Source organism: Dyella solisilvae, assembly GCF_003351225.1.
Lineage (GTDB): Bacteria > Pseudomonadota > Gammaproteobacteria > Xanthomonadales > Rhodanobacteraceae > Dyella > Dyella solisilvae.
Map to the genome: position 1 here is coordinate 804,553 of NZ_QQSY01000002.1, position 57,671 is coordinate 862,223.

Sequence of the window (57,671 nt, forward strand, 5' to 3'; positions counted from 1 at the left end):
AACAGCATCAACCATTGTTGCCACGCGGACTTCAACGCTGCGGCATCTGCAGCACGCAAGCTATGCAATTGGACGACGCCATAACCGGCCGAGAAATCGCCCTTCAGATAACCTGGAGGCCACGCCACGCTCACGACGGCTGGGCCATCGGTGTCGACTGACAGGGCACTGGACGCTCCTGCAGGTGCGACATTCATGCCCTCGGGAAGAGTTGCGGCCAATCGCTCCAGCGTCGCCTCAGCCAAGGCGTGTTCAACGTCGTTCGGCGGTACAGTCAGCCGGCACACAAGGATCGCCGCCAAACGTTGTTGCCGCTCGAAGCCCAAGTCCGATGATTCCGTGTTGCTGGCGATCGCCAACCAACGCAACAAGGACGCCACTGCATTCTCAGGAGCCGGTGGCGGAGTGATACCCAGACGGGCCATCGCGTGTTTAGCCAACGCGTCCGTATCAGCGCGCCGATGTAGCGCCACCACATCGACCTCGCTGCTTACCGATCCGGACAAGGCTGCAGCCACGTCGTCCCATGTCACCGACCACACCCAGTAGCGACCGCTGGCGACCAGGGCCGAGCGCTTGCGCGCGTCCTCGCGCAGGCATTCGCGATGGTAAGCCCAACCATCGGCGAAGACGGCGATCGGCCGACGCGAAGTCCCCGGGCGCACAGGCACCAGCAGGAAGTCCGGGCGTGATGCAGCAACCACACCATGTTCCAAGCCGAGATCCACTTGGGTGCGCATCCAGTAGCGTTCGGCACCAACTTCCAACAGGTAACCCGTCTTGCCCTGTACCACTTCCTGCATGACGCGGACCGTGGGCAGCTTCTCGACGCCGCTCAAGCGACGAAGGCTTTCTACGAAGCGCGATTCCAGCTCGGAATCGAACTGTGGGTTGATGAAGATCTCCGAAATGGATTTGACCCGCTCCAGACGGTCAAGCGAACCCACAAGCTCCCCCAGCACTGCGGCCGCCGAGCGGCGCGACACCATGGCCATCGCGCGCCCCTGCCGATACTGATAAAGGCAGCGATAGCACCCATCTTTTTCCGGATTCTCGTTGCAGGTACAGCTCTGGATGGCCGCATAGGCTTGCTTGAGGACCTCGCCCAGCGTCTGCGCATCCTGACTCAGCACCTGGTGCAAGTAGCCGGTGCCACCAGGCACCGAGTCATACAGCAGCACGTAGTGACGCCTGGGGGCGCCCTCCTTACCGGGCTCTTCCTGCGCCGTGATGCGCAGATGGTCCACTTTGCCACCAAAGCGCTTCTTCAATCCCAGCTGCAACGAGGCCATGAACGACTGCAGTACCGTTTCATCCAGGCCTGATCGCGTGTACGGCACCAGGATGCGCAATGCCTCAGAAGCAAACTCGCGGTACAGATACAGGCAATCGATGATGTGCTTCGGATCGTCACTGCCATAAGCCTGGCAGTCGCGCACATGGGTCTGGGCTGGACCCGCCTCGCCTGCCAGGTTGCGTCGCGGCGGCTTCTGAACCATCCCGCAGTGGCGGCACAGCTTAAATCCCGGCCGCACCGATTCCTGGTCGGCCACGCGGAAGCTCTCGCCTGCCTTCCCACGTTCGCCAAAATTAATGTCGCGAAAGTTCGCATGGCGGATGAACTCGAAGCCGAACGCCAAAGCATCTGATTCCAGCTTCCACGCGATCTCAACGGCGTCGGGCTCGAAATCCACGAGCAACTGGCGCAGGAAAAAGCGCGGCTCGCGGTCATCGCTGCTGTCATCAATGCGCGCATAGCGATCGTTGGCATTGGCCATGGCCTGCCTAAAGCGAAGCAGGGTCCGCTTCTGCGTCACATTGGCCCACATCGCATCACCACAGCGCGGGCAGGCGGCGTGGGCATCTCCCGTCTGGTCCACGTTTTCCATGTGATGGCAGGCCGGACACAGCCGCCATTGCTCGGCCTTGGCGAGATCCATGTTGACCTGATCAATTTCGACGCGTCGCCGATTGGCATAGAAGCGATTTTCTGGAGCAAACTCGGACAGTGCAGACGATGCAGGGCGCTCATAAGTCTGCGCCGGAAGCGTCACGTAGGCGCCAGATCCCTCCTCACCATCACCTCGTTTGCGCCACAGCAAGGACTTGAGTTCGACACCAGCTTCGGGAAACGCATAGTTCGGAATCAGTCCGGCATCAGTCAGCGTGCCAAGAAGTTCACGCGCGCTAATCTCCCGGGCCTGCCCCAGTGCCGAGTCACGCTCGCGGGTCAACTCATCGATCTGGACCTGGGTGGCCTCATCAGCGGGCTGCTGCCGGAGCACTTGGATCAAACGCTTGCCTTCCTCAGCCCGGCGCCGCAGGGTGGCTCGCTCCCGGGCCAGCTCCTCCAACAACTTGAGGAGTCCAATCCGCAGGCCATCAAGATCTCCCTGACCAAGCATGTAGTCGCTCAGGCGCTCACGAACTCGCGACTGGACCTCGCCGCCCAGCAGGCCGAAGAATTGTTCAAGCAACACCATTTCATTTTGCTGTACGTACGTCAGCAAGTTGTAAGGGAAGCGCGCGAGTTCGTTCTTTTCTACGGCATCCAGCGCCACTCCGGTTTTGTCCGGGAAGGAGGTCTCTGGAATGCCTGTAGCCACCCAACTGTCGATACAGAAGGCAAGCAACTGGCGCCGCATGACCTCTGCAGCCTGCAGGAAGACTCCCGGTGGATTGACTTCACCGGCCATCATTTCCAACGGTTGCTCGTAGAAATAAAGGTCATGCGGACTGGCACCATCGGCCAAGGTCACCACAACCGCATTGCCGTCCCGGCGACCGGCACGACCGATACGCTGCAAGTAACTCGCTTGTGTCGGCGGTACTGAGCAAAGCAGCACGGACGACAGGTCACCAATGTCCACGCCCATTTCCAAGGTGGGTGTGGCCGACAACAGGTTTTCATACCAAGGCTTGCTGGTAGATGCGCGCGCCTTGAAGCGGACTTCCAGTGCCTCTCGCTGCTCGCGCTCGAGCAGGCCGGTGTGCTCGGCCGCGATCACACGACGAATATCACCCTCCCGAAACCGTCGAGCCATCCAGCCGTCAGCTCCATTCAGCGGCCGAGCTTCGGCATAGCTCTCTTGCATAGCATCGACGCAGGGCATGCCCTGCAAGCGCTCCGCCAAATCCACCGCCACCGTCAACGGTCGCTTACCCTGTGCCGAACGTAGCTGGACCACGTCCGATTTCAGATATAGGCGGTCGGCCGCGAGGGCGAGCGAACGCCCGGGGACACCTTCTGCCGCCACCAACACGCCATTGGCTAACAAGGCATTGATAGCCACCCCATAGATGTCTTCGTCACCCCGCTTCGGCAGCAATACGTCGCGCCCCAGGCAAGCCGCCAACCACTGCTGATACCAACTGCGGCCCTGGCCTTGCACCAATCGATCAAAATCTGGGTGTCGACCCAGCGTGAGCATTGCCGGGTGTGCCGCCTTGGAACCCATGGCCGGCAGCCAGTCTTCACGTCGCTGGCTGGCTCGAAAACTGAAGAGTCCGCCCTCCCGGGCGTAGTGCTCCATTTCTGGGTGACTCACTGCACCCCGCTGGCGCAGATGGATCAGAAACCCCCACAACCATTGCAAGACACGTGAGCTGGTCAAGCTGTGGAGACCAAACTGTTCTCGCAACGTGTCGCATACTGAGCCGGCCATCTCGTCCAATGCATCCGCAGGCAGCGTCAATGTCGCCAAACCGAGGCGATCAAGGGTGCGACCCCGCCGACTGAGATAGGTGAATTCCGCCACTGCCTGCCAGGCCAGACGTTTGCTGACTCTCTCCAACAAGCGGCCATCGCTGGGCAAATGCCCGGTCAGCTGCAAACGTTCCCAGTCAGCCTGCCACATCATGTTCGGACCGATGAACTCGGTGACGAACTCCTCCGGTGTAAGCGACGCAGATCGCGCCGGATCGAGCCACAGCGCTGGCAATTGCTGCAAATAGTGCAGCCACGGCACCGTAGGTTGGGCCATGACCTGCAGCGCGCGCGTCATCGCCATGCGCACATTGTTCAGATAGGTTCGGCTGCTGAAAAAGCCGGCGCGATGCGCAGCATCCTGTACCGAATCGGAAAAGGCGATCAACTTCTTGTCGTCGTTGTACGGCGTGGCCCAGCTCTGCTCGATCAGCTGCGCGCCAAGCGTGGCATTGCGCGCACCTAGCAACAGCAATCGGTCGCGCGTGCTGCAGGCCGGACATACCTGCACATGCCAGTTGAAGTTCACACCACCGCGCTCGGTTTGGCGCTGCTCCAGGATCTCCCAGACGGCAGTCATTTCCTCATGACCGCAGGCACCACACTTGCCGTCGCTATCCTGCAAAGAGCCACAGCGTCCACACAGGTATTGATGACGCGCGTCGCACTGTGGCCGCAGTCCCGACGCTGGATACAGGCGCGACACTTCCGGGGCCGAACGGAACCAGGCGTTGTAAATTGCCTCTAATTCCATGTCGATGCGGGTGGCACTATCCGGTCGGCGCGCCAGCCAACCAGTCGTGTGACACTCCGTGCATTGCACCAGCGGCAAACGAATGCCCTCAGGTGCCGCCTTTAGGTCCGCAGCTGAGCGCAGCGCCACCTGCCCACCTTCCCGGCGCACGTTAGCAACCAAGCGCCGCAGTTCGCGCATCCACAGCTGCACTCGCAAGGTCACCAGCGGGCGGCGGGGATTGGCAGGATCCCGCGCCCATGCAAGCAGGGCCACCAGGGCATCGAGCACGCGCTCCGCGTGCGGCCGAGCAACGGCGGGCATTGGGCCAGTCAGTTGCTCTTTCAGAAGTGGCCACTCACCAATACCGCCCTTGAGGACGCGCAACAAGTTGTGAACCAGTAGATGCCGCTTCAGCAGCGCGCCCAGCTCGCCGCGCCACGCGGCGTCCCTCACATTCGTCGGTAACGGCAGTCCCGAAAAGAACAACGCGAACCACGCCTCGATCGCCGCCTCCTGCGAGCGATAGCGCGCCGCATCCAGCGTCGCGCCGATGTCATCACGCCCCTGCAGGACATGTTCTATGGTGGCATCGCCCAGAAAGTCCGCTACGCTCTCGCGACTCTCGGTGATCACAGAGGCGTCCGAAAACTCACTGGCAAAGATCTGTCGCGCGTAATCGCGAAGCGGCAAGGTATCGCCGTCGCCAAGCGTGGCCGACGTGCCCGCGCAGATTAGATAACCATCGGGTGTATTCAGACGCGCTCGCAGTCGGCGCAACAGCATGGCCAGATCCGTGCCTTGCGCACCATCGAACGTGTGCAACTCGTCCACCACTGCATAGCGCAGCGTGTTTGGCTGATTGTGTGCCCACAGAGGCCGATCCTTGGGACGAATCAGCAGGTAGTCGAGCATCTTGTAGTTGGTCAGCAGAATATCTGGAGGCGCCTTGCGCAAGCTGTCCCGATCTGTGATCACCGTCGTCGCCGTCATCGATGCGCCGGTGCCAGGCTTTCCCTTGGCACCGCCCACATATAACCCCACCCGCAAATCCTTAAACTCTGGTGTAGCGGCAATGACCTCAGCAAAGCGCCTGGCCTGGTCGGTGGCGAGCGCATTCATTGGATAGATCACCAGCGCCTTGATTCCTTTCACTTGGCCGGCCGCGCGTGTTCGCACGCAATGGTCAAGCAGGGGATAGAGGAAGCATTCCGTTTTACCGCTACCCGTGCCCGTGGCCACGAGCGTATTAGCCGCACCACGATCACTTGCGAGGCGCCTCCACGCGGACTCCTGATGGCTGTAACCAGGGTAAGGCAAGGTAAAGCCGTCGAAGAAGGCGGTTCCCTCCACGCCCATCCGAAACGGCAATCCAGCCTGCAGATAAGGCCCCTTGCCTATGCCGTCCAGCCCTTCGACGAAGCGCTGCATCACGCCACCAAAGAACGTGTCGGACGGCTCGTACGCGGTGATCAGAAAGCGACTAGTGCTCTCTCGAATTTCATGGGCGAGGATGGACGGCAGCATGGTTTTCCCTGTCCCCACTCGTGCCGGCTATGCGCTAGCAGAATGGGCTTGCTTAATCAGGATACTTTGTGTGGTTCTCGCAGATTGACTTCGTTGCGTGTCGAAAAAAAATCCCACGCGATGCGGTAGTCGGCTTCGCGATTTGCGAGAGTGAAGGGGGCCTCGTAGCGAAAACGTTTCTGGTGCGGTCCGTTGACGAGCGTATCGTCCAAAAGCTGTTGTTCAATGACCGTACCCTCTGGCGCGTCCTTGATGTCGTCCCAACCGTGATTGCCTTTGATGACCTTGCCGTTGGGATAGGTGATTACCGTCTGCGGTTCTTTGCGAGCGCCGCTACGCGGGAGACCGACACCCACTAGGCCCTTTGAGTTGGTGAAGACGATTCGGCCATGGATGTCATACCAAGTGTCGCGCTCGTAATGCTGCATCACTGGAAAAGTTGCGCGGTAGATTAGGAGGAGCTCGTCGAGGGTAAGTCCGAGTGCCTGGGCGACCAACACGTCAATCTCTACCAGCGCCATACGACGGGCGTAGTCAGTCCGCAGCGCGCAGTCACGTGTCCAGTCGCTGGTGAGCGCGGTGAAAAAGTCCTGTGGCAGACGCGGATCATCCGGCTGGCTCCAGCATTGATCAGTGAATGCCAGATCGAAGGCTCCTTGCCAAAGGTCCGCATAATAGGAAGTGAGGCAATTGAGCCCAAGAATCCGTGCGGAAACTGACGCATCCGCACAAGCATCGGGTAGCATCAATCGTTCGGCTGAGTCCTGCCGAAAATTGCTCATCCCTTTCGAGCGAATATAGAAATCTGCGATAAGCGACGACCAAGCCGCGGCAGCGGCAATTAACTCTCTCGTTGCTTTAAAGGCGACAGAAAATACGCCGTCGATATGGGTAACTTCTGGCGGGCATATGGCGCCAATCAATGTGCGCTCGCCCGAAAGCGGGATCATTTTCCGCGCCACGAAACGATAGTAATCCGTCACCGACCCTGCAACTTCCGATTTCTCTCTCGCCCAGCTCACACGTGGGACTCGACGAGCGTATTCCGCTCGATTAGCCATTCGGTGGTAATTACTACGTGGCAGGTAGTCGTCAGGGAGTGATTGCAAGTCAAGCACGTCATAGTGGGCCTTTTCTGTACAGACACGACGCGGCGACTTGTTATAAGGGTTGGCGAGGAAAAAGTGTGGGCCGGAGAGCACCAAGTCCGCCGGCTCGGCCGGAAAGCCGTTGTCGCCCGAGGCGCGACGCAAGAGGATACCTTCACGCTGTGAATGTGTTTCATCAAACATCACGGTCGGAGAGTAATCCTCTCCAAGATCGGCAAGGCGGCGCGGGAAGTCAGCCAACTTGCGCAGCGCACTGTTCAGTGCACCTGCATGCACGGACGGCAAGCGAGCGCGTCTTGGTGGCGTGTCGGGTTCATCGTAGAGTCGGGCAAAGACAGCGAGCGCGGTTTCGTCCACATGCACAATCCGGTCACTGTGGCCCGCAGTGTTCCAGTGCCCAACGTCATTCTTAATGCCGCCTGGAGAGCCAGTCCCGTCGTGTTGATAACAAGCATCTACCGTCGCAGGCACAAACAGATTGGCGACACTGTCGAAGTCAACCTGGGGGCACACACCTCCATAGATGTTGATGCTGTACTTCAGCCTGTGGCCAATCGGAAAGAGCATGAGCTGATTCTGAAACTGAAAGTGCGCCCGTAAGCGCGCGTACATCGCTTCACGGAGGAAACCACCCTTGGGATCCTCATACGGCCCCTCCGGATGCAACAGGCCAGTAACGCCCCGGTTGCAGGCCAGCCGCCACGCAACTGGAAGGAAACACTTGTACAGGTTGGCCTGCACACCCCTCAGTAACGGATAGTTTTGCACCGCATTGAGCATAGATTGCGTGCCCTCGGCTTCCTCCATTTCAGCCGTCCAGTCAGATTGCAGGCCGGAGAAACGCGCGAAGGCTTCAGCACGCAATTTTGCTAAATCACTTGCGCTTACCTTTCGGATTGCGAAGAGGGGGTTGGCCTCGCCCAGTACGCCCGCCTCGTTCCACTCCACTTTGAGCCACGGCGGGTTACCTAACACCAGATCGAACCCCCCCCGGCTGCGGAAGATGTCTGCGAAGGCCAACTCCCAGTGCATGAATCGTCTGCGGCGAGCAATGCCTTCGACTGCGGCGACTCGGGGAAAAACCTCGCGTAGCTTGGTGATACGTAGGCGGCCAAGGCGATCGTGTAGCACGGGCGAAGCCGTGGGGTCCGGCTGCGCATCGAAGCCAGCCAGCGTAGCTTGAGGCCGGGGCGTTGAGAGGCCCGCCCCACCCTCATCACCGCCCTCCCTCCCTAGGGGAGGGGGAAATAGCAGGTCGGCCTGTGGGGCAAGATCTACGATATTGCCCTCGAGAATGGCGCCAATTTCCATCCACCACTCCTCGCGCGTGGGCAACGACGCGCTTTGGCGAATCGGCCAAAACCACAGCGCGCACCAGTAGTCCATCACCAACTTTAGGCGGCGGTAGGGGGTGGCTTCGTCAGCATCTTCATTGAATAGACCGCGCCTTCGCGTGTCTTCTTTGTCGGCCCGAGTTCCGACTGGCGTGGCGACATCGGACTGCGGCCACACGCACAGCGCGTCCTCGGTGGCAGCACGGTCCCTAGCCAAGATGCGAGCGTGCTCAGCCCACAGCTCATCAACTTTCTGGCTGAGCTGCTGCAGTCGGCCGATCTCATGGTCATCGAGCGGCTTGCAGAAGTCCTTGCGCCATCGCTTTAGGCGCTCGAAATCATCCGGGTAGAGGCTCTTGGCTACTTTGTCAGTGTAGCTAGCCATCCCAGGGTCCGGCAGCAGGAAATGGAAGACCTCGCTGGATTTGCGGTCGGCCTGCTGCGGATCCAGCCTTCGTGGAGCCTCTTCATGCCAAGCCGGCCTGGCGCCTTTCCGCAGGCTACTGGCGGGATACACTTCGTTGCGCGCGCCGATGAGGCTGTTGCCGTCAAACAGCTGGTAGCCAAACCATGGCACGCGAGCAGGGCGCGGGCGTCCCTGCTCGTCCTCGCCGTTGCCGTAGATGGCGTTGAGCCACAATGAGACTTCGGCCAACTCAACCGCAACTGGATTGAGATCGACTCCGTAGACATTCCGGTCGGCGAGATACATGCGCACTTTTTGCAGCTCGCGAGGATAGTCGTCGTGCGGAATGCGACGGCGGGTTTCTTCCTGTTTCAGCTCAAGATATTTTTCGGCAAGTTGATTGACTGCTTCATTTAAGAACGCAGCGCTGCCCATGGCCGGCTCGACTACTGTGAGCTCGAGAATTTCGTCGGCATGCCTGCCAACCAGCAACTCCTTTAGCGCGTACTTGACCAAGCATTGGGTGAGCACCTGCGGCGTGTAGTAGCTCGCGCTCTTCTGGCGGTCACGGCCGGCAAGGCGGTAGATGAAGCTGCCTTTTGGGTAGCGCCGAAGTTGCTTGTGGCCATCCTCGTTGACGAACGTGACGCGCTCGCTGTCCTTGTATTCGTGGATGCGGCTTTCGGGGACGAACCAGGCACTGTCCATCATGTCGGTGCTGGCGCCACTTTCTTGGGCAACACCGTCTTCTTCCTCTCCATCGTCGTCGCCAGCGTTAACCCTCTTCGCGGCGGGCTGCACTTCGAATAAATCCTCCTTGGCGAAGAATCCGCGATAAGACAGCAGCGCCTCGTATACCGCGCCGAGCTGATTGATCGACAGCAACTGATAACTGACCCGGCCGCGACGCTGGCGGCCCTTACCGCTGGTGAGCGACATCTGGCGTATGACGGTTTGCCAGACATGGTTAGGAAACCTCAGACGGTTGAGCAGCGAGGTGGAGGCGGGGTCGAACAGGCGGCTGTCGAGTGGTGCCAGAGTAAAGGCGTCCCTCACGCTGGCGGCATGACCACGCAATTGAGGGTTAATGGCCACCTCAGTGCCATGGTGAATCAGGCCGAATAGGCGCTTCAAGGTAGCGTCGAGGTAAAACCCGTCGCGCGCCTGCGGCGTGTTCAGCGGCACTTGCTCCAGATCGCGCAAGGATTCAAGACTGTAGCCCTTGAGATAGGTTTCGCTACGCTGGATCGGCACGTAGCCAAGTTCTGGCCGCGCCTCGATGTAGAACACGAAAAGCAGCCGGTACATCAGGCGCAGGCATTCGAGGCTAAGTTGCTCCGCATCAAGCTCGCCGCGACCAGAGAATACCGATTTTTTTTGTTCCTCCGCCAGCGCGCGCAGCTGGTTGGCAGCTTCGTTGCCGAGCAGTTCGATCGCTTCGCGAATAGCGTATTTCAGATCCTCACTGACGCCGAAAGCGTGCTTATGGGCATTCTCGTCGAGGCCGTCGAGCAAGATGCTGCCATCGTCCGGGGCCAGACTTTCGCGATGCAGCAGCGCTGCAGTGGCTTCCAACGTAGGAGTATCGCGGCGATCGAGGATCTCCGCCCACGTGAAGCGCAAGGCGCGGTTGTTGGGCCACTTGTAGCGATCGACCAATAGCCAGTCGTCCAGGCCTACTAGCAGCACGAAGCGAGGTGTATCGTCGGCACCAAACACGGCCTCAGATAGCCAACTGGTCCAGGTGGCGTTTTTTGCATCCTTCGGCGGGTCGCCAGGATAGACCGACAGGTCAATCGGCTGGTCAAGGATGTCTTCGTCCGAGTAACCGGGCATCGCAGCTGGGATCACCAGCAACTGCGCAGCGCGATCAATGGGGCCGAGACGCTGCCAGACGCGCAGGGGTACATGGGCCACCAGCTCAAGTACACTGGGCGTGATGGCATAGCCGAGCGCAGCCAGCAACGGACGCTGAAGTTCGGCAAAGGCGGCGTGGAAAGCGTCGGGATCTTGGATGGACCGGAGCTTTTCACGCTGGCGGAACCAGCGGCCACCGCAACCGGCAAGTACGCGCTGCGGGCTGCGCCAGTCGCCACCCTCAACTTTGGCGGCTTCCTCGCTGGCGCTCCATACGTCCAGCCGCTCGCGGATGTCGCCCTTGAACACCTCGGCCAGGTAGTGGTGGCCGTAGAATTCGTTTTCGTTGGTGATGCCGGCAAAGACGTCGGCGTTTTCCACGGCCATCAGGGGCAATTCCTCTTGCTCAGCGGCATACGGCAGCAAGCACTTGCAAGTGCGGGTGCGGTTCGGTTTGCAGGGTGTCGCGTACCCAGACCTCGTAGTCGTCGAAGACCTTGCGGATCTGGCTCTCGCGCTGTGCGCGCTTGCCCTGCACGAGGTTCTGCAAACCGCCTTGGCGCTCCAAGCGCAGTTCGAGCTGCTCGATCTGCTTGTCCTGCAGCCGCTTCAGACTGTCCAAGGTGGACTCAAGACGCGTGGCCATGCCGACGGCGAAGTGCTGCTGCCGTTCGCGCATATGGTGCTGCATGTGCGCAACGGCGCGGCGCAGGTCGTCCTGTAGAACCGAGGTATCGATCGGCTTGCCGGAATTGGGCAACGCACCGGCCTTGAGCTGGATGCGCCCACAGAATGCCGTGAACGGCTCCAGCGTGATCGATGCGTCTCCCTTGAGTACGGCCACCTGCCAATCCACTAGCAGTGGCTGGCCCTTTCGATTGGGAATCAGACCCATCAGCACGAAGGCACGTTCGCCCTCTACCAGCCGGGGCGAGCGAATGACCGGCGCGGTATGCCTGCCAAAGTGAGTGAGCACGCGGTCGCGCAGCCATTCCACAATGGGATGCTGCGGCCACAAATAATGCAAGGCAGGCCAGCTCTGTTCTTCGGATTTGGCTTGGCGAGCGCGCTCAATGGCGTCAGCCACACGCTCTGCATTGGCGCTCAGAACATAACGGTCATTCTCGGCGACAGCCTCGCGTGGGATCTGGCGCAGCCGCTGCTTTAGATCCGCCGGCGCGGTGAGCGAGAGCGTGCGCTCGCTATCGTCAAACGAGAGCTGGGCAATGGGCTTAGCACGGCCAAGTTCTTCCAGCGCGGTCTTGGCAAAGGCGTATTCGTCGGCGAAAAGACTGGGCATCGGCCTAATCCGGTCCAGTGCGGACGGTGCCGTTTCAGCTGCGCCATTGAAGAACTGCAGCAGCCAGTCGCCCTCGCCCTCGCTTGGCTCGGTGGCTTCATGCTCCAGTTGTTCTGCGACAACTTCGGCAGCGGTGCCCTCGGCCATCAGTTCACTGACCTTGCGTGCTTCTAGATCGGGGTCGTGCAGATTCATGAAAGCGCTGGGATCGCCCAGGTCGCGATTGGCACGCTCGTCTTTCTGCTGCAGCACTTCGAGGATGCGGAGGTCGCCGCGGATGCGCTCGACGGCGGTTTCGGTAAGCAAATAAGTGATTAGGGGCTGCTTGGTCTGGCCATAGCGATCTATGCGACCGTTGCGCTGCTGGAACACCATCAGTGACCACGGCAGGTCGAAATGAATCAGGCGGTGACAGAAGTAGTGTAGGTTGAGACCTTCGGAAGCCACATCCGAGCACAGCAGTACGCGGATCGGATCCTCGCTGCGACCGAAACGCTCTACCAGCGCTTGCTGCTCAGTGTCGCCGAGGCCACCGTGAAGCACGGCAATCTGGTTGTCCTTGAGGCTCAGGTCATCATTCAAGTGTCGCTGCAGGAAGTTCAGTGTTTCGATGCGCTCGGAGAAGATCACCAGGCGATCGTCAGACTGCTTTGACGACCAGCCATACGCCGCATCGCGCAGAAGCTGAAGCAGGCGTTGGTACTTCCCAAATTGACCTGGCTCGATCGCCTTGAGCCGAGTCATGAAGTATTGCAAAGCGTCGCGCTCGGCGCGCTCGTCATCGGTGGGTTGCACCCTGCTGTCGAGCGTGGCGATGCGATTGATCGTGGATTGCAGGGCGGCCATCGGGCTGGAGAACAGGCCCTTTTGTGCGCCGACGCGCTGCAGTTCGTGCTGGCGACCGCTCTGGCGTTTGCCGGCCTGGGTAAACGGGATCTCCAACAACGCTTCGAACGCTTGCTCTTCAGCTAATGTGGCCTGCGCGCGATGCACGCTGGTGATGCGGTCCTTGAAGTCGCTCTCAACTTGATCGCGAATGTCTTTCTTGAAGCGACGGATGACCAGGCCCTTGTCGCGGTAGTCCTCTGGCGTGTAGTCGTCCGGGTCGCTAATCGCCGTGGGATCGAGCAGGCTCATCAGCGAGGCGAACGAGCGGGCCGAGCCGTCGTGCGGGGTCGCCGATAGGAGGATCAGCGTGTCTGAGCGGGTAGACAGCAAGCGCGCCAGCCTCGCACGCCGGGACAAGCCACTTTCCTGTGCGCGTGCGGCGACGTTGTGACATTCATCGATGATGATGATGTCCCACCAGGCGTTCTCGAGGTAATTGCGGTATTCGAGGTTGTTCTTCAGCGTGTCGATCGAGATGATCGTGCGGTCGTAGAAGTTGAATGGGTTGTGGTTGGCCGGGATGCGGTTGCGCACGGCGGCCAGGCCCGTGGAATCCAGTCGCACCAGCGGGATGGAAAAACGGCTCCAGAACTCTTTCTGAAACTGCGTGAGCATACTTTTCAGCGTGATCACCAGGATCCGGGCGCCCCGACCACGTTGGATCAACTCCGTGGCGAGAATGCCCGCTTCGAGCGTCTTACCGAGGCCCGTGGAGTCGGCGATCAGGATCCGTTGACGCGGTTGAGCCAGCGCCTGCAACGCGGGATCGAGCTGGTACGGCACCAGGTTCATGACAGCGCGATGGCCAAGACGGATGGCCTCGTCGTTGGGCAAATTCCGCCGCAACACGCTCTCGATGTAGAGCATGGAGGCGTTGAAGGCGTTGGAGTTGTCCGCCACCAGCTCAGTCTTGGCCGGGTCGAGCACGTCGACGCGCTCTTCCAAACGGGTCAGGAACTGGGCGGAACGGCCACGTACGAGCTCCGACACACCGTCACAGATCAGCAGGTCACCGCCATCGTTGGACGGGTCCACCCGCCGCACCAACCACTCCTCATCGCGGATGAGTACGCGCGCGCCCGGTGCTACCGTGATGTCCAATTCCCGAGCCCCTCTTCCTGTGACACTCCATGCTGGCGCAGGGCGACACCGAGGGCAAGTTTGAGGCGCTAAGCCGACACCTAGAACCGCGATTGGCGATCATTCGCTGGCTGGACGACATGCGCTCACAAGGGTTCGATAAGCCCACCGCAAGGAAGGCTACGCATCTGGCCTGCGGACCGACTCGGGATTACCGCGCTTACCAGTCGCCGTCAGGAGACGCTTACCAGATAAATCGTGTCACGGAGGGTTAGGGTCAATTTGGCCGTTTCTTGGGCTCCGCGCCTGTCGCAACTGTCACGGCATGTGTCACGGACTGTCACGGGCATGACCCCAGCACAAAACGCTGTCACGCGACCCAGTGGAATAGGTCACGTAAGTGCGTGTAATTAAGGGGATTTCTTGCTACTTTCGATGGTGGCTATGGGTGGACTCGAACCACCGACCCCAGCATTATGAGTGCTGTGCTCTAACCGGCTGAGCTACATAGCCATGGGGTGCTTCCCGCCACAGGGTGTCGACGTGGCGTCGATCAGGCGGGCCCGGCAGTCTAATCGGCCCAGCCCTTCGGATCAAGTGTTTGGCTTGCCCGGGCTGCATACGCATGGTTGAATCGCCTTACGGGCCACCGCTTTGCCGGCCGGCCCAAGGAGGCAACATGATCGACGTCGATGGCTACCGTCCGAATGTGGGCATCGTGCTGCTGAATGCAGACGGTCGCCTGTTCTGGGCGCGCCGCGTCAATCGTGACGGCTGGCAGTTTCCCCAGGGCGGCATGCGCAGCGACGAGACGCCGCTGGAAGCGATGTACCGCGAGCTGGAAGAGGAAACCGGGCTGGCCCCGCACCATGTCGAGGTGATTGGCGCCACCCGCGGCTGGCTGCGCTATCGCCTGCCCAGCCGGTATGTGCGCCACCACCAGCATCCGACCTGCATTGGCCAGAAACAGGTGTGGTTCCTGCTGCGCCTGGTGGGCGCCGAGGACGACCTGCGCCTGGACGCCTGCGAAAAGCCCGAGTTCGACCACTGGCGCTGGGTGGATTTCTGGTACCCGGCCGCGCACGTGGTCAACTTCAAGCGACAGGTCTACGAGCGCGCACTGCGCCACTTCGCGCCACTGGTGGAGACGCTGCTCAGCATCGAGCTGGGTGAGCTGCCCCAGCGCGAGGGCCAGGATGGCCACCCGCCGCGCAAGGGCCGCGCCGCGGCCTGAGGCATCGCTTGATCCCTGAATTGAGCTGCCAGCCCAGCCCCCGCCGGGCTGAAGACAACGCGGCTCCAGCGACCTGCCAGAAACTTGGCTTGGAGCAAAGGCTTGCACCCTCACGCCACCCACGAAGGGCGCCGCACGAGCCTCGGGCCGGAACGTTCGGGCGCAGGTTCAGCAATCTTCATTTGACAATCATTCGCATTTGCGTTTACATGCACGTCATGTATATCTGCATGTGCAACGCCGTGACCGACGGCGACATCCGCCGCGCCGCCGCCGATGGGGTGCATCAGTTCGCCGACCTGCAGGCGCGCACCGGCTGTTCCGACTGCTGCGGTTGCTGCGAGCAGGACGCCCGCGCCACGCTCAGCAAGGCGGTCGAGCAGGTGATGCTGGCGATGCCGGTCGCCGTCATCGCCTGAGCCAGCCGGGCTCATTTGAATTCCAGAACGCGCAGCCTCCGCTGCGCGTTTTTGTTTGTGTCGCCCGAGGGCCTGCCTGCCCTCTCCACGCGGCCGGTCGGCCGCGCCCATGCGGCGTCGCGAGCCCCGCGCCTGAAGTCATTCTCGTTACGACATCTCCAACCTGAACGCCGTATAGTCAGGCGCGATACCCCGCAAGGAGACTCCCCATGAAGGGCGACGCCAAGGTCATCGAGTACCTCAACAAGGTGCTGTTCAACGAGCTGACCGCCATCAACCAGTACTGGCTGCATTACCGCATGTACAAGGACTGGGGCTACGGCGAACTTGCGGAGCACGAGCAGAAGGAATCCATCGAGGAGATGAAGCACGCCGATCACCTGGTCGAGCGCATCCTGTTCCTCGATGGCCTGCCCAACCTGCAGCATCTGGGCAAGCTGCGCATCGGCGAAAACCCGGTGGAGTGCCTGCAGGGCGACCTCGATCTGGAGATGGCCGCGGTGCGCGACCTGCGCGAGGCCATCGCCTATAGCGAAAGCATCGCCGACTTCATCAGCCGCGATCTGTTCAAGAGCATCCTCCACGACGAGGAAGAGCACATCGACTGGCTGGAGACCCAGTTCAGCCTGATCAAGGACCTCAGCGCCGAGCGCTACCTGCAGTCCAAGATCGACAGCTGAGCCAGCCGCCGCGCTACGGCGCGACCCAGCGCCCTCGCGACCTTCCGCACTGCAAAGCGTGGCGGGGTTCCTTGACGCTTTCGCCACGCGACAGCTATACGTTGGTTTTCACCGGGAAGGCCGCGCATGGCGTCACGCCCACCACCGCGCTTCGTGGTACGACCGCATGACGCGGCCGGCGGCCGCCGTCGCGCGTTGTGGCTCGCCGTGGCGTGGCTGGTCAGCGTGGTGCTCACCGGTGTGATCGTGGGCGCCTTGGTCCGCCACAGCACACCCGCCGCGACCGAGCATCGCCAGGTGACGGCGCTGACCAGACAGAACGACGACCTGCAGCAGCAGGTGGCCAATCTGCAGCGCGCCAGCCAGGTGTCCGAGATCGCCACGCAATCGCTGCGCAAGACGCTGGGCGAACGCGAGGAGGAGATCAGCGGCCTGCGCGCGGACCTTGCCTTCTACTCGCGCTTGACCGGCGGCGACGCCCAGCGCGAGGGACTGAAGGTGCAGGAAGTGCGCCTGCAACCGGTGAGCGACTCGCACGCCTGGGACCTCACGCTCAGCCTCACCCAGAACGCCGTGCGCGGCGAGGACGTCACTGGCAATGTCACGATCAGCCTTGAAGGCCTGCGCGGCGACAAGGTGGTGAAGCTGGACTGGGCTGCGCTCGGCGACACCGCGCAGCCGTCCGGCCTGCCATTCCGTTTCAAGTATTTCCAGCAGCTGCACTGCACGATCGTGCTGCCTGTCGATTTCCGGCCCACCCGCCTGGTGATCACGGCCCAGCCGGCCGGCGACGACGCGGTGACCCGCGCCGTCACCTGGGGCGAGGCGCTGGCGGGCCATCTCACACCAACGCAAGGGGAACAGGATGCTCAACCGTAAGCGCGCCGATCGCACGCCCAACCACCACCACGACACCAGCCTGATCGCGCGCGGCACGCGCATCCGCGGTGACGTGCGCTTCAGCGGCACGCTGCATCTGGATGGGCACATCGAAGGGTCGGTGCTGGCTGATGAGGACGGCGCGGTGTTCACGCTCAGCGAGCACGGTATCGTGCAGGGTGAGATTCGCGTGCCGCATGCCGTCATCAATGGCCACGTGCACGGCGACGTCCACGTAGCCGAGCGGCTGGAGCTGGCCCCCGAAGCGCGCATTACCGGCGACGTTCACTACCACACGCTGGAAATGGCCGCCGGCGCCCAGGTCAACGGCCGGATGAGCCATACGGTGGCCGCCGCGCCACGGGAGCTGCCTGCACCCAGCCTGGTGGCCGAGGTCGTGCCGGCCTGATCGCGGTATCCTTGCGCCCGAGCCGCATCACCCCCACCTGAGCACCATGGATACTGTCGTCCCCCTCCCCGCCATTCCCGATTACCGCAGCGCCGGCGCGCCGCTGGTCTTTACCGAGGCCGCCGCACGCAAGGTGCATGAACTGATCGTCGAGGAGGGCAATCCGGAGCTGAAGCTGCGCGTGTACATCACGGGCGGCGGCTGCTCGGGCTTCCAGTACGGCTTCACCTTCGACGAGGCCCAGGCCGAGGACGACTTCGCGCTCGACCGCGAAGGCGTCACCCTGCTGGTCGACCCGCTGTCGCTGCAGTACCTGACCGGCGCCGAGATCGACTACGCGGAAAACCTCAGCGGCTCGCAGTTCGTCATCCGCAACCCCAACGCCAAGAGCACCTGCGGCTGCGGCTCCTCCTTCTCCACCTGAGCACCGCCAGCCGCATGGACCGCACGCCACCGCCGCGCCTGAACACGTTCGCGGGTCTGAGCCACGTGCTCGACCGTGTGGCCGAGCGGCGCGACGAGTCGATGTGGGTGAGCGAGCTGGCCACTTCGGCAGAAGCACGTTATCTGGTGATCGATCCGCTCGGGCAGACCTACTTGCTGCCCGATCAGGATGCGCTGCGCTGGCTCGATGCCGCCGAGCGCGAGCAGCGGCTGGGTGAACTGAAGGCCAGCTTCCTCGGCTTTGCCGGTGGACTGCCGCATTTTCTGCTGGCCGTAACGGACAGCGACAAGGCCGCCGAGCTGGAGCGTGTGCTCGGCGCCCGCCGCGCCGGCCTGCGTGACGTGGGCCTGCAACTGCCCGCGAATGAAGCCGGCCTATTTGCCTATGGCAAGGGCCTGGCGCACTGGCAGAGCGAAACGCGGCACTGCGCCTACTGCGGCTCACCGGTGGTGCTGGTCGCCTCCGGCCACCGCGCGCAATGCACCAACAACGCATGCGGCCGCATGCATTTCCCGCGCACCGACGCGGCGGTGATCGTGATCGTGGAACACGATGGCGCCTGCCTGCTGGGTCGCCAGGCGGGCTGGCCAAAGGGTCGCTATTCCACCCTGGCCGGCTTCGTAGAACCTGGCGAGGCGCTGGAAGATGCGGTGCGCCGCGAAGTCGCCGAAGAGTCCGGCGTGGTCGTCGGCGAAGTGCACTACCACTCGTCGCAACCCTGGCCGCTGCCGCAGTCGCTGATGGTGGGCTTCACCGCCAAGGCGGTGTCGCGCGAGATCCGCCTGCGCGACCGCGAACTGGAAGAGGCGCGCTGGTTCACGCCGCAGGACATCGTCGATGGCATGGCCGACGGCAGCTTCCTGCCGTCGTTGCGCTTGTCGGTGTCCTACCACCTGCTGGCCCACTGGCTGCAGCAACAGGCCGGGCTCGACCTGGACGCACTGGTGGCGCGCCACTCGCGTTGAGGCCTCGCCCCTTCGCGGGGTGGAGATACCTGGCAGGCGGCCGCACAAGCGGTCATGGCCCTTGCCCTACAATGCGCTCAACGACCGGGAGATCCGCATTCATGGCTGTCAGCCTGCTAACCGCCCTTATCGCCCTCGGCCTGCTCCACATGGCCCCACAGCTGGCGCATTGGCGTGGCGATGGCGGGTTCCGTCGCTGGGTGGCGCAACTGGGCGATACCAGCGGCCCTGCCCGCGTGGCGGTGACGCTGGGCGTCCCCTCGGTGTTGTGCCTGCTGGCGGTGGGACTGATCGGCCTGCTGCCCGGCAGCGAACTGTGGCGCCTGGTCTTCTCGCTGGTCGTGCTGCTGTATTGCTTTGGTCCGCACGCCTACGAGGCTGACCTGGAAGCGATCATCAAGGCGCCCGACCAGCCGGCGCGCGAAGCGGCCGCGCAGGCGCTGTCCGACGACGGCGAGAAAGTGAGCTGGAACGCCATCGCCGTGGGCGAGGCCACCGCCTATGCCGCGCTGCGTCGTCGCTTCGGCGTGCTGCTGTGGTTCTTCCTGCTGGGCCCGGCCGGCGCCCTGTTGTATCGCCTGGCGCAGACGCTGGGCCGCGACCCCAGCCTGCGGCTGGACGCCAAGGCGCGCGGCTCCGCGCATGCCTTCGCCAACGTCGCCGACTGGCTGCCGGCGCAGCTGCTGGTGTTCACCCTCGCGCTGGTCGGCCACTGGGATGCGGTGATCGGCGCGTGGAAGCGCTGGCACCAGCAGCAGTCGCCGAACAGCTGGTACGTGGAGGGCCCGGGCTTCCTCGGCGCCGCCGCGCGTGCTGACGTCGAAGTCGACATCGAGGCCGGTGATGGCTACGCCGAAGAACGGACCGACACGCTGGGCGAGCTGATCCGCCTGCGGAGCGCCCTGCTGCGCGCCCTGCTGGCATGGCTCAGCGTGGTGGCGGTGATCGTGTTGGCCGGATGGATGGCGTAAGCGTTTCGCGCCACTCCTCACCGCCTCACGCAAAGTCCCCGCGCAACTCCCTCACCCGCGCCTCCAGCGTGGGCAGTTCGGCGTCCGTGGGCGCGAGCGGGGCGCCTGCCACCAGTTCGACCCGTGCGCGGAAGCGGCGCGGCAGGCGCGCACGGTGCAGCATCGAATCGCGCCGGCTCCACACGCTGCCCCACAAACCGCGCAGCGCCAGCGGCACCACCGGCACCGGGCGGTGCTCGAGGATGCGCGCCACGCCGGGGCGGAACGGCGCGATGTCGCCATCGCGCGTCAGCCCGCCCTCAGGAAAGATGCACACCAGTTCGCCGTCCGCCAGCGCGGCATCCACTTCCTCGAACGCACGCTCCAGCACCGCGGGATCTTCCTTGTGCCCGGCGATGGGGATGGCCTTGGCGGTGCGGAATACGAACTTCAGCAGCGGGATGTTGAAGATCTTGTAGTACATGACGAAGCGCGCGGGCCGCCGCAGGTTAGCCATCAGCACCAGCGGGTCCATGAAGCTGACGTGGTTGCACACCAGCAGCGCCGGGCCTTCCTCGGGAATCTGCTCAAGCCCGTCGACGCGCACCCGGTACAAGGTGTTGACCAGCACCCAGGTGATGAAGCGCATCAGGAATTCGGGCACGAGGGTGAAGATGTAAGCCGCCACCACCACGTTGAGCAGCGCGGCGGCGAGGAAGATCTGCACCGCCGTGAGGCCGAGCGCGCCCAGCGCCAGGCCGAAGCCGGAGGCCAGGCAGATCAGCAAGGCGTTGAGGATGTTGTTGCCGGCGATCACGCGCGACAGCTTGCTGCGCGGCGTGCGCGCCTGCACATAGGCGAACAGGGGCACCACGTAGAAGCCGCTGAACACGCCGATCAGGGTCAGGTCCATCACCACGCGCCAGCAGCCGGCGCCGTGGAGGAAGCTGCGCCAGTCCAGGCCGTGCATCGTGGCCAGTCCGGGGTGGGCGAAATACAGGTCGACGCCGAAGGCGGTCAGGCCGAAGGCGCCCAGCGGCACCAGGCCCACTTCGACGCGCCGCCCCGACATGCGTTCGCACAGCAGCGCGCCGACGCCAGTGCCGATCGAGAACAGCGTCAGCACCAGCGTGTTGACCGAACCGTCACCACCCAGGTTGGAGCGGGTGTAGTTGGGCAACTGCGCCACCAGCACGGTGCCGAAGAACCAGAACCAGGAGATGCCGAGCACGGCGTTGAAGACACCGCGATCCTCGCGCGTGATGCCGAGCACGCGTGCGGTTTCGGTGACCGGGTTCCAGTTGAACACCAGCTCCGGCGCGGTCGCCGGCGCGGGAGGGATGCGGCGGCTCGTGAGGTAGCCGAGCACCGCAACGGCAATGGTCAGCGTGGATGCGGCGAGCGGCCCGAAGCCCGCGATCAGCATCAGCGAGTTGCCGGCGATCATGCCGATCAGCATGGCCAGCTGGGTACCCATCTCCACCATGCCATTGCCGCCGACCAGCTCCTCCGGCTTCAGCATCTGCGGGAGGATGGCGTATTTGATCGGGCCGAACGTGGTCGAGTGCATGCCCATCAGGAACAGCACCACCAGCAGCAGCGTGGTGTGGTGGGTGTAGAAGCCGATGGCCGCCACCAGCATCGCCGCGATCTCGAACAGCTTCACATAGCGGATGATGCGCGACTTCTCGTACTTCTCCGCCAGCTGGCCGGCGGTGGCCGAAAACAGGAAGTAGGGCAGGATGAACAGCGCCGGCGCCAGGTTGGTGTAGAGCGAGACAGTGTGGTCATCCAGCCCCATCTGGAACGCCACCAGCATCACCATCGCATTGCGGAACGCATTGTCGTTGAACGCGCCCATCGCCTGCGTCCAGAAGAACGGTGCGAAGCGGCGACTTCCGAGCAGGTTGAATTGGCTCATGCGCGGTCTTGGTGGTGGATCGCGACAAGCCTAGCGCGATTCCGCTGCAGTCACATGGCGATGCTTGGTTGCTTGTTGCAGACAGCGCCCGCCGGATGAACGCCACGCCAGCGCCCCGCGTGGGGCAGGGATGAAAGCGGTCATTCGCGCCAGCTAAGCTGGGCGCTTGTTGTGCTGGCCAGGAAGATGACCATGATCGCCTTGAGACAGGTCACGGCTTTGGAACCGGTTGACGGCATTCGCGAGCTCTTTGTCGAGTACGCGCGGGCCATCGGCACCGATCTGGAATACCAGGGCTTCTCGGCCGAACTCGAAGGCCTGCCCGGCGCGTACACGCCACCTTACGGCGCGCTGCTCGTCGCCGAGGTCGGTGGCGTGCTGGCCGGCTGCGCCGCGCTGCGACCATTCGATGAACACATCGGCGAGATGAAGCGGCTGTACGTTCGCCCGGTTTACCGGCGGCTTGGCCTCGGCGAAGAGCTGATTGCGGCCATCATCGAGCGTGCACGCGACGCGGGTTATCACGAGCTGCGCCTGGATACCCTGGCGAGCATGGCCGCGGCGCAGGCGCTGTACGAGCGGCTGGGCTTCGTCGAGATTCCTCCCTACAACACGAATCACCTGCCGGGCACGCGCTTCTTTGCGCTGCGGCTGGCCGCCTGAGGCCCGACACCCACAAAGGCCGACGCAAACGCATCACCTGGAGAGGTCATCATGTCCAAGCTCCGCGTGCAGAGTTTTTCAGTCTCCCTCGACGGCTTTGGCGCCGGCCCCGCGCAGGATCTGGAACACCCGCTGGGCGTGAACGGACCGGAGTTGATGGAATGGTTCTTCCATACCCGCCTGTGGCAAACCCTGCAGGGCGGCGAGGGCGGCGAAACCGGCACCGACAATGCGATGGTGGTGCGGGGATTTGCAGGCATCGGCGCGTGGATCCTGGGTCGCAACATGTTCGGGCCGGTGCGCGGCCCCTGGCCCGACGATCAGTGGAAGGGCTGGTGGGGCGAGGAGCCTCCCTACCACACGCCGGTGTTCGTGCTCACGCACCATGCGCGCTCGCCGCTGGTGATGAAGGGCGGCACGACCTTCCATTTCGTCACCGAGGGGATCCATGCCGCGCTCGCGCAGGCCAGGGCGGCAGCCGGCGGGCGCGACGTGCGCATCGGTGGTGGTGTCGACACGGTGAGGCAATTTCTGCGCGAGCGCCTGATCGACGAGCTGCACCTCGCCGTGCGGCCGATCCTGCTTGGCAGTGGAGAGGCCCTGTTCCAGGGCTTGGACTGGCGCGCGCTGGGCTACACCTGCGTCGACACCATCGCCGGCGAGCGCGCCACTCATGTGTTCCTGCAAAAGCAGACGTGAATGACGCGGAGCCGATCCTGCTGTCGAAAGTTCGACCAATCGTTCGTCGGTTAAATGCAGCGCCACGAAGCGATTGGCGCAGCCTCTCAAGCCAACCTCGGGAGTCAAACTCGTGACCACGCACACCATCGCGCTGCATCGCGTGCTTCGCGCGCCACCGGAGAAGGTCTACCGCGCCTTCCTCGACCCGGAGGCCATGGCGCGCTGGCTACCTCCGAATGGATTCACCGGCCGGGTGTACCAGCTGGACGCACGCGTCGGTGGCAGTTACCGGATGTCGTTCACCAACTTCACCACCATGAACAGCCACACGTTCGGCGGCGTCTACGCCGAACTGCGGCCGCACGAATTCATCCATTACACGGCGAGGTTCGACGACCCCAACCTGCCCGGCGAGATGCACACCACGGTCACCCTGCAGAAGGTGTCCTGCGGTACGGCGCTGCATGTGGTGCAGGAAGGCGTGCCCGGCGTGATCCCGGCGGACGGCTGCCATCTTGGCTGGCAGGAGTCGCTGGACAATCTGGCGAGACTGGTCGAGCCCAATATTCCGCAATAACGACAAGAGAGATGATCGCCTCGTCCTGGACGCGCAATGCGCGCATCAGCATCGCCGTTGCAGCGAGTCTCGCGTGGGTTGCACGCAGCGGCGCTTCGATGAGGTGTTGCGCGGATTCGATGCAATGGCCAGGCAGTGGGAATGGCCGCAGTCAGGGCCACGCCTTCGGGTGTTGAGGACGAATCTTGGGGTCGCGCACAGGACGCACCCCTGCGCGTGGGCCATTAGCCAGAACCCCGGCGTGGCCGGGGCTTGGCGGACGTCGCAGCGCTGGCCTGAATCAGCCGCGATGCAGCGCGCGATGGGCGATATCGCGTCGGCAAAAGGCGCCATCGAAATGGACCAGGCTGACCGCGGCATAGGCGTGCTCGCGGGCGGCGGCAATGTCCTTGCCGAGCGCGCACACGGTCAGCACGCGACCGCCCGCGGTCACCGCGCGGCCTTGCGCGTCTTGCTGGGTGCCGGCGTGGAACACCTTCACGTCCGGGCCGAAGTCACGGTCCAGGCCGGTGATCATGTCGCCGCTGCGCACCTTGCCCGGATAGCCGCCCGCCGCCACCACCACGCCGAGCGATGGGCGCGGGTCCCAGTGCGCGTGCGTGTGGTGCAGCTCGCCATCGAGCGCCGCCTCGATCAGGTCGACCAGGTCGGACTTCAGGCGCAGCATGATCGGCTGTGTTTCCGGATCACCGAAGCGCACGTTGAACTCGATGACCTTGGGCGCGCCGCTCTTGTCGATCATCAGGCCGGCGTAGAGGAAGCCGATGAAGGGCGCGCCCTCCATCGCCATACCGCGCAGGGTGGGCTCGATGACTTCCTTGAGGATGCGCTTTTCAACTTCCGGCGTGACCACCGGCGCGGGCGAGTACGCGCCCATGCCGCCGGTGTTGGGGCCGAGGTCGCCCTCGTCGCGGCGCTTGTGGTCCTGGCTGCTGGCCATCGGCAGCGCGTGTTGGCCATCGCTCATGACGATGTAGCTGGCTTCTTCGCCGTCGAGGAATTCCTCGATCACCACGCGTGCCGAGGCGTCGCCGAACTGATGCGCGCCGAGCATGTCGTGCAGCGCCTGCTCCGCATCCGCCTGGGTGAGCGCGACCACCACGCCCTTGCCGGCCGCCAGGCCGTCAGCCTTGATGACGATCGGCGCGCCGTGCTTGCGCACGTACGCCAGCGCGGGATTGAGCTCGGTGAACACCGCGTAGTGCGCGGTGGGGATGTTGTGGCGATGCAGGAAGTCCTTGGCGAAGGCCTTGGAGCCTTCCAACTGGGCGGCCACGGCGCGCGGGCCGAAGCAGCGCAGGCCGGCGGCGCGGAACTTGTCGACCACACCCGCCACCAGCGGCACCTCGGGACCGACCACGGTCAGCTCGATCTTCTCGGCCTTGGCCAGCTTGAGCAGGCCCTCGATGTCGGTGACGGCCACGTCCGCGTTGCGCACACCCTTCTCGTGCGCGGTACCGGCGTTGCCGGGCGCCACGATCACTTCGCTCACGCGCGGGGACTGCTTGAGCTTCCACGCCAGCGCGTGTTCGCGCCCGCCGCTGCCGATGACCAGGACTTTCATGAGAACTCCAACTGCCAGGGAATGGCGCCGGGGACGGCGCAGCTGGTCATTGTAAAGGCCCCGGCCCCGCTTGCGCAGCGCAACATGGCCCTTAGCTCCCTCTCCCCTCTGGGGAGAGGGCTGGGGTGAGGGGTCAGGCTTGCCTCGGTGGCCATTAAGCGACGCCTTGTGGAAGCACTCTCGCGAGCACCCACCCCTCACCTCAATCCTCTCCCCGAAGGGGAGAGGAAGAAGTGCTCAGCTCCGAGCGTCCAGCAGCTCCAGCAACGCCGCCCTAGGCAGCTTGCCCGTCTCATTGCGCGGCAAAGCCTCGACCAACTTCAGCGGACGCGGCAGGAACACCGGATCCACCGCACGGCGCAGCGCCTCAACGATGGACTGCTCGTCCAGACCGGGCGCCACGGCCAGCGCCGCCACGCGTTGCACGCCCAGGGCGTCGCCGCCGTCGTGCTGGAACACGACGCCATCCTGCACGCCGGGGATGGCCTGCAGGCGGCGGGTAAGGTCGCCCAGCGAAGCGCGCTTGCCGGCGATCTCCAGCATGTCGGAGTGGCGCCCGCACAGGCGGAAGCGGCGGCCGGCGTCGTGCAGGGTGACGATGTCGGCCAAGGTCATCGGCTGCTCGAGCTGCGGCGCCCGCACCTGGGTGCCGTCGGGCTGCGGATGCAGCTGCACGCCGTCGTACAGCGTCCACGGCTCATCGGCTGCGGCGCGGCGGCTGGCGATTACGCAGGTTTCGGTGGAGCCGAACACCTCCAGCAGCGGCGCGCCGTAGCGGGTCTCGGCGGCCTGCGCCAGCTCGACCGGCATCGGCGCGGTGGCCGAAACGATCGCCGCGATCGGCGGCATCGCCACGCCCGATTCGATCAGTGCGCGCAGGTGCACCGGCGTGGTCACCAGCACGCGCGGCGCGGGCACTTCGGCCAGCGCCGCGGCGACGTCGGCCGGAAAGAGGGGGCGGCCGGCATGCACGCCGGCGGCATCGAGCAGCGGCAGCAGCACCGACATCTCCATGCCGTACATGTGCTGCGGCGGCACCGTGGCCACCACCTCGAACCCGGCGCCGACTTCGGCATGCAGCATGCGCAGGTTACCGGCCGTGCTGGCGTTGAAACTGGCCCAGGTCTTGGCGTTGCCCTTGGGCACGCCGGTGGAGCCGGAGGTGTAGCCCACTGCCACCACCTGGTCGGCCGGAATGAAGGGCACCTCGAAATCGGTCGCCGACGCCGGGGTCACCAGCAGGCCCGGCAGGTGGCGGAAGTGCGCCGGCGGCACTTCCGGCAGGGCTTCGCCCAGCGCGTAGCAGCCCGGGTGTGCGGCCATCACCTCGGCGACGGCCTGGGGCGCACGGGAGGACGGCAGCAAGTTGGCCTGGCCGCGCAGGGCGATGGCGCAGAACGCCACGAGGAAGGCGTAGCGGTCCTCGCACAGGTTCACCGCGGTGGCGGCCGGCGGCAGCTGCGCGGCGATCTCCTGCACGTGGGTCAGGAAGCGGGCGGCGCTGATCGCCTCGCCGTCGCGCCAGGCCACCGTGCGCTGCCCCTGGGCAGCCGCCAGCAAGGGCAGCCCGATGGCCGCCTGATCCTGCCGGTAGTTTTCAAACACGATGGACAAGCTGTTCTCCGACAACTGCATGGCATTCGACGCGATCCGGCAGGCGCCGGATTGGCGTACGGACGGTGGAAACCGATGGCCCGCGAGGTCCCCATCCTCAGGGCAACCACTGAATCAGCCCCTACCGGGGCCACGTGGCGTGTGGAAGCCGTTCATCCAGCCGATCCAGCACTGCTGGCTTTCCGGCGTCGATCAGGCGCGGATGATAGCGCCGGAAAGGGCGTCGCGGATGACGGTGGGTCGCTCCAGCTCCCCGAGCGGGGCATCGAGCAGGCCGTCCAGCGCCCCGCCGAAGTAGGTCTCAAGCGTGGCCACGGAGCGCGCCGGCGGCTCGCCGTGGGGGTTGGCGCTGGTCGACACCAGCGCGCCGCCATAGGCGCGGCACAGCGCCGCCGCCGGTGCGTGCGCGGTGACCCGCAGGGCGATGCCGGCGTGCGCCCCGGCGACCCACTCGGGGACCGCGGGCGAGCGGGGGAAAATCCATGTGTTGGGGCCGGGCCAGCTGGCCTGCACCTGGGCCATCACCTCGGCGGGTACGGCCACCGTGTCGATGTAGCGCTCCACCTGGGCGAATTCCGCCGCGATCAGCAGCACGCCCTGGGTGGGCGGCCGCTGCTTGAGCGCGAACAGCCGCTCGAACGCGACCCGGTCATGCGGATCGCAGCCAAGACCGAAGACGGCCTCGGTGGGATAGGCGATCACGCCGCCGCGGCGCAGCAGCGCGGCGGCGGCATCAAGCTCATCAAGGGTAAAGCGGACCGCCACTCAGGCGGTCGTCTTCTTGCTGGTGGCCTTTTTCGCGGCGGCTTTCTTGGCCGGAGCCTTCTTGGCCGCCGTCTTCTTGGTCGCGGTCTTGGTGGCGGCAGCCTTCTTGGTGGCCGTCTTCTTCGTCGCGGTCTTCTTGGCGGTCGCCGTCTTGGCCGTGGCCTTCTTCGCCGCCGGCTTCTTCTCGGCAGGCGCCTTCTTGGCGGCGGCCTTCTTGAACGCGCCACGCCCCTTCTTGACCGGCGCGGCAGCGAGCAGCTCGATGCACTGGGCCTCGGTCAGTTCCTTCGGCTCCTGGTCCTTCGGGATGCGCGCGTTCTTCTCGCCGTCGGTGATGTAAGGGCCGAAGCGGCCGTTGAGCACCTGCACGCCGTTGCCGAAGTCCTTGATGATGCGGTTGGCGATCATCTCCAGCTTTTCCTGCACGATCTGCAGGGCGCGCGGCAGCTCGATGGTGTACGGGTCATCCTCGGCCTTGAGCGAGGCATAGGTGCTGCCCTGCTTCACGAACGGCCCGAATCGGCCCACGCCCACGCTCACCTCGTCGCCGTTCTCGGCCTGGCCGAGCTTGCGCGGCAGCTTGAACAGCTCCAGCGACTCTTCCAGCGTGATCGTGTGCATGCTCTGGCCGGGACGCAGCGAGGCGAACTGCAGCTTCTCGTCCGTGTCCTTGTCGCCGATTTGCGCGTACGGCCCGTAGCGGCCCAGGCGCACCGAGACCGGCTTGCCGCTCTTGGGATCGGTGCCCAGCTCACGAGCGCCAGTGGCTTCGCTGCGGTCGACCGTTTCGGTCTTCTCGTCCACCTGCTGCTTGAACGGCTGCCAGAAGCGCTCCATCAGCGGCACCCAGGCCTCTTCGCCGCGGCTCACCGCGTCCAGCTCGTCCTCGAGCTTGGCGGTGAAGTCGTAGTCGACGTAGCGGGTGAAGTGCGAGGTGAGGAACTTGCTTACCGCGCGGCCCACGTCGGTGGGCTTGAAGCGGCGGCTGTCGAGGAACACGTATTCGCGGTTGAGCAGCACCTGGATGATGCTGGCGTAGGTGGACGGACGGCCGATGCCGAACTCTTCCAGCGCCTTCACCAGGCTCGCTTCGGAATAGCGCGGCGGCGGCTCGGTGAAATGCTGGTCGGCCACGATGTCGTGCAGCGCGACCTGCTCGCCGACTTCCAGCTTCGGCAGGCGGCGGCCTTCGTCGTCATCCTCGGCGCTCTTCTGGTCGCGACCTTCTTCGTACACGGCAAGGAAGCCCGGATCGATCACGGTCGTGCCGGTCGAACGGAACGCGGCGTCGCCACCGGCGACGTGCTTGACGTCGAAGTCCACCGACACCGTGTTCATCGTGGCGTGGATCATCTGGCAGGCGACGGTGCGCTTCCAGATCAGTTCGTACAGCTTGCGCTGCTCATCGTTGAGGTACGAGGCCACTTCCCGCGGTGTGCGCATGGCCGAGGTCGGGCGAACCGCCTCATGCGCTTCCTGCGCGTTCTTGGACTTGGCCTTGTAGGTCTGCGGATGATCCGGCAGCGCCTTGCGGCCGAAGTCGCGCGCGATCAGCTCGCGCAGCTCGCCCACGGCATCCTCGGACAGCGCCACCGAGTCGGTACGCATGTAGGTGATGAGGCCGACGTTGCCCTCGCTGCCCAGCGAGACGCCTTCGTACAGGCCCTGCGCGACCTTCATGGTGCGGCTGGTGGAGAAGCCCAGCTTGCGCGCGGCTTCCTGCTGCAGCGTGGAGGTGGTGAACGGCGGCGCCGGGCGGCGCTTGCGTTCCTTGCTGCCCACTTCGCTGACGGTGAGGCGGCCGTGCGCGGCCTCCTTGAGCGCAGCTCGCGCAGCCATCGCATCGTGTTCGTTGGTGAGATCGAACTGCTCGAACTTCTTGCCGTGCAGCTTGGTGAGACGAGCGCTGAAGTCGCCCTCTGCGTGGCGCAGCGCGGCCTCGACGGTCCAGTACTCGCGCGCCTTGAACGCTTCGATCTCTTCCTCGCGCTCGACGATCATGCGCAGCGCCGGCGACTGCACGCGGCCGGCGGACAGGCCGCGCTGCACCTTGCGCCACAGCACCGGCGAGAGGTTGAAGCCCACCAGGTAATCCAGTGCGCGGCGCGCCTGCTGCGCATCGACCATGTCCAGCGACAACTCGCGCGGCGCCGCGACGGCCGCCTTGATCGCCTTGGGCGTGATCTCGGAGAACACCACGCGATGGAGCTGCTTGCCCTTGGTCAGGCCACGCTCCTTGAGGATCTCGCTGATGTGCCAGGAAATCGCTTCACCTTCGCGATCCAAGTCGGTCGCGAGGTAGATGTCGTCGGCCACCTTGGCCGCCTTGGCGATGGCGTCGACGTGTTTCTCGTTGCGGTCGATCACCTCGTAGGCCATGGCAAAGCCGTGCTCGGGGTCAACTGCGCCTTCCTTCGGCTTGAGGTCACGCACGTGACCGTAGGAGGCCAGGACCTGGAAGTCCTTGCCGAGGTATTTGTTGATCGTCTTGGCCTTGGCCGGCGACTCGACGATAAGCAGGTTTTTTGCCATGAAACTCGGTATCCGCCATCAATGGCCTGGCCCGTCCGGGGCGGCCTCTTATATTTAGTTAAAGGCATGCCGGCCTGATTGCGTCAAGCTCGACCATGTGAAAACGAGTTGCGGTACGTCTTTGTCTCAGCCCTGAATGCGCTGGTAGCGATTGCCAGGCAAGAGCTCCACGAGGCCATCCACTTCGAGCACCAACAAGGTGGCCGTCAGGCTGGCGACAGTCTGGCCAGTACAGTCGGCCAGTTCGTCCAGCGCCATCGGGCCATGGCCAAGCGCCTCCAGCAGCGCCCGTGCAGCCGGGTCCAGCCCAGCGTCCGGGCCTGCTTGAGACGGCGCCGCGTGCTCCAGCCGGCTGGCCAGCACATGCCCCAGCGCGACCGCGGCGGGCGCAAGCGCCTCCACGATCTCACCGGCGGTTTCCACCAGCCGCGCGCCATCGCGGATCAGCCGATGGCAACCTTGGGCGAGCGGATTATGAATGGAACCGGGCAAGGCGAACACCTCGCGCCCCTGTTCCGCCGCCAATCTCGCGGTGATGAGAGAGCCCGAGCTCAGCCCTGCCTCGACCACCAGCGTGCCCAGCGCCAGCCCGGAGAGGATGCGGTTGCGCCGCGGGAAGTGGTCGCTGCGGGCGGCTGTGCCCGGTGGAAACTCGCTGACCATGACGCCATGCGCGACCACCTTGCGAGCCAGTTCGCGGTGCTTGCGCGGGTAGACCCGGTCCGGCCCGGTGCCGATCACCGCCACCGTGGGCAGTCCGGCGTCGAGCGCCGCCTGATGGGCCGCGCCGTCGATGCCATCGGCAAGGCCACTGGTGATCACAAAGCCGGCATGGCCCAGCGCCTGGGCGAACGCCCGCGCGATGCACCGCCCGCTCAGGGTGGCCGCGCGCGCCCCGACGATGGCCAACTGGGGGTGCAGCAACAGCCCGGCGTCGCCGGCCACGAACAGCGCGGCCGGCGGCTGCGCCATGGCCTCCAGCAGCGGCGGGAAGTCCTCGTCGGTGCAGAGCAGCAGGCGATGTCCGGGCTGGGCCAGCCACGCCAGGTCATCGTCCAGGCGTCGCTCGTCCGGCCGCTGCAGCCAGCGACGGGTCGGCTCGGGCAGGTCGGTGCGGGCGCGCAGTGCGGCCAGGACGGCGTCGGCGCTGTCGGCGTGGGCGGCGAGCGCCCGGCGCAGCCCGCCGGGGCCCAGGGCTGGCGTGCGCAGCAGCACGAGCCAGGGGCGGTAAGGTTCGAGGGTCGTCATGGCCGCCAAGCCTAGGGATGGCCACAAACGAAAACGGCGCGGTGAACACCGCGCCGTCGTGTCGTCCCGAGCCGCCTGGGCTTATTCGGGCAGTTCGAGCTTGTCGTGCTTATGCACCGGACGAATGCCATCCATGATCAGGCCGTAGGCAACCCGGTCAAAGGTGCGGAACACCATCACGTGGCCCACGAACTCCTGCGGCAGGGTCACGGTCTGGCCGGTGCCGCGGTTCCAGCTGTTGCTGGCCACGTCATCGGGGATTTCCTCGCCCGGCTGGTAGATCGAATAGGTCTGGCCGTTCTCGACGCCGTCCTGCGAGCCGATGTTCAGCGCCACCACCTGATGCGGGCCCACCGCATCGTAGGCGTCGGCGAAGGCGATCACGCGCGCATTGCCCGGCAGCGACTTGGGCGCATGCGGGTAGAAGTACGGGTCGTAGGGCTTCTCGTCGATCGCCACGATGCGATCACCCTTGCGGATCTCCATGGTGGAGTCGAGCAGCAGCAGGGTGGTCGGGTCGCCGGTGCGCAGCACCTCGGCAGTGCCGATCACGCTGACCTCGGTGCCGATGTCCTCGCCGCGACCGAAGTGGTCGTCGAAGCGGGACTCCTCGAGCCACGGCGTGCGGACCATCGACACGTCGCTGTCCAGCGGACGGGCCAGCAGGTCGGCGCCGTTGTCGCGGCCCTTGCCGCCATTGAAATTGCGGAAGGTGTGGGTCGGACGCACGATCGCGAAGCGCTGGCCAGGGTCGGCGTGCAAGTTGCGCACGTAGACGTTCTTGCCGACGGTGCCGCGCAGGTCGGCCTCCTCGAAGCCCACCACGTACGGCAGGTGCTCGACGTCCCGCGTGTTGAGCACGCGCATTTCCTTCAGGAAGGTGCGCACGGCATCCAGCGGAATGGCGGGAACCGCCGCTTCCTCACTGTGCACACGCGGCTGCAGGCCGACGTGGGGACCGTTGATGAAGGACAGGTTGAGCACGTCACCCGGGAAAATCAGGTGCGGGTTCTGCACCTGCGGGTTGGCCTGCCAGATTTCCGGCCACAGCCACGGCTTGGAAAGGAAGCGTGCGGAAATCGCCCAGAGCGTGTCGCCCTTTTTCACCGTATAGGTATCGGGGTGATCGGCACGCAGTTGCGCGCCCGCAGCATAAACGGCCACCGTGACCAGCATGCCGGCCAGCAGCCCAATGGACTTTCTGATCATAAACGGGAATCCCCCATCCCCCGACGCTCGGGCGAGTGTAACCGAACAACTTGTTCACGCAACCGTGACCAGTTGGCAAAACGGCATGCCAGACACGGGCTTGGCGGCGTACAATAAGCCGCATTCTAGATGCGCCCGGGCTTGGTTTTTCACCGATTCGCCCGCACTTTGAGCGCAAAGGTGAGCCCATGTCCGTCTTGACCATCCTCGAATTTCCCGACCCCCGCCTGCGCACCAGGGCCGAGCCCGTGCGCGTTTTCGACGCCGAACTCAAGCAGTTCGTGGCCGACATGTTCGAGACCATGTACGCCGCCAACGGCGTGGGCCTGGCCGCGACCCAGGTCAACGTGCATCAGCAGGTGCTGGTGGCCGACATGAGCGAGGAGCGCGACCAGCCGCTGGTGCTGATCAATGCGCAGATCCTGTCCAAGGATGGCGACCAGGTCTATCAGGAAGGCTGCCTGTCCTTCCCGGGCATCTATGCCGACGTCACCCGCGCCCTCAAGGTAAAGGTGAAGGCCAACGACGTGGATGGCAACGAGGTCGTGATGGACTTCGAGGGCCCGCTCGCCGTGTGCATCCAGCACGAGATGGACCATCTGGCCGGCAAGGTCTTCGTCGACTACCTGTCCCCGCTGAAGCGTTCCATGCTGCTCAAGCGCCTGGAAAAGCAGCGCAAGCAGGCGGCCAGCGCTTGAAGCTCCGCGTCGTTTTCGCGGGCACCCCCGAATTTTCCGTACCCTGCCTCGAAGCCTGCCGCGCCAGCGGCGCCGAGGTCGTGGCCGTCTATACCCAGCCGGACCGTCCTGCCGGCCGTGGCCGCAAGCTGACCCCCAGCCCGGTCAAGCAGGCCGCGCTGGCAGCCGGCATCCCGGTCGAGCAGCCTGAATCGCTGAAGTCCGAACTGGCGCGGACCACGCTGGCGTCCTACGCGCCGGACCTGATGGTGGTGGTGGCCTATGGCCTGATCCTGCCGCGCAAGGTGCTGGCGATTCCCCGGCTGGGCTGCTGGAACGTGCACGCCAGCCTGCTGCCGCGCTGGCGCGGCGCGGCGCCGATCCAGCGCGCGATCCTCGCCGGCGATGCCGAGAGCGGGGTCGACCTGATGCAGATGGAAGCGGGCCTGGACACCGGCCCCGTGTTGCTCGAACGCCGCACGCCGATCTCGCGCGAGGACACCGGCGGCTCGCTGCACGACCGCCTCGCCGCGCTTGGCGCAGAGGTGCTCGCCGAAGGGCTGGCCCGGGTGATGGCCGGCGAATCGATGGTGGCGCGTCCGCAGCCGGACGAAGGCGTCACGTACGCCCACAAGCTGGACAAGGCCGAGGCGCGACTGGATTTCAGTCGCCCGGCAATCGAACTGGAGCGCCAGGTGCGCGCGTTTGATCCGTGGCCGGTGGCCGAGGGCGAGGTGGGCGGCGAAACCCTGCGTGTCTGGGCTGCTCGCGCCGTCGATGGCCGCGAGGGCGCGGAGCCCGGCTCGGTGCTTGGCATGAGCCGCGATGGCATCGACATCGCCTGCGGTGAGGGCGCGTTGCGCGTGACAGCGCTTCAGCGCGCCGGCGGCAAGCGCATCACGGCGGCGGATTACTGCAACGCCATAAAGACGCGCGGCGGCTGAGACACCGTCATTCCGGCGAAAGCCGGAATCCAGTGACTTGAACACCCGGCTTGGACCGCAACGCATAATGCGCTGGATAGCAGTTCAAAGCGGTATCGCGACAACCCCACACCAACGCCACTGGATTCCGGCTTTCGCCGGAATGACGGGCGTGAGGCCTGGCGCCTTTACTCTCGCTTCTCACTCCTCTCCACTATTTTCTGCCCCATGACAGACACCCGCGCCCTCGCTGCCCAGGCCCTTGCTGACGTCGCCCTGCGCGGCGCCTCGCTGCGCGACGCGATGGAGCGTTACGCGCCGAAGCTCGCCGATTCTCGCGACCGCGCGCTGCTGATGGCGTTGTTGAGCGACGGAGCGCGCTGGTGGCTGCGTTTCGATCCGGCGCTGGACCGGCTGCTGGACAAGCCGCTGCGCCAGAAGGAGCCGGCCGTGCATGCCCTGCTGGTGCTGGGGCTGGTGCAGCTGGAGATCCTCGAACTACCCGACTACGCCGCCGTGGCCGCCACCGTGCAGGCCACGCGCGCCCTGCAGCGCCCGCGGCTGGCGGGCCTGGTCAATGCCGTGCTTCGCCGTTGGCAGCGTGAGCGCACCGAGCTGCTGGCCGCACTGGATGCCAAGCCGCAGGCCCGCCACGCCCATCCGGCCTGGCTGGCCAAGGCCATCGCGCGTGACTGGCCCGACGAGGCCGATGCGGTGATGGCCGCGGACAACCGCGAACCGCCCCTGATGCTGCGGGTGAACCGGCGTCGCGCCCAACGTGATGCGCTGCTCGAGCGCTTGCGCCTGGACGGCTATACGGCCGAGCCACATGACTGGCTGGAAGACGGCATCGTGCTGCCACACAGCGCCGACGTGACGCGCATGCCGGGCTTCGCCGCCGGTGAGTTCGCCGTGCAGGACGGCGCAGCGCAGATCGCCGCCGACCTGGCCGAAGTCCGCGATGGCCAACGCGTGCTCGACGCCTGCGCCGCCCCCGGTGGCAAGGCCTGCCACCTGCTCGAGCGCGCGGATATCGCCCTGACCGCGCTGGAATTCGACGCCAGGCGCGCCACGCGCATCAGCCAGAATCTCGAACGCCTCGGCCTGTCGGCCCAGATAGCGATCGGCGATGCGGGCGAGCCCAAGGACTGGTGGGACGGCAAGCCGTTCGACCGCATCCTGATCGACGCGCCCTGTTCGGCGACCGGCGTGTTGCGCCGCCGCCCGGACGTGCGCCTGCACCGGCGCGAGAGCGATATCGCGCCATTGGTGGCGCAGCAGCGGCGCATCCTCGCGGCGCTGTGGCCATTGCTGGCGCCGGGTGGCCGGCTGCTCTACATCACCTGCTCGATGCTGCGCGCCGAGAACGAGGCCGTGGTGGGCGAGTGGCTGGCGACGCAGGTGGATGCACGCTCCATCCCTGTCACCTTGCCGGTAGGGCAAGCGGCGACGCATGGCTGGCAGATCCTGCCGGGGGATGGCGATCTGGACGGCATGTACTATGCCGTGATCGAAAAGGCCTGACGCCCACGTAGCTGGCCGCACCCGGGCGGTCGCTTCCCGGCGACGTCCGGTCGGTCGCCGGCGACATCGCCAGCCCACGGAACCCTCGCATGTCCGCTGCTGCTCCCGCCACCGTCCAGGAACGCCGCACGTTCTGGCTGCTGCTCCTGATTGCCGTGGTGGTGATCGGCGCCGGCATCGGCCTGCGCGATCCCTGGCCGTCGGACGAACCGCGTTTCACCCTGGTCGCCAAGCACATGGTGGAGAGCGGCGACTGGCTGTTTCCCCACCGTGGCAGTGAGCTGTATTCGGACAAGCCGCCGATGCTGTTCTGGCTGGAGGCGGCCAGCTACACGGGGCTTGGAAGCTGGCGCATCGCCTTCCTGCTGCCCTCCCTGCTGGCGGCGCTGGGCTGCCTGCTGGCGGTGTATGACCTGGGGAGCCGGCTGTGGAACCGGCAGGTGGGCCTGTACGCGGCCGCGGGGCTGCTGATCACCTTCCAGTTCGTCTACCAGACCAAGCGCGCGCAGATCGACCCGCTGGTGATGTTCTTCCTCACCGCAGGCAACTGGGGATTGCTGGTGCACATGCTGGACGGGCCGAACTGGCGCGCGTACTGGCTGGGCTGCTTCTCCGCCGGACTGGGCGTGATCACCAAGGGCGTGGGTGTGCTCGCGCTGCTGCTGGTGCTGCCCTACCTGGTCGCCGTACTAGGTCGCTGGCAAGGCGTGTCGCGCATGGGCGAGGGCGCCTGGTGGCGATGGCTGCTGGGACCGGTCGCGCTGCTTGTTGCCGTTGCGCTGTGGCTCGTTCCCATGCTGCTCGGCGCCAAAGCGCATGCCGGTGATCCGGCCTACGCGGCCTACGTCAACGACATCCTGTTCCACCAGACCGCGGGCCGCTACGGCAACTCCTGGGATCATCATCATTCGCCGCTGTTCTACGTGCCCATCGTCCTGTTCACCTGGCTGCCGCTGTCGCTGACCTACCCCGGCACACTGCCGCGCTGGTGGCGCGCACTGAAGGCGAAGGACGCGCGCATCCTCCTGCCGCTGAGCTGGATCGTGCTGGTGCTGGTGTTCTTCTCCATCCCCAGGGGCAAGCGCGACGTCTACATCATGCCGGCGCTGCCGATGCTGGCGCTGGTGACGGCGCCTTATCTCGGCGAACTGCTCAGGCAGCGCTGGCTGCGCATCGCCGGACTGGTCTTCATCGGCGTGATGGGCGCGGCGATGCTGCTGGTGGGCGGCGCGGCGCTGATTGCCCATCCGAGGTTCACCACCGAACTGGCGAGCGGGCGTGGTTTCGAGGACGGCGGCCACGCACTGTGGCTGATGATGGTGACCATCGGCGCCAGCCAGCTGCTGGTGGTGGCGGCCCTGCGCGTGCGCCATGCCGTCGCCGCCGTGGCCGCTGGCCTGGCGGTGATGTGGGTGGTGTGGAGCCTTTGGGCCTATCCCATCCTCAATGACTCCAGCTCGGCGGCCGGCGTGATGCAGGAGGTCCGCGAGCACCTCGCGCCCGGTGACCAGCTCGGCATGGTCGCGTGGAAGGAGCAGAACCTGTTGATGCTCGATCACTCCGCGGTCGATTTCGGCTTCACCCGGCCCTGGCGTGACCAATACGCCGCCGCGGTGGCCTGGCAGGCGCAGGACCCGTCGCGTCGCTGGCTGTTCGCCCTCGATCCGGCGCTGGCCCAGTGCGTCGATCGCAGCAAGGCGGTGGCGCTGGGCCACGCCAATCGGCGCGAATGGTGGATGTTCAAGGCCGATGCCGTGATCCCGGGATGCCTGCCGAACGAAGGCGTGGATCGGCTGCCGGCGGCAGCCCAGGACGACTGAGGCTAACCGGCCTGGCGCCCCGCCAGTAACCGCTCGTACACCGCCTCGGTCCGTTCCACGAACAGTGGCAGCCCGAATTCCCGCTCGGCATGCCGCCGTGCCGCCTCGCCCATGGCAGGCAGCGCATCGCGCTCTGCGAGCATGGTCGTCACTGCCGCCGCCATGGCGGCGCGGTCGCGTACGGGTACCAGCCAGCCGTCGACACCCACTTCCAGGTTTTCCGGCAGGCCAGCGTAGTCCGTGAGCAGCACCGGCTTGCCCATCGCCATCATCTCGCGGCAGGCGAAAGAGATCGTCTCGACGTCGTAGGACAGCACGAAGCCGGCGTCGAAGGCGGCCACCAGCGGGCGCGGGTCGGTCAGCACACCGGGAAATACCACCTGACCGGACAGGCCCAGCTCCGCCACGCGCGCCAAGTGCTCCGCCTTGGGCGGCACACCGGCAAGCAGCACACGCACGCGCCGGCGCGTCGGCTCGGGCAGCAACGCGAGCGCCTCGAGCAGGTCCATCCAGCCCTTGTAGCTGGCCGTGCCGGCATTGCTGCCGAGCAGCAGCAGGCTGTCGTCGCCATCGTTCCAGCGGGCACGTTCCGCAGCGACAAGGTCCGCCGGCCAGGGCGACCAGCGATCGATATCCACGCCGTTGTACACGGTGTCCAGCCGGCAACGGCGATAGGCGGTGCGCAGCAGCTCACGGCGGGTGTAGTCGCATACCGCGATCACCTGGTCCGTGTGGCGCGCCCGCAACCACGCGCCCAGGCCACGCACGACTTTGGAATTGTGCTTGGTCCACACCAGCGCCGGCCGCTTCGGCGGCATCGCCGACAGCACCAGCCGGTGGTCAGCCGAGCCGTTGACGTGCACCAGGTCGAAGGCCTGTGTGCGCAGGTATTCGGCCAACTTCGCCCGGGCGCGGCTGCGCGCCTTCCACTTTTTCAGGCCGTTGGGAAACGGCTGGTCGAGCACGAACACGCCGGGCAGCGCGCGGGCCTCGCGATTGAGGCGGCTACCCGGCGGCGCGGCGACGTGCACCTCGTGGCGCGCCGCCAGCGCGGCCGCCAGCTCGCGGATATAGGTGGTGTGTCCACCGCCGTCACCGGTATGGAAGTTGGTGTATAGCAGCTTCATGCGGCGCGGTCGCCGTCGCCCAGCAGATCGACGTGCTGGTTTATGCCTCGCTCGCACCAACGGATGCCCTCGTTGCGCGTGGCGAAGAACAGGCGATTGTTCGGCAGGCTCATGTCGTCCACATCCGGCGGTGACCGTGAGTCATGCCACAGATGCACCGCCAGCGCGCACCACTTGAGCGGACGGCGGCGCAGGCCGGCATTCTCCAGGCGCGCGGCCAGCTCGCGGTCTTCCGCGCCATAGCCTTCCATGCGCTCGTCGAAGCCGTTCACGCGCAGCAGGTCGTCGCGCCAGAAGCTCATGTTGCAGCTCATCACCCGGCCGCCGTTGCGCGAACGCGACTTCCAGCGCGCCAGCCAGGGCGCGCGAAATGCGTACAGCCGCTTGGTGCCGTCAAATTCGTCGAAATTGGCCCGGCACCACGGCGCAAACACCGGCTTGCCGCCCGCCAGCAGACGCTGCGATTCCGCCGGCGTGGCCTTGAGCCGGCCGCCCTGCAGGAAATAACCGCGTTCGGCCAGCATCAGGTGGTCGGCGATGAAGCTCGGATGCACCAGCATGTCGCCGTCGAGCAGGATGATGTAGTCGCCGCGGCTTGAGGCAATGCCACGGTTGCGCGCGCGTGCCGCGCGGAAGCCGTGATCTTCCTGCCACTGGTGGCGCAGCGGCACGGGAAAGGTGGGCGAAATGCGCGCGATCAGCGCCGCCGTGTCCGGCCGCGAACCGTCGTCGGCGATGATCACCTCGTACGGCAGCTCGGTCTGGCGGGCGAGCCCCTCCAGCACGCGCTCCAGCGCGCCGGGCCAGTTGTAGGTGATGACGACGACGGAGACCTTCATGCGGTCTCCTTCCAGCGGCCCAGCGAGAGGCTCAGCGCCAGCGGCAGCCAGGTCAGCAGCCAGCCCGGACGCGGGCTGTCCACCAGATGCGGCTGGTCGAACTGCACCATCACCATGCCGAACACCCACAAACCCACCACCACCTGGCCCAGCGTCGAGTCGCGATGCAGCCAGGCGCGCCAGCCCAGCGCCAGCCAGATACCGCTCCACATCAGCAGGCCCACCAGGCCCAGTTCGACGGCGAGCTGGCTGAACAGGTTGTGGACGTGGGTGTACAGGTCGGGCCCCAGGTAAAAATGGAAGGCGTTGCCCATGCCCCGCCCGCGCAAGGGATGCTGCAGGAACAGCGCCCAGGCCTGCTCGAAGATCTGCGGACGCATCGAGAGGCCGCGCTCCAGCAGCAGCGGCAGGTTGACCACCACCGCGACGCCCGCCACCAGCAAGGCCGCGCCTGCCGAGAACCACGCCCTGCGCCCGCCACGGCAGAGCACCATGGCAAGGAACCCGGCCAGCAGGGCGCCCCAGGCGCTACGCGTATAGGTGAGCAGCACGAACGCGGCGAGCACGGCGATGGCCAGCCACTTGGCGATGCGCAGGGCGCGGGGCTGGATACGCCATGGCCATAGCCAGATCAGCGCCGCGCCCATGGCCGCGGCGGCGAGGTTGGCGTTGTCCATGACGCCGAAGCCGCTGATGCGTCCATCGATTTCCGGATGCAGGAACGACCAGGCGATGGCCACCACGGCCACCACCGCCAGCGCCAGGCTCATGCCCACCAGCAGGCTGCGGATGCGCTCCTGACCCAGCGCGACGCCTTGCTGCCAGGCGATCAGGAAAAACACGATGCTCACGCTGTGGCCGGCCTCGTCGGCCGGGCGCGGCGCGTGGCTCCACGCCAGCGAGAGCAGGCTCCAGCCGAGCAGGGCAAAGGTCCACGGCATCAGTGGCTGTCGCCATAGCTCTCGCCCGCAGGACGGGCGCATCACCAGCAGGATCAGCGCGGGCAGGTAGAGGGTCAGGCCCAGTACGTACTGATAGGCCTTGCCCGGGTTATAGGACGCGCCCGCAGGCATCACCGCCATGCCGACGACCAGCCAGGCCACGCCCGCAAACAACAGCTGACGTACCCAGGGCGCAACGGCGCGGCCGGCCGGCGCATCCATCGCCGGAAGGGCCAGGGAAAACACAGACCTCATGCGTGGGCGGCCTCGTGGGCGCGCAGGTCCGGCGGCGCCTGCATGAAGTCCGGCAGGTGGGCGTCCAGCCCCTGCACGCTGCGCACGCGACCCTCGCTACGGGCCTCGTTGAGCAGGCGGTTGTTGGGCAGGTCCGGATCGCTAGGATCGGGTGGCGCCACGCTGCGGTGCTCCAGGTGCAGGGCCAGCGCGGCGAACTTGATCTGGCTGCGCTTCAACCCGGCGTTGCGCAGGCGCAGGTCCAGTTCCAGGTCTTCGCTGCCGTAACCCTGCATGCGCTCGTCATAGCCGTTCACGCGCACCAGGTCCTCGCGCCAGAAGCTGACGTTGCAGCCCATCGGGTGGCCGCTCGAGCGGGCCTTGAGGCGCGCCAGCAGGGGCAGACGCAGGGTGTGGTGGCGGCGGCCGAAATGGTAGGTGCTGCGGTCATGCTCGGTACGGAAATAAGCGTCAACAAACCAGCCAAAGCGCGGCTCGCCGCCTGCCAGCAGACGCGCCGTTTCCACTTCGGTGGTGCGGATGCGGGTGCCCTGCAGGAAGTGCCCGGGCCGCGCCAGCCGAAGGTGATCGGCCACGAAATGGCGATGCAGGATCATGTCGCCATCCAGCTGGATCAGGTACTCGCCGCGCGCGGCGGCGATGCCCCGGTTGCGGCAGCGCGCCAGCCGGAAGCCATCGTCAGGTTGCCACACATGGCGCAGCGGAACCGGGAAGTCGCGCGCGATATCGCGCAACAGCTGCGCGGTGTCTTCGCGCGATCCGTCGTCGGCGATGATCACCTCGTCTGGCAGGCGGCTCTGTTCCGCCACGCTGCGCAGGACGAGCGCGAGCGCATCCTTCCAGTTGTAGGTGGAGATCATCAGGGAGACGCTGGCGACAGCGGGATTGGACATGGCTTGGTCGATATCTTCGTTTGACCCGCGACAGCCCGCGGCCGGCAAAGCTCAATGAGGCTAATCTCAAGCGCAGTAATGCCGCATAAAGCCGCGGCGGGGGACAGCTACCTACACCAGAATCCTGGCCTCGAAGGCGTGAACGAGTAACGGATGGCGGTCGTACTGGTGGACGATCGGCGCGGCCTGACCATCCTCGTTGAGCAACCGCCCATCGGCCGACAGGGAAAACTGCGATTCGGTCAGGCAGCCCACGGTGGCGATCATGGATTGCAGCGGCTGGCACAGCCGGGTCGGCCCCAATTGGCTGCAATGCAGCAGTTTGTTGTGGAAGGCCTGGTCGTAGATGCGCGTTTTCATCTTCTTGAAGGGGAAGCTCATGGCTTCCTCCAGGATCTGCGCGACATAGGTCTTCACCGAAGCCGCATCGCCCAGGGTCACCCCGGAACACGATATCTGGCAGCCGCCGATCCGCTGCAGCATGGCCTCGCCGTAGGCGTCCATGATCCAGTCGCGGTCGAACGGTTCGGTGGCGATGGTCAGCGTGTCGGTTTCCATGCCCACGTGCAGGCCCGTGCCCAGGTCGCGGAACGGATCGTCCTGGAACACCACGTCACGCACGTCGCTGAGCAGCACGTGGGTATAGCCATCGTGCCTAGCGAGGTAGTCCTGATAGTGGAAGTAGCGTGTCACGTGCGGCATGCCCTGGAAGCGCAGCATGCGGCGCTTCAGGCCCGGGAACGATTCGGCCGGCATCAGCTCGAACAACCGCTTGAAGCAGGAGCGCCAGAGCTTGGCGTATTTGCGGATGCCATCGATGACCACCAGGTCCAGGTCGAGCGCCGGCGCACAGGCGTTGACCATGTCGCGGATCGACGTGCGTTGACCGCTATAGACGAACAACACCAGACGCCCGCGAAAGCCGGTCATGGCCAGGCTCTGCACGAACGGCCGCAGATCCTTGGCGGCATAACCACTGGCCATGCCGAGTATCAGGTTGCCTTGCCCCGCCATTCCTACCCTCCACCCGGTCGCGGCGCATCACGCCCCGACCGGTTTGATCTCTTGTCCACCAGCGCGCCACCGGGTGCTCTGAAGGTCGCGTGCCCGACCCCGTGCCGGCACAACAGAGGCATATTAGCGAAAGGCGCCCCCACGAAGCGTTACCGGGAGCTAACAGTCGCGCCGGGCCTGAGCCGCTCCCACTACAATGGCCGGATGCAGACCTTTCCGCTGACCCTCGTGGTCATCACCTACAACGAGGCCCACAACATCGCACGCTGCCTGGATAGCGTGCCGTTCGCGGCCGAGAAGCTGGTCATCGACAGCGGCAGCACCGACGACACCATCGCCATTGCCCAGGCCCACGGGGCCCGGGTGGTGCACCAGGACTGGCTGGGCTTCGGGGCGCAACGCAATTTCGCCACCACCCAGTGCAGTAATGAGTGGATCCTGGCGCTGGACGCCGACGAATACCTCTCGCCCGAGCTGGCCGCCGAACTGCTGGAGCGGCTGCCCGCGCTGATGGCCAGCGCCAACTGCGCCGTCATCCTGCGCCGCGCCACCGTCTACATGGGCGCGCCGATGCGCTGGTACCTGCCGTCGATGGGCGAGAAGATGGCGCGCCTGTTCCACCGCGACCGCGCCCGCTGGGCCGACGTCCGCGTGCACGAATCGCTGCGCTTCGACGGCCCTTCGGTGACGCTGAAGGCGCGCTTCAACCACGAGAACAACCCGAGCCTGCCGCAGAAGCAGCTCAAGGTGCTGCGCTACGCCGAGCTCAAATGCCGCGACTGGCTGGAGAAGGGCAAGCCGGCGCGCATGTGGCAGACGCCGTTCGTGTTCCTGCTGGCCTTCATCAAGGATTACTTCTTCCGCCTCGCCTTCCTCGACGGCTGGCGCGGCTTCGTGATCGCCCAGACCGCCGCCTCGTATGCGGCCTACAAGCGCATGCGGTACTACGAGATGCGCCGCAACCCGGCTTCGCTGGAAATCGCAGCAGACGCCCTGATCCGCCACGGCATCGATCGATGAGCAAACAGCACTACCTTTTATATGGCTCCGAACGTTACGCGCTGGCCATCCTGCGCCCGGTGCAGGAAGCGATCCGCGCCCGTGGCGACGAGGCCGCGTGGTTCTTCGACGGCCCCGGCGCGGAGGACCTTGTGGAAGGCGAGCGCCTGCTCACCGTGCAGGAGGTGCGCGCGTGGAAACCGCGCGCGGTGATCACTTCCAGCAATGCCGTGCCGCACTTCTTCCCTGGCGTGAAGGTGGAGACCTTCCACGGTTTCGACGCCGGCAAGCCGCGGCACGTCTACGTGCGCGGCTTCTTCGACCTGTACTGCACGACCGGTCCCCGCGATACGGCGAAGTTCAAGGAAATCGCCGACCGCACGGGACACTTTTCGGTGGTGGAAACGGGCTTTCCCAAGCTCGATCCCTTCATGAAGCAGATCACCGGCCCGCTGCCGCCGGTGCGCCAGCCGCCTGTGATCCTCTACCACTCGACCTTTTCGCCCTCATGGAGCGCAGCCGAGACCCTGTACGAGGAAGTGAAGCGCCTCTCACGCGACGGCCGCTGGCGCTGGATCGTCACCTTCCATCCGAAGATGAACCCGGAGACGACGGCCAAGTACAAGGCGCTGCAGAACGAGTACCTGACGTTCGCCGAGAACGACAACATCCTCGAGCTGTTCCCGCAGGTGGACATGATGTGCTCGGATACCTCGTCCGCGCTCAATGAGTTCCTGCTCACCGGCAAGCCGGTGGTGACCTTCAAGAACCGCCGCCCGGGCCCGCAGCTGATCGACATCGACCAGGCGGCGCAGTTCGAGCCGGCGGTCGAGCGCGCGTTGTCGCGCCCGCCGGAGCTGATGCAGGCGATCCGCGAATACGGCGACGCCATCCATCCCTACCGTGACGGGCTGTCGAGCGAACGCATCCTCCAGGCGATCGATGGCTTCATCGCCGCCGGCGGCCGCAACCGGCGCCGCAAACCGTGGAACCTGTGGCGGAAGCTGAAGATCCGCCGACGCATCGGTTACTGGGGTCCGGCCTGACTCTGACAGACGGCGAGCCAGGCGGAGCCCAACGGAGTAACCCTTCTCCCACCGGGAGAAGGCGCCGGCAGGCGGATGAGGGTTCGAGCGAAGCGAAGCGCGAAAGTCCGCGCAAGCCCCGCACCCTCTCCCCAACCCCTCTCCCAGGGGGAGAGGGGCTATCGACGGGCACGGTTCGAATGCGAGCCAGTCCTCCAAACCGCCTTCACCTGCTCGGGATAGAATCGTCTCCAGCTCACTGAGAAGACCGCCGTGGCATCCAGCAGCTACAGCCGCTCCGAACACCTCCGTTCACTCTGGCCATGGTTGCCACTGTGGGCGCTGGTGGCGCTGCTGGCGATCTTCTCGCACGGGCCCATGCCGCTTTACTCCACGCGCACGCTGGCGGTGGCATGGGAGATGTGGAACCACCACCACTGGCTGGTGCCGCACATCAACGGCGTCCCCTACAGCGACAAGGTGCCGCTGCTGTTCTGGATGATCCATGCCGGCTGGGCCGTGTTCGGCGTCAACGACATCTGGCCGCGCGTGCTGGAGGTGATCTTCGGCGGCACCCAGCTGGTGCTGGTGTCGTTGCTGGCGCAGCGGCTTTTCCCCAGCCGCCCATGGGTGGCCAAGGGCGCGCCTTGGATCCTGCTGGCGCTGGGTTATGCCTTCCTGTTCGGCCTGCAGGTCATGTACGAGGTGCTGCTGGCGGTCTGGGTGCTGGCGGCGCTGCTGTGCCTGACGCCGAAGGCGGACCGGGCCGAACCGCGCTGGCTGCTGTTCGGGCTGTGCGTGGGCGCCGGCCTGCTGACCAAGGGACCGGTGATGTTGCTGCACGTGGTCTTCCCCTGGCTGCTGGGCCCGCTGTGGAACGACTGGGCGCGCGAACAGCGCGCCCGCTGGTACGGCCGCGGTGTGCTGGCGCTGTTGCTGGGCGGGGCGATCCTGCTGGCCTGGGCGCTGCCGGCCGGCTTCAGCGGCGGCGAGGCGTATCGCCAGCGGCTGTTCTTCACCCAGACAGCCGGACGGGTGGTCGATGCGTTCGACCATGCCCGCCCGTTCTGGTGGTACCTGCCGATGATTCCGCCGCTGCTGTTCCCGTTCAGCGGCTGGCCGCGCGCCTGGGCGGCGCTGATCACCCTGCGCCGCCCGCTGGATGCGGGCATCCGCTTCACCCTGTGCTGGCTGCTGCCGGTGATGCTGGCGCTCTCCTTCATCAGCGGCAAGCAGCTGTACTACCCGCTGCCCGAGTACGCTGGCGCCGCGTTGCTGATCGCCGGCGCGGTGGCGGTGTTGCGCGAGAAGCGCCCGGAGCTGGACGCCAATCCCTGGCTGGGCACCTGGCCGCTGGGCGTGGGCGGCATCCTGTTCGGCGTGCTCCTGTTTCTGCTGCCCACGCTGGTGGCGAGCAACGTGCTGCGCGGCGAGTGGTTCGACACCACCCAGCAATACAGCCGTTTCTTCAGCGTGCTGTTCGTGCTGCTTGGCGCGCTGCTGCTGCTGCGCGGGCGCGGCGAGATGCGCCGGCTGGCGTTCGCCGGCCTGGTCGGCACGCTGGCGCTCAACACCCTGTTCACCCTCACCATGTGGCAGAACTTCGACCTGCGTCCTTCGGCCCAACTGCTCGGCGCCGCCGACGCCGAGCACCGCGCGATCGCCATCCTGGGCAACTACGAGGGCCAGTTCCATTTCGCCGGCCGCATCCAGAATCCGCTAGAACGGATCAACGAAGGCGCGTCGCTGCAGGCCTTCGCCCAGCAGCACCCGAACGGCCTGGTGGTGGAGCACCCCGAGCAGCTGAGCAGCGAGGCCTTGCGCTACGCCCTGCTGGTGCAGCCGTTCCGGTCGAACTGGGTGGTGATCTGGCCTGCCCAGTCGCTGGCGGACCTGCGCGCCGGCCGCGTGCCGCCGGAACCGGCGCACCCGACCCGCGTCTATCAGGTGGACGAGTGGCGCTTCCGCGCCCTGCAGTGATGAACCAGACCCTGATCGCCAACCTGCGCGCGCAGTGCGGTGGTCCCCGCGACGGGGCGCTGCTGCGCTTCTCGCTGGGCAACGCACTGCTGTCTGCCGGCGATGCCGCTGACGCGGTGTCCGAACTTCGCCAGGCGCTCCGCTTCGACCCGAACTACTCCGCCGCCTGGAAGCTGCTCGGCAAGGCCTGCCTGGCGCAGGACGACAAGGCCGGCGCCACCGAGGCGTGGCGGCAAGGAATCGCCGTGGCGCAGGCGCGGGGGGACAAGCAGGCGGAGAAGGAGATGACCGTGTTCCTGCGGCGGCTCGAGAAACAGGAGTGAGTCGAGAGGAGTGAGAAGTGAGAGAAAGGCAGCCCGGCTCTCTCTCACTTTTCACTCCTCTTCACTCGCTTCTAGTCGTACGGACTGCGCCAGGTATCCGAGGTGTAGCGCTTGTAGTGCCACTGGTACTGCGCGAAGGCCAGCTCGACGCACGTTTCCACGCCCCGGTTGAGGGCCGGACACGCGACCGACAGGTCCGCCTCGGCGAGTCCTTCGGGAGCGGGCAGCAGATGGATGCGATAACCCTCGCCGCGCGGCAGGCGCTCGGCGAAGGCGAACAGCACGGTCGCTCCCGTGCGCGCCGCCAGCCGAGGCAGCAGCACCATGGTCAGCGCGCCGCGCCCGAAGAACGGCGCGACCTCGCCTTCGCCGGCGCGCGGTTTCTGGTCGGGCAGGATGCCCACGGTGCCGCCGGCCGCCAGCCGCTTGTACAACGTGCGCACGCCGGCGCCCTCGGCGCGAACCTGCTCCGGCGCCAGCGCGCCGCGCACTTTGCGCAGTAGCCCTTCCACCGCGGCGATGCGCGGCGGGCGATACAGGATCGCCATCGGCGTCTTGCGGCACAGCCAGTAGTTGAGCAACTCCCAGCAGCCCAGGTGCGGGGCGGCGATGATCACGCCCTTGCCCGAGGCCAACGCCGCGTCGAACAGCGCCTCGCCACGCACCTCGCGCACCAGTTCCAGCGCCCGCTCGGGATCGATGCCCCAGATGCCCGCGATCTCGGTGGCGGACTTGCCGCTTTCCATCATCACTTCGCGCAGCAGCGCGGCGTGGGCGTCCGGGTCCAGTCCGGGCCGGGCGATCGCCAGGTTCACCGAGGTGGTGTGCACGGCGCGGCTGCGCAGCAGCATCGAGAGACGGCCAATGCCTGCGCCGATGCCGTGCAGCGTGCGCAACGGCAGCTTTCCGAACAGGCGCAGGAGGAGATAGATGAGATAGATGTCGAATCGCATGGGCGACGCAGTGTACCCGTCCCCGCCATCCGTTCACGGGTCAGCGACATCGCGTCGGCCACGTTGGAATGGCGGAGGGCTCCCTGCCGATGCACGGGGAACCCGGGAACCGACCCTGCGAGGCTACCGTCCGAAACGTGCCACCCCTTAAGCTGCGCTACCGCCGCCCACCATCCAACACTGCATGATTGCACTCATCCAGCGTGTCCTGTCCGCGCGCGTCGACGTCGACAACGAAACCGTGGGGGCGATCGGGCCCGGCCTGCTGGCGCTGGTGGCGGTGCAGCCCGGCGACGACGAGCCGCGCACCAAGCGCATGCTCGAGCGTCTGCTCGGCTATCGCGTGTTCGCCGACGAACAGGGCCGGATGAACCGCAGCCTGGCCGACACCGGCGGCGAGCTGCTGCTGGTCAGCCAGTTCACCCTGGCCGCCGACACCCGCTCGGGCATGCGCCCGAGTTTCACCAGCGCGGCCACGCCCGAGGAAGGCCGTCGCTGGTTCGAGCGACTGGTGGAGTTGGCCCGATCGGCGCACCCCAGGGTGGAAATTGGCCGGTTCGGCGCCCATATGGAGGTGCATCTGGTCAACGACGGCCCGGTCACCTTCTGGCTGGAGACCCCATGACCATCTTCGCTACGACGCGCAACGAACTCCCAGCACAAAATCTTCGGAAAATGCCGATTTGGCGCGATTTTTGCGTACCGGCGTTTCCGAATTTCTTCCTTGAAAACTGGTCAAAAAAGCATCACATCGGTATACTGATCGGTTCCGGCATAAGCGGCGGCAGGTATGAATAGCAAAGCTCCTGAGCAACAGTCTGAAATCAAGGCGCTCATCTCCAAAGGTCTGGAGCAGGGCTACCTGACCTACGCCGAAATCAACGATCACCTCCCCGACGACATCGTCGATCCGGAGCAGATCGAAGACATCATGGCGGTGCTCAAGGGCGTCGGCATCGAGGTGCACGACGCCGCCCCGGATTCGGACCCGCTGTCCGACAACGCCCCGGGCGCGTCCACTGACGACGAAGCCGCTGCCGAAGAGGCCGTGGCCCTGCTGTCGGCCGTCGACTCCGAAGTCGGCCGCACCACCGACCCGGTGCGCATGTACATGCGCGAGATGGGTACGGTCGAGCTGCTGACCCGCGAAGGCGAAATCGCCATCGCCAAGCGCATCGAGGAAGGCCTGGGCCAGGTGCAGACCGCGCTCGCCACCTTCCCGCTGACCATCGAGCTGCTGCTCGAGGAATACGACCAGCATCTGGACGGCAAGCGCCGCCTGAGCGAGATCCTGGCCGGCTTCGCCGACCTGGAAGAGGCCGCCGATGCGGCCCAGGCCGCCGCCGCCGATGCCGAGCTGGAAGACGCCGACGCCGAAGTCGATGAGGACGAGGACGAAGAGGCCGAAGGCGACGAGGAGTCCGGTCCGTCCGGCCCGGATCCGGAAGAGGTCAAGCGCCGCATGGAACTGCTGCGCGACTACTACGGCAAATTCCAGAAGTCGGCGGCCAAGGCCACCGACATCAGCGACAAGAAGGTCGTGAAGCTGCGTGACCAGATGGCTGAGGAGTTCCTCAAGCTCAAGCTGCCGTCCGCGCTGATCGACGGTTTCGTGCGCAAGCTGCGCGATGTGGTCAACGACATCCGTCACCACGAGCGCGTGCTGATGGACATCTTCGTCAAGCAGGTGAAGATGCCCAAGGCCGAGTTCCTCAAGGCGTTCCCCAGCAACGAGGGCAACCTCGAGTGGGCGAACGAGCTGGGTCGCAAGCGCCAGAAGTGGTCGCCGAACATCAAGCCGTTCAAGGAAGCGATCGACGGCGAGCAGGAGAAGCTCGCCTCCATCGAGCGCAAGCTGTTCCTGCCGCTGACCGACATCAAGGAAATCAACCGCACGATGTCGATCGGCGAGGCCAAGGCCCGCCGCGCCAAGAAGGAAATGGTCGAGGCGAACCTGCGCCTGGTGATTTCGATCGCCAAGAAGTACACCAACCGCGGCCTGCAGTTCCTGGACCTGATCCAGGAGGGCAACATCGGCCTGATGAAGGCGGTGGACAAGTTCGAATATCGCCGCGGCTACAAGTTCTCCACGTACGCCACGTGGTGGATCCGCCAGGCCATCACCCGCTCGATCGCCGACCAGGCGCGCACCATCCGTATCCCGGTGCACATGATCGAGACGATCAACAAGTTGAACCGCATTTCCCGCCAGATGCTGCAGCAGTTCGGCCGCGAGCCGACGCCGGAGGAGCTGGCCAAGGAAATGGAGATGCCCGAGGACAAGATCCGCAAGGTGCTGAAGATCGCGAAGGAACCGATCTCGATGGAAACCCCGATCGGCGACGACGAGGATTCCCATCTCGGCGACTTCATCGAGGACAGCAACGCTGCCTCGCCGATCGAGTCGGCCACCGAGACGGGCCTGATGGAGACCGTGCGCGAAGTGTTGGCTGGCCTCACCCCGCGTGAAGCGAAGGTGCTGCGCATGCGCTTCGGCATCGACATGAACACCGACCACACTCTGGAAGAGGTCGGCAAGCAGTTCGACGTCACCCGCGAGCGCATCCGCCAGATCGAAGCCAAGGCGCTGCGCAAGCTGCGTCATCCGAGCCGTTCGGAGCAGCTGCGCTCGTTCCTCGACATCGACTGAGCATCACGCTGATGCAAGTACAAAAGGCCCCGCGAAAGCGGGGCTTTTTGTTGGGCGAACCTTTCTCTCCAGGAACGCACGCCGTGCGCGAACAGCCTGCTGAGCGACCAAGGCAAGCCCGGTAGCGAGCAGTCAACTTGGACCGGATACCAAGCAACCGCCAGCGGTCGCGCACAGGGCGCCCCCCGCATCGCGGCGACGGCGTCAGCCCATGTCGTAGAAGAACTGCTCGGAGACGACCTTGTCGTCCTTCACGTGGTACACGCAGACCTCACTCAGGTTGACGCGGCCATGCTCCTTCATGGTCACGTCCATGGTCATCACGATGCTGAACCAGTTGCCGGCGACGAGGGGATCACTCACCTCGATGCTATGGACCTCCGCCACGCTCGCCTGGAAACGCTTGCCCTTCTCCAGGATCGCATCCAGGCCCTGCACGTTGCCGAGCGGCCCATTGGCGGCGGCTTCGGGCTCGATGCTGGCCGCGTCCTTGGCGAACAACTCGTGTTGCGCTTCCTCGAATCGGCCATGGCGGCACATGGCCACCAGGCGCTTGGCGACGGTTTCGGTGCTCATGGGTGGGACTCCTGCAGGCGGGACTCCCAACGCTAGCGCCGCGCGCCGCAGACCGGCGTGAAGGCGCGGCGGCGGCCCGCCGCGCCAGGCTTGCTCAGCGCTTGCCGACGTTGTCGGTTTCGCCGATGAAGCGCGCCACGTTGTCGTGCAGCTGCTTCAGCGAATCCTCGTGCGCGTACACCATGTGGCCGGACGGGTACCACGCGTACGAGATGTTCTTCTGCAGGTTCGCCGGGATCGGCATGTGGTGCATCTCGTAGTCCGCAGCGAAGTAGGGCGTGGCCAGGTCGTAGTAGCCGCCGTTCAGCGAAATGCGCAGATTCGGGTTGGTCTTCATCGCCGTGGCGAGGTCGGGCATCACGTTGGTCGATTGCTGCAAGGCCTCGGTGGCGCCCGGCGCCTTGTGCGAGAACTCCCAGTGGTCGATGTCGGCGAACAGGCGATAGGTCAGGCCGTCGCCGAACTTCAGCTCGCGACGCACGTAGTCGTTGAAGGCAGCGACATAGGCCGAGCTGATCGCCGAGGACTGCGGGTCGTAGTCCGAGGCCTTGCTCAGCGGGTCGAGCGAGGGACCGGAGAAGCGGCTGTCCAGGCGCCCCGTGGTCATGTCGCCGTCCGCCTGCAGCTCGTGTTCGAACATGCCGCCGTCGACGCGCAGGTTGGCCTTGAGCAGATACGCCACCGGCAGGCCGGTGTACTGGTGCAGCTTCTGCGCCACCTGCTGCTTGCGCGCCTCGTCCAGGCGCGAGCCGGCCATCAGCGCGGAGGCGTAGTCGCCCATTGCAAACTGCTCGACCTCGCGCAGGAACGGTTCCAGCGCCGCCGGCTGCTGCGGCAGCTTGTGGTGGTAGTAGGCGGTGGCGGCGAAGGTGGGCAGGCCCACCACATAGGGCAGGTCCACGCCCGGGTTGTTGGCCGGGCCGTCGATGCTGGTGTCGAAGTTGAGGATCTGCGACAGCAGGATCACGCCGTTGAGGTCGACGCTGTCCTCGTTCTCCAGGATGTTGGCCACCACCGCCGAACGGGTGGTGCCATAGCTTTCGCCGAACAGGTACTTGGGCGAGTTCCAGCGGTTGTACTTGGACAGGAACTGCGTGATGAACTGCGCGAAGGCGTGGCCGTCTCCGTCGACGCCGTAGATCTCCTTCTTGCGCTCCTTCATCAGCTCATCGCGCTTGCCCTTGTCGGCCTCGTCGGCCAGCAGGCGGCTGAAGCCGGCGCCCGGTGCATCGATGAAGACCAGGTCGGAGGCATCCAGCAGGCTGTAGTCGTTGTTGACCAGGCCATACGGCGCCGCCGGCGTGTGCGAATCGTCCGAGGTCACCACGCGCTTCGGACCGAAGGCGCCCATGTGCAGCCACACCGTGGCCGAGCCCGGGCCGCCGTTGTAGATGAAGGTGATCGGACGCTTGCCGGGCTCCACGCCCTTCTTGAGGTAGGCGGTGTAGAACATGCTGACCTGCGGTTCGCTTTCCTTGTCGCCGCTGCCATGCAGCACCAGCGTGCCCGCCACGGCCTTGTAGTCGATGCTCTTGCCCTCGACCTTCACCGTGCCCGAGGTCTCGGAGGCCTGCGGCTTCAGCAGCATCGCGTCGGGCTTGTCGTTCGGCTTGTCCGCCTTGTCGGTCTTGTCGGCGGCATGGACCACCGATCCAAGGGTCAGGGCGGCCAGGGCGATGGCGAGGGGCAACTTGCGCATGGAACGGGGTACCTTGGGTCGGGCGCGGAGGGCGCGAGGGGTCCAGCTTAGGCAGCGGGCTGGGCGGGTTTCATACGCCAGAAGTCATTGTGGTGGGCTGTTCCCTTTCGTCCGGGGACCGGGCTGGGGGCCAGCTTCCAATCCGGTTTCGCTAACCCGGAATTCCTGCGAAGGCAGGCGGCGCGCGGAGGACGCCCGTAGGGCGGCCCCGAAGTGGACGTCTGCCTCACGCTATCAACACCCTTCATCCCAGCGAAGGCTGGACGGAGCGCGAAGCGGGCAGAACGCCCGCGGGGCGGCCCCGAAGTGCATCCTTGCCTCACGCTTCCACGCCCGTCATCCCAGCGAAGGCTGGGATCCAGTGACTTTGCCCTTTTGGTCCTGTTTTTAGCGTTCCCGCCAGCTTGCCGCCTACGCGGCGGGCGTTTCGATCACCTGCCGGCGCTCGAGTCACTTTTCTTTTGCTGGCCCAAAAGAAAAGTAACCCAAAGAAAATGGCCTGACAGGCTCGTAGCGATATGTCGGATACATGCCCGGTGGACTGCGGCCAGCCGGGTCGGTGACGTGGTACCTCCCGGACAGCGGCTACCCCGCAACGCGCCGCAGCGGAAAGGGGGCGCAGCACTGCCTGGCATACAAACACTGATGACCGCGGGCAGCCGAATTCGTCGCGTGCTACCTCACGGACCGCGGCTACACCGCGGGGCGGCGTCGTACTGAGGACTCAAAGCCGCGCGGCTGCCACGTCCGGCTTCGCCGCTCTTTGCTCCCTCTCCCCTTCGGGCGACCCGAAGGTAGTCCCTGTGGGAGAGAGGGTTGGAGCATTGCCACCTTTACGGTGGTGAGGGGAGAGCTTGTCCCAGGTGCTCCTACGGCAGCTTCCGAGCATTGCTGCGGATCCGGCAAACAGGGACTGGATAGCCCGGCCCTTGATTCACCCCCACGCTATCAACCCGATCGCCCCAAGCGCCAGCACCAAACCAATCACATTGACCGCGCTCAGACGCTCGCGGAATCCGACCGTGCCCACCACGGCGCCGAGCGCCACCACGCCCAGGTTCATGCTGGCGAACACCAGCGACGGGTGGTCGGGCAGGGCCTGGTGGCCGCGGACGTAGAACACGATGTTGCCGAAGTTGGCGAGGCCCAGTAGCAGGCCGGCGACGGCGTCGCGCAGGGTGAAGAAGGTGCGGTCGTGCCAGCGGCGCCACAGCAGCAGGATCACCGACACGACCAGCGCCAGCGCGAACATGGCTTGCAGCGAGGCGGCGAACGGCGTGCCGGCGCGGGCCACGAGTTTGAAAAGGATGTCGATCACGCCGAAGCCGGCGAACACCACCAGCGGCCAATGCCAGCCCAGGGCGCCGTTTTCGCCACCGTTCGGCGTGGCTCGCCAGACCATGCACAGCAGCGCCAGCAGGCCCAGGGCGACGCCTGCGCCCTTGGCCGCGGTCAGGCTTTCACCGAACAGCAGGAAAGCCGCCAGCAGCGAGATCAGCAGCGACAGGCGCTGGGCCGCGTCCGTGCGCACGATGCCCGCGCTGCGCACCGAGGCCGCCAGCGCCAGGAAGATCAACGGCAACAGCAGCCCGAGGCCGACGAAACCCAGCCACGGCGCCTGCGCGCTGCGCAGTACGGCCAGCGATGGGTGGAAAACCAAACTGGTGAGCACGCTGGTCGCCAGGTAGTTCCAGGCGATGGCCTGGCCGACATCCACCTCCAGGCGCCGGGCGAGCTTGAGCAGCACCGAGACGAGCACGCTGCACGCGACGGCCATCAACACGTAAATCATCGAAAGTCCTTGTCGAGGGTGGTCGCCCGCCGGCCCGCCGCACGGTCACCGTCCGGCATCAGGCCAGACGAGAGGCTAGGCAACCGAGTTTTCGCCGGGATGACGGCCCAGGGCCGATCAGCTCCCATGCGCGAATCGCTCGCGGTAGCGAGCGGGGCTCAGCTTCAAATGATGACGGAAATGGTGGCGCAGGGTATCGGCGCTGCCGAAACCGCACAGGTCCGCCACGCGCTCCACCGCGATGTCGCTGCCTTCCAGCAGCTCGCGCGCGCGACCCAGCCGTTCGCGGGTCAGCCATTGCTTGGGCGAGCAGCCAGTGGCCTCCTCGAAGCGCCGCAGCAAGGTGCGCTCGCTCATCCGCGCGCGCTCGGCCAGTTCGGACAGCGGCAAGGGGCGATCGAGATGCTGGCGCATCCATTCGATCAGCTTGCCCAGCCCATCGCCGTGGGAAGGCAGCGGCGACTGGATGAACTGCGCCTGCCCGCCGTCGCGATGGGCCGGCACCACCGCGCGGCGCGCGACCGTGTTGGCCACCGCCGGACCGTAGTCACGGCGGATCAGGTGCAGCGACAGGTCCAGCGCCGCCGCGCTGCCGGCGGAGGTCAGCAGGCTGCCTTCGTCGACGTAGAGCACGTCCGGCTCGATGCGGATGCGTGGGTAACGCTCCGCCAGCGCCTCCACGTAGCGCCAGTGCGTGGTGGCGCGACGGCCATCCAGCAGGCCCGTCGCCGCCAGCACGAACACGCCGGAACAAAACGACAGCAGTCGCGCCCCGCGCGAGTGTGCCTGCCGCAACGCTTCGATCAGCGCTGGTGGCGGGGTTGCGTCGACGCCCCGCCAACCCGGCACGATGATCGTGCCGGCGCCTTCCAGGCCCTCCAGCCCCGTATCGGCCAGCACGCGCATGCCACCCGCCGCGCGCATCGGGCCGCTGTCCACGGCGTACAGGCCGAAGCGGTACCAGTCCTGCAGCTCTGGCCGTGGCAGGCCGAACATCTCGACGGCAATGCCGAACTCGAACGTGCACAGTCCGTCATAGACCAGCACCGCCACGTCGCGATTGGCGGGCGCGGAACGGGCGCGGGGGCGCTTTGGCGGATTCTTCATGGTGACTGGCATTCTTGCCAATGTCGGCCCCGGCCGCCAGTGCCGACACTGTCTCCGTCATCCACTTGCGGAGTCGAACCATGAGCAGTGTCGTCCAGCGTTTCCCCGCCGCCTCCAGCACCGAAGCGACGGCGCATTTCCAGGCCCGCCTCGGCTTCGAGACCGACTGCGCCGACGTGTATTACGCGACGAACCACGAAACGAAGGATTTCGTGCTGCTGGACGTGCGTACGCCCACGCTCTACGCGGCCGGTCACGTGCCCGGCGCCATCAACATGCCCACCCGCACCGTCAGCGAGCAGCGCCTGGCCGAATATCCGACCGATACCTTGTTCGTGGTCTATTGCGCCGGCCCGCACTGCAACGGCGCCAACAAGGCCGCGGTGAAGCTGGCCCAGCTCGGTCGGCCGGTGAAAGAGATGATCGGCGGGCTCACCGGATGGATCGACGAAGGCTTCGGGCTTGCACGCTGATGGCGGCGACCACCGGCGGATCCGGCGCGCCGGCCCTGCCGACGTGCCTGCCCTGCTGGCCCTCGGCGCCGAGCACGCCGTGTTTGAACGCCTGTCCCATGCGGCCGACGCTGGGGCGCTTGCCTCGGCGCTGCAGGGCGATCCACCGCGCGTATACGCCTGGCTCGCCCTTGTTGGGGAAACCGCGGTCGGCTACGCCAGCGCCACGCTGGATTTTTCCACCCTGGACTGCGCCTGCTATCTGTACATGGATTGCCTGTTCGTGCGCGAGGGCTGGCGCGGGCATGCGATGGGCCGCGCATTGTGGGCGCAGGTGCGCGCGCTGGCGATACAGGTCGGTTGCCGCTCGATCCAATGGCAGACACCGTGGTGGAACCTCGATGCGGCGCGCTTTTACCGCCGGCTTGGCGCCCGGGAGATGGCGAAGCTGCGCTATAACCTGCCACTGCACGACGCCTGACGTCACGCGAACCCACCGAGGTCCCGATGCTGGAGTTGCGTCCCACCTGCGAACACTGCAACAAGGCGCTGCCGCCGCACTCGACTGACGCGATGATCTGCTCGTTCGAGTGCACCTTCTGCCGCGACTGCGTCGACCTGCTGCAGAACGTCTGCCCCAACTGCGGCGGCGGTTTCACGCCGAGGCCGATCCGCCCGGCGCACGCGTGGCTGCCAGGCGTCTCGCTGGACACCTCCCCGGCCAGCCGGCGAATCACGCACAAACACGTGGACCTGGAGCGCCACGCCGCCCTGGTGGCGATGCTGGACGGACGCCCGCCCGAGCGGCGCTGAGCGCGCCCCCGGTTGAAAGGATGGGCGGCGGGCCACGGCCCACCACGGCGCTTTGACGCCCGACGTCCTAAAGATGGCCGCTACGCCCACGAGCCTCGCCCTCTGGAGCATGACCACCGACGCTCCCCACCCGCCGAGCCGCGAACGCCTGCTCCTGTGGGGCGGGGCGGCGCTGCTGTTCCTGGTGGCGCTCACCTCAAACACCGTCACGCTGCTGCTCAGCCGGCACGCGGGCAGCATGGCCTCGATCTGGACGATCAACGGCCTGGTCGCCGGCACGCTGGTCTCGGTGCCGCGCCGCTACTGGCCGCCGCTGGTCACCGCCGGCTTTGCCGCCCTGCTGGTCGGCCACTACATCGCGGTCGGCTGGCTGCATGGCGCAGGTCTGCTGGTGACGCTGCTGCTGGTGGTAGCGAACCTCGTGGAGATCCTCGTCGTCGCGTTCACCATCAGCCACTATTTTCCGACCATCAGCGGGGAAACGAGCGGTTACCTGCGATTTGGTCGCATCGCCGTCGGCGCGGCGATCGTGGGCTGCATCCTGTCGACGCTGCTGGCCGAGGTGGCGCAGTTGATGGCGCCCCCCGGCGTCTT

At 65.6% G+C, this 57,671-nt stretch carries 46 protein-coding genes and 1 tRNA gene (2 of these 47 only partly in view); 26 read left to right on the forward strand and 21 right to left on the reverse strand.

Annotated elements, in window-relative coordinates; all coding sequences use genetic code 11:
* From DVT68_RS10710 to DVT68_RS10725, 4 genes are all read right to left on the reverse strand, one after another.
* A protein-coding gene (locus DVT68_RS10710; RefSeq protein ID WP_114825046.1) for a DEAD/DEAH box helicase crosses the window boundary here: on the reverse strand, positions 1-5,966 show its 5' portion. It extends 400 nt beyond the left edge of the window; 5,966 of the gene's 6,366 nt are visible here — the first part of the coding sequence; it begins with the start codon at positions 5,964-5,966; its stop codon lies beyond the left edge, outside the window.
* Positions 5,967-6,022: 56 nt separating this feature from the next.
* Complete coding sequence (locus DVT68_RS10715) at positions 6,023-11,059, reverse strand: DNA methyltransferase family protein (RefSeq protein WP_114825047.1); 5,037 nt, start codon at positions 11,057-11,059, stop codon at positions 6,023-6,025.
* 19 nt (positions 11,060-11,078) lie between these two features.
* Positions 11,079-13,961: a DEAD/DEAH box helicase gene (locus tag DVT68_RS10720; protein WP_114825048.1), complete on the reverse strand. Its 2,883-nt coding sequence runs from the start codon at positions 13,959-13,961 to the stop codon at positions 11,079-11,081.
* Positions 13,962-14,376: 415 nt separating this feature from the next.
* Positions 14,377-14,453: transfer RNA gene (locus tag DVT68_RS10725), tRNA-Met, on the reverse strand.
* A gap of 166 nt (positions 14,454-14,619) precedes the next feature.
* Here DVT68_RS10725 and DVT68_RS10730 point away from each other — a divergent pair.
* The 8 genes from DVT68_RS10730 to DVT68_RS10765 all read left to right on the forward strand — a co-directional run bounded on the left by DVT68_RS10730 (position 14,620) and on the right by DVT68_RS10765 (position 19,942).
* Entirely contained in the window at positions 14,620-15,174 is a 555-nt protein-coding gene (locus DVT68_RS10730) for an RNA pyrophosphohydrolase (protein ID WP_114825049.1), read from the forward strand.
* Positions 15,175-15,383: 209 nt separating this feature from the next.
* A complete protein-coding gene (locus DVT68_RS10735) occupies positions 15,384-15,593 on the forward strand; it encodes a (2Fe-2S)-binding protein (RefSeq protein ID WP_114825050.1) in 210 nt (69 codons plus the stop codon).
* A gap of 209 nt (positions 15,594-15,802) precedes the next feature.
* A complete protein-coding gene (bfr, locus tag DVT68_RS10740; RefSeq protein ID WP_114825051.1) occupies positions 15,803-16,273 on the forward strand; it encodes a bacterioferritin in 471 nt (156 codons plus the stop codon).
* Between the two features lie 126 nt (positions 16,274-16,399).
* Positions 16,400-17,152 carry a DUF6776 family protein gene (locus tag DVT68_RS10745; RefSeq protein WP_114825052.1) on the forward strand — a complete coding sequence of 251 codons (753 nt, stop codon included), beginning with the start codon at positions 16,400-16,402 and terminating at the stop codon, positions 17,150-17,152.
* Positions 17,139-17,561 carry a bactofilin family protein gene (locus tag DVT68_RS10750; RefSeq protein WP_114825053.1) on the forward strand — a complete coding sequence of 141 codons (423 nt, stop codon included), beginning with the start codon at positions 17,139-17,141 and terminating at the stop codon, positions 17,559-17,561. The genes DVT68_RS10745 and DVT68_RS10750 overlap by 14 nt, the downstream gene beginning before the upstream one ends.
* A gap of 46 nt (positions 17,562-17,607) precedes the next feature.
* Positions 17,608-17,985, forward strand: coding sequence for an iron-sulfur cluster insertion protein ErpA (erpA, locus tag DVT68_RS10755; RefSeq protein ID WP_114825054.1), 378 nt, complete (start codon positions 17,608-17,610; stop codon positions 17,983-17,985).
* A 14-nt stretch (positions 17,986-17,999) separates the two neighbouring features.
* A complete protein-coding gene (nudC, locus tag DVT68_RS10760; RefSeq protein WP_114825055.1) occupies positions 18,000-18,971 on the forward strand; it encodes an NAD(+) diphosphatase in 972 nt (323 codons plus the stop codon).
* Between the two features lie 101 nt (positions 18,972-19,072).
* Positions 19,073-19,942 carry a cobalamin biosynthesis protein gene (locus DVT68_RS10765; protein WP_114825056.1) on the forward strand — a complete coding sequence of 290 codons (870 nt, stop codon included), beginning with the start codon at positions 19,073-19,075 and terminating at the stop codon, positions 19,940-19,942.
* A 25-nt stretch (positions 19,943-19,967) separates the two neighbouring features.
* On the opposite strand, the gene DVT68_RS10770 is transcribed toward DVT68_RS10765, so the two are convergent.
* Entirely contained in the window at positions 19,968-21,842 is a 1,875-nt protein-coding gene (locus DVT68_RS10770; protein WP_114825057.1) for an MFS transporter, read from the reverse strand.
* 186 nt (positions 21,843-22,028) lie between these two features.
* Between DVT68_RS10770 and DVT68_RS10775 the strand changes: the two genes are divergently transcribed.
* The 3 genes from DVT68_RS10775 to DVT68_RS10785 all read left to right on the forward strand — a co-directional run bounded on the left by DVT68_RS10775 (position 22,029) and on the right by DVT68_RS10785 (position 23,763).
* Positions 22,029-22,505, forward strand: coding sequence for a GNAT family N-acetyltransferase (locus tag DVT68_RS10775; RefSeq protein ID WP_114825058.1), 477 nt, complete (start codon positions 22,029-22,031; stop codon positions 22,503-22,505).
* A 51-nt stretch (positions 22,506-22,556) separates the two neighbouring features.
* Positions 22,557-23,204 carry a dihydrofolate reductase family protein gene (locus tag DVT68_RS10780; protein ID WP_114825059.1) on the forward strand — a complete coding sequence of 216 codons (648 nt, stop codon included), beginning with the start codon at positions 22,557-22,559 and terminating at the stop codon, positions 23,202-23,204.
* Between the two features lie 73 nt (positions 23,205-23,277).
* A complete protein-coding gene (locus tag DVT68_RS10785; RefSeq protein WP_425477476.1) occupies positions 23,278-23,763 on the forward strand; it encodes an SRPBCC family protein in 486 nt (161 codons plus the stop codon).
* A 280-nt stretch (positions 23,764-24,043) separates the two neighbouring features.
* Here DVT68_RS10785 and purD read toward each other — a convergent pair whose 3' ends face one another.
* From purD to DVT68_RS10815, 6 genes are all read right to left on the reverse strand, one after another.
* Complete coding sequence (gene purD / locus DVT68_RS10790) at positions 24,044-25,327, reverse strand: phosphoribosylamine--glycine ligase (protein ID WP_114825061.1); 1,284 nt, start codon at positions 25,325-25,327, stop codon at positions 24,044-24,046.
* A gap of 237 nt (positions 25,328-25,564) precedes the next feature.
* Positions 25,565-26,962 (reverse strand): AMP-binding protein, encoded by a 1,398-nt coding sequence (locus tag DVT68_RS10795; RefSeq protein WP_425477477.1) that lies wholly within the window; start codon positions 26,960-26,962, stop codon positions 25,565-25,567.
* A gap of 171 nt (positions 26,963-27,133) precedes the next feature.
* Positions 27,134-27,706: an L-threonylcarbamoyladenylate synthase type 1 TsaC gene (gene tsaC / locus DVT68_RS10800; RefSeq protein WP_114825062.1), complete on the reverse strand. Its 573-nt coding sequence runs from the start codon at positions 27,704-27,706 to the stop codon at positions 27,134-27,136.
* Complete coding sequence (locus tag DVT68_RS10805; RefSeq protein WP_114825063.1) at positions 27,707-30,238, reverse strand: DNA topoisomerase I; 2,532 nt, start codon at positions 30,236-30,238, stop codon at positions 27,707-27,709.
* Between the two features lie 126 nt (positions 30,239-30,364).
* Positions 30,365-31,486 carry a DNA-processing protein DprA gene (gene dprA / locus DVT68_RS10810; RefSeq protein WP_114825064.1) on the reverse strand — a complete coding sequence of 374 codons (1,122 nt, stop codon included), beginning with the start codon at positions 31,484-31,486 and terminating at the stop codon, positions 30,365-30,367.
* Positions 31,487-31,567: 81 nt separating this feature from the next.
* A complete protein-coding gene (locus DVT68_RS10815) occupies positions 31,568-32,695 on the reverse strand; it encodes a LysM peptidoglycan-binding domain-containing protein (protein WP_114825065.1) in 1,128 nt (375 codons plus the stop codon).
* Between the two features lie 188 nt (positions 32,696-32,883).
* Here DVT68_RS10815 and def point away from each other — a divergent pair, with 188 nt between their 5' ends.
* The 4 genes from def to DVT68_RS10835 all read left to right on the forward strand — a co-directional run bounded on the left by def (position 32,884) and on the right by DVT68_RS10835 (position 37,639).
* Complete coding sequence (def, locus tag DVT68_RS10820; protein ID WP_114825066.1) at positions 32,884-33,393, forward strand: peptide deformylase; 510 nt, start codon at positions 32,884-32,886, stop codon at positions 33,391-33,393.
* Positions 33,390-34,316: a methionyl-tRNA formyltransferase gene (fmt, locus tag DVT68_RS10825; protein WP_114825067.1), complete on the forward strand. Its 927-nt coding sequence runs from the start codon at positions 33,390-33,392 to the stop codon at positions 34,314-34,316. Before def ends, fmt begins: the two co-directional genes overlap by 4 nt.
* A gap of 207 nt (positions 34,317-34,523) precedes the next feature.
* Entirely contained in the window at positions 34,524-35,819 is a 1,296-nt protein-coding gene (gene rsmB / locus DVT68_RS10830) for a 16S rRNA (cytosine(967)-C(5))-methyltransferase RsmB (protein WP_114825068.1), read from the forward strand.
* 89 nt (positions 35,820-35,908) lie between these two features.
* Positions 35,909-37,639, forward strand: coding sequence for an ArnT family glycosyltransferase (locus DVT68_RS10835; protein ID WP_114825069.1), 1,731 nt, complete (start codon positions 35,909-35,911; stop codon positions 37,637-37,639).
* A gap of 2 nt (positions 37,640-37,641) precedes the next feature.
* Here the strand turns inward: DVT68_RS10835 and DVT68_RS10840 are convergent, their stop codons facing one another.
* From DVT68_RS10840 to DVT68_RS10860, 5 genes are all read right to left on the reverse strand, one after another.
* Positions 37,642-38,766, reverse strand: a complete 1,125-nt coding sequence (locus DVT68_RS10840; protein ID WP_114825070.1) for a glycosyltransferase family 4 protein — start codon at positions 38,764-38,766, stop codon at positions 37,642-37,644.
* The gene (locus tag DVT68_RS10845) at positions 38,763-39,605 is read right to left on the reverse strand and encodes a glycosyltransferase family 2 protein (RefSeq protein WP_114825071.1); all 843 of its coding nucleotides are present in this window, start codon (positions 39,603-39,605) and stop codon (positions 38,763-38,765) included. The genes DVT68_RS10840 and DVT68_RS10845 overlap by 4 nt, the downstream gene beginning before the upstream one ends.
* Positions 39,602-40,801, reverse strand: a complete 1,200-nt coding sequence (locus DVT68_RS10850) for an O-antigen ligase family protein (RefSeq protein ID WP_114825072.1) — start codon at positions 40,799-40,801, stop codon at positions 39,602-39,604. The genes DVT68_RS10845 and DVT68_RS10850 overlap by 4 nt, the downstream gene beginning before the upstream one ends.
* On the reverse strand, positions 40,798-41,694 hold the full coding sequence (locus DVT68_RS10855) for a glycosyltransferase family 2 protein (RefSeq protein ID WP_114825073.1): 897 nt from the start codon (positions 41,692-41,694) through the stop codon (positions 40,798-40,800). The genes DVT68_RS10850 and DVT68_RS10855 overlap by 4 nt, the downstream gene beginning before the upstream one ends.
* 111 nt (positions 41,695-41,805) lie before the next feature.
* Positions 41,806-42,708 carry a hypothetical protein gene (locus DVT68_RS10860; protein WP_114825074.1) on the reverse strand — a complete coding sequence of 301 codons (903 nt, stop codon included), beginning with the start codon at positions 42,706-42,708 and terminating at the stop codon, positions 41,806-41,808.
* 204 nt (positions 42,709-42,912) lie between these two features.
* Here DVT68_RS10860 and DVT68_RS10865 point away from each other — a divergent pair, with 204 nt between their 5' ends.
* From DVT68_RS10865 to DVT68_RS10880, 4 genes are all read left to right on the forward strand, one after another.
* The gene (locus DVT68_RS10865; protein WP_114825075.1) at positions 42,913-43,728 is read left to right on the forward strand and encodes a glycosyltransferase family 2 protein; all 816 of its coding nucleotides are present in this window, start codon (positions 42,913-42,915) and stop codon (positions 43,726-43,728) included.
* Positions 43,725-44,753 carry a CDP-glycerol glycerophosphotransferase family protein gene (locus tag DVT68_RS10870; protein ID WP_114825076.1) on the forward strand — a complete coding sequence of 343 codons (1,029 nt, stop codon included), beginning with the start codon at positions 43,725-43,727 and terminating at the stop codon, positions 44,751-44,753. The genes DVT68_RS10865 and DVT68_RS10870 overlap by 4 nt, the downstream gene beginning before the upstream one ends.
* Before the next feature lie 252 nt (positions 44,754-45,005).
* A complete protein-coding gene (locus DVT68_RS10875; protein ID WP_114825077.1) occupies positions 45,006-46,712 on the forward strand; it encodes an ArnT family glycosyltransferase in 1,707 nt (568 codons plus the stop codon).
* Positions 46,712-47,035 carry a tetratricopeptide repeat protein gene (locus tag DVT68_RS10880; protein ID WP_114825078.1) on the forward strand — a complete coding sequence of 108 codons (324 nt, stop codon included), beginning with the start codon at positions 46,712-46,714 and terminating at the stop codon, positions 47,033-47,035. Before DVT68_RS10875 ends, DVT68_RS10880 begins: the two co-directional genes overlap by 1 nt.
* A 71-nt stretch (positions 47,036-47,106) precedes the next feature.
* Here DVT68_RS10880 and DVT68_RS10885 read toward each other — a convergent pair whose 3' ends face one another.
* Positions 47,107-47,988: an LpxL/LpxP family acyltransferase gene (locus DVT68_RS10885; protein WP_114825079.1), complete on the reverse strand. Its 882-nt coding sequence runs from the start codon at positions 47,986-47,988 to the stop codon at positions 47,107-47,109.
* A 184-nt stretch (positions 47,989-48,172) separates the two neighbouring features.
* Between DVT68_RS10885 and dtd the strand changes: the two genes are divergently transcribed.
* The 3 genes from dtd to rpoD are packed head-to-tail and all read left to right on the forward strand — an operon-like array spanning position 48,173 to position 50,638.
* Entirely contained in the window at positions 48,173-48,613 is a 441-nt protein-coding gene (gene dtd / locus DVT68_RS10890) for a D-aminoacyl-tRNA deacylase (RefSeq protein WP_114825080.1), read from the forward strand.
* Positions 48,610-48,786 (forward strand): hypothetical protein, encoded by a 177-nt coding sequence (locus DVT68_RS20440; protein WP_158543491.1) that lies wholly within the window; start codon positions 48,610-48,612, stop codon positions 48,784-48,786. The genes dtd and DVT68_RS20440 overlap by 4 nt, the downstream gene beginning before the upstream one ends.
* Positions 48,779-50,638 carry an RNA polymerase sigma factor RpoD gene (gene rpoD / locus DVT68_RS10895; RefSeq protein ID WP_114825081.1) on the forward strand — a complete coding sequence of 620 codons (1,860 nt, stop codon included), beginning with the start codon at positions 48,779-48,781 and terminating at the stop codon, positions 50,636-50,638. The genes DVT68_RS20440 and rpoD overlap by 8 nt, the downstream gene beginning before the upstream one ends.
* A 204-nt stretch (positions 50,639-50,842) precedes the next feature.
* Here rpoD and DVT68_RS10900 read toward each other — a convergent pair whose 3' ends face one another.
* From DVT68_RS10900 to ftrA, 4 genes are all read right to left on the reverse strand, one after another.
* Positions 50,843-51,214: a nuclear transport factor 2 family protein gene (locus tag DVT68_RS10900; RefSeq protein WP_114825082.1), complete on the reverse strand. Its 372-nt coding sequence runs from the start codon at positions 51,212-51,214 to the stop codon at positions 50,843-50,845.
* Between the two features lie 94 nt (positions 51,215-51,308).
* Entirely contained in the window at positions 51,309-52,913 is a 1,605-nt protein-coding gene (locus tag DVT68_RS10905) for a S10 family peptidase (RefSeq protein ID WP_114825083.1), read from the reverse strand.
* 934 nt (positions 52,914-53,847) lie between these two features.
* Entirely contained in the window at positions 53,848-54,705 is an 858-nt protein-coding gene (locus DVT68_RS10910) for an EamA/RhaT family transporter (protein ID WP_114825084.1), read from the reverse strand.
* Positions 54,706-54,822: 117 nt separating this feature from the next.
* A complete protein-coding gene (gene ftrA, locus DVT68_RS10915) occupies positions 54,823-55,812 on the reverse strand; it encodes a transcriptional regulator FtrA (protein WP_114825085.1) in 990 nt (329 codons plus the stop codon).
* 80 nt (positions 55,813-55,892) lie between these two features.
* Here ftrA and DVT68_RS10920 point away from each other — a divergent pair, with 80 nt between their 5' ends.
* The 4 genes from DVT68_RS10920 to DVT68_RS10935 all read left to right on the forward strand — a co-directional run.
* Positions 55,893-56,285 (forward strand): rhodanese-like domain-containing protein, encoded by a 393-nt coding sequence (locus tag DVT68_RS10920; RefSeq protein ID WP_114825086.1) that lies wholly within the window; start codon positions 55,893-55,895, stop codon positions 56,283-56,285.
* Positions 56,275-56,745, forward strand: coding sequence for a GNAT family N-acetyltransferase (locus DVT68_RS10925; protein WP_114825087.1), 471 nt, complete (start codon positions 56,275-56,277; stop codon positions 56,743-56,745). The genes DVT68_RS10920 and DVT68_RS10925 overlap by 11 nt, the downstream gene beginning before the upstream one ends.
* A 26-nt stretch (positions 56,746-56,771) precedes the next feature.
* A complete protein-coding gene (locus DVT68_RS10930; RefSeq protein ID WP_114825088.1) occupies positions 56,772-57,077 on the forward strand; it encodes a DUF1272 domain-containing protein in 306 nt (101 codons plus the stop codon).
* Between the two features lie 109 nt (positions 57,078-57,186).
* Positions 57,187-57,671, forward strand: the 5' end (the start) of a protein-coding gene (locus DVT68_RS10935; protein WP_158543492.1) for a sensor domain-containing diguanylate cyclase. Its footprint extends 1,702 nt past the window's final position; 485 of the gene's 2,187 nt are visible here — the first part of the coding sequence; its start codon is at positions 57,187-57,189; its stop codon lies off the right edge, out of view.

Coding starts and splice junctions, on each gene's coding strand:
- DVT68_RS10775 (WP_114825058.1), top strand. CDS start 22,029: ATGACCATGATCGCCTTGAGACAGGTCACGGCTTTGGAACCGGTTGAC.
- DVT68_RS10900 (WP_114825082.1), bottom strand. CDS start 51,214: ATGAGCACCGAAACCGTCGCCAAGCGCCTGGTGGCCATGTGCCGCCAT.
- DVT68_RS10780 (WP_114825059.1), top strand. CDS start 22,557: ATGTCCAAGCTCCGCGTGCAGAGTTTTTCAGTCTCCCTCGACGGCTTT.
- DVT68_RS10835 (WP_114825069.1), top strand. CDS start 35,909: ATGTCCGCTGCTGCTCCCGCCACCGTCCAGGAACGCCGCACGTTCTGG.
- DVT68_RS10770 (WP_114825057.1), bottom strand. CDS start 21,842: ATGAGCCAATTCAACCTGCTCGGAAGTCGCCGCTTCGCACCGTTCTTC.
- purD (WP_114825061.1), bottom strand. CDS start 25,327: ATGAAAGTCCTGGTCATCGGCAGCGGCGGGCGCGAACACGCGCTGGCG.
- DVT68_RS10870 (WP_114825076.1), top strand. CDS start 43,725: ATGAGCAAACAGCACTACCTTTTATATGGCTCCGAACGTTACGCGCTG.
- DVT68_RS10920 (WP_114825086.1), top strand. CDS start 55,893: ATGAGCAGTGTCGTCCAGCGTTTCCCCGCCGCCTCCAGCACCGAAGCG.
- DVT68_RS20440 (WP_158543491.1), top strand. CDS start 48,610: ATGACCATCTTCGCTACGACGCGCAACGAACTCCCAGCACAAAATCTT.
- DVT68_RS10860 (WP_114825074.1), bottom strand. CDS start 42,708: ATGGCGGGGCAAGGCAACCTGATACTCGGCATGGCCAGTGGTTATGCC.
- DVT68_RS10745 (WP_114825052.1), top strand. CDS start 16,400: ATGGCGTCACGCCCACCACCGCGCTTCGTGGTACGACCGCATGACGCG.
- DVT68_RS10885 (WP_114825079.1), bottom strand. CDS start 47,988: ATGCGATTCGACATCTATCTCATCTATCTCCTCCTGCGCCTGTTCGGA.
- DVT68_RS10905 (WP_114825083.1), bottom strand. CDS start 52,913: ATGCGCAAGTTGCCCCTCGCCATCGCCCTGGCCGCCCTGACCCTTGGA.
- rpoD (WP_114825081.1), top strand. CDS start 48,779: ATGAATAGCAAAGCTCCTGAGCAACAGTCTGAAATCAAGGCGCTCATC.
- def (WP_114825066.1), top strand. CDS start 32,884: ATGTCCGTCTTGACCATCCTCGAATTTCCCGACCCCCGCCTGCGCACC.
- DVT68_RS10765 (WP_114825056.1), top strand. CDS start 19,073: ATGGCTGTCAGCCTGCTAACCGCCCTTATCGCCCTCGGCCTGCTCCAC.
- DVT68_RS10805 (WP_114825063.1), bottom strand. CDS start 30,238: ATGGCAAAAAACCTGCTTATCGTCGAGTCGCCGGCCAAGGCCAAGACG.
- erpA (WP_114825054.1), top strand. CDS start 17,608: ATGGATACTGTCGTCCCCCTCCCCGCCATTCCCGATTACCGCAGCGCC.
- DVT68_RS10880 (WP_114825078.1), top strand. CDS start 46,712: ATGAACCAGACCCTGATCGCCAACCTGCGCGCGCAGTGCGGTGGTCCC.
- bfr (WP_114825051.1), top strand. CDS start 15,803: ATGAAGGGCGACGCCAAGGTCATCGAGTACCTCAACAAGGTGCTGTTC.
- DVT68_RS10855 (WP_114825073.1), bottom strand. CDS start 41,694: ATGTCCAATCCCGCTGTCGCCAGCGTCTCCCTGATGATCTCCACCTAC.
- DVT68_RS10850 (WP_114825072.1), bottom strand. CDS start 40,801: ATGAGGTCTGTGTTTTCCCTGGCCCTTCCGGCGATGGATGCGCCGGCC.
- DVT68_RS10730 (WP_114825049.1), top strand. CDS start 14,620: ATGATCGACGTCGATGGCTACCGTCCGAATGTGGGCATCGTGCTGCTG.
- DVT68_RS10930 (WP_114825088.1), top strand. CDS start 56,772: ATGCTGGAGTTGCGTCCCACCTGCGAACACTGCAACAAGGCGCTGCCG.
- DVT68_RS10815 (WP_114825065.1), bottom strand. CDS start 32,695: ATGATCAGAAAGTCCATTGGGCTGCTGGCCGGCATGCTGGTCACGGTG.
- nudC (WP_114825055.1), top strand. CDS start 18,000: ATGGACCGCACGCCACCGCCGCGCCTGAACACGTTCGCGGGTCTGAGC.
- DVT68_RS10845 (WP_114825071.1), bottom strand. CDS start 39,605: ATGAAGGTCTCCGTCGTCGTCATCACCTACAACTGGCCCGGCGCGCTG.
- dprA (WP_114825064.1), bottom strand. CDS start 31,486: ATGACGACCCTCGAACCTTACCGCCCCTGGCTCGTGCTGCTGCGCACG.
- dtd (WP_114825080.1), top strand. CDS start 48,173: ATGATTGCACTCATCCAGCGTGTCCTGTCCGCGCGCGTCGACGTCGAC.
- DVT68_RS10865 (WP_114825075.1), top strand. CDS start 42,913: ATGCAGACCTTTCCGCTGACCCTCGTGGTCATCACCTACAACGAGGCC.
- rsmB (WP_114825068.1), top strand. CDS start 34,524: ATGACAGACACCCGCGCCCTCGCTGCCCAGGCCCTTGCTGACGTCGCC.
- DVT68_RS10750 (WP_114825053.1), top strand. CDS start 17,139: ATGCTCAACCGTAAGCGCGCCGATCGCACGCCCAACCACCACCACGAC.
- DVT68_RS10735 (WP_114825050.1), top strand. CDS start 15,384: ATGCACGTCATGTATATCTGCATGTGCAACGCCGTGACCGACGGCGAC.
- DVT68_RS10795 (WP_425477477.1), bottom strand. CDS start 26,962: ATGCAGTTGTCGGAGAACAGCTTGTCCATCGTGTTTGAAAACTACCGG.
- DVT68_RS10910 (WP_114825084.1), bottom strand. CDS start 54,705: ATGATTTACGTGTTGATGGCCGTCGCGTGCAGCGTGCTCGTCTCGGTG.
- DVT68_RS10840 (WP_114825070.1), bottom strand. CDS start 38,766: ATGAAGCTGCTATACACCAACTTCCATACCGGTGACGGCGGTGGACAC.
- DVT68_RS10715 (WP_114825047.1), bottom strand. CDS start 11,059: ATGGCCGTGGAAAACGCCGACGTCTTTGCCGGCATCACCAACGAAAAC.
- ftrA (WP_114825085.1), bottom strand. CDS start 55,812: ATGAAGAATCCGCCAAAGCGCCCCCGCGCCCGTTCCGCGCCCGCCAAT.